This is a genomic window from Curtobacterium sp. MCLR17_059, from assembly GCF_003234665.1.
Classification (GTDB): domain Bacteria; phylum Actinomycetota; class Actinomycetes; order Actinomycetales; family Microbacteriaceae; genus Curtobacterium; species Curtobacterium flaccumfaciens.
Map to the genome: position 1 here is coordinate 1 of NZ_QKSU01000015.1, position 55,394 is coordinate 55,394.

Annotated in this window: 60 protein-coding genes and 1 tRNA gene (1 of these 61 running past the window's edge); 31 read left to right on the plus strand and 30 right to left on the minus strand. The window is 72.2% G+C overall.

The features are described 5' to 3' along the window. Positions 1-230 precede the first annotated feature (230 nt). Positions 231-2,654: an excinuclease ABC subunit UvrA gene (locus tag DEJ12_RS16325; protein WP_111030786.1), complete on the plus strand. Its 2,424-nt coding sequence runs from the start codon at positions 231-233 to the stop codon at positions 2,652-2,654. A 54-nt stretch (positions 2,655-2,708) separates the two neighbouring features. Here DEJ12_RS16325 and DEJ12_RS18140 read toward each other — a convergent pair whose 3' ends face one another. Then, a complete protein-coding gene (locus DEJ12_RS18140; RefSeq protein ID WP_155896774.1) occupies positions 2,709-2,864 on the minus strand; it encodes a hypothetical protein in 156 nt (51 codons plus the stop codon). A gap of 186 nt (positions 2,865-3,050) precedes the next feature. Between DEJ12_RS18140 and DEJ12_RS16330 the strand changes: the two genes are divergently transcribed. Then, positions 3,051-3,929, plus strand: a complete 879-nt coding sequence (locus tag DEJ12_RS16330) for a serine hydrolase (RefSeq protein WP_111030787.1) — start codon at positions 3,051-3,053, stop codon at positions 3,927-3,929. A gap of 41 nt (positions 3,930-3,970) precedes the next feature. Here DEJ12_RS16330 and mtnN read toward each other — a convergent pair whose 3' ends face one another. After that, positions 3,971-4,678: a 5'-methylthioadenosine/S-adenosylhomocysteine nucleosidase gene (gene mtnN / locus DEJ12_RS16335; protein WP_110864380.1), complete on the minus strand. Its 708-nt coding sequence runs from the start codon at positions 4,676-4,678 to the stop codon at positions 3,971-3,973. A 57-nt stretch (positions 4,679-4,735) separates the two neighbouring features. Next, positions 4,736-5,692, minus strand: a complete 957-nt coding sequence (locus tag DEJ12_RS16340; RefSeq protein WP_111030788.1) for a serine hydrolase — start codon at positions 5,690-5,692, stop codon at positions 4,736-4,738. 66 nt (positions 5,693-5,758) lie between these two features. Between DEJ12_RS16340 and DEJ12_RS16345 the strand changes: the two genes are divergently transcribed. The 4 genes from DEJ12_RS16345 (at position 5,759) to DEJ12_RS16360 (ending at position 8,536) form a co-directional block, all read left to right on the plus strand. Beyond that, the gene (locus DEJ12_RS16345) at positions 5,759-6,091 is read left to right on the plus strand and encodes a hypothetical protein (protein WP_111025009.1); all 333 of its coding nucleotides are present in this window, start codon (positions 5,759-5,761) and stop codon (positions 6,089-6,091) included. Between the two features lie 107 nt (positions 6,092-6,198). Further along, positions 6,199-7,326: an NAD(P)/FAD-dependent oxidoreductase gene (locus DEJ12_RS16350; RefSeq protein ID WP_181433197.1), complete on the plus strand. Its 1,128-nt coding sequence runs from the start codon at positions 6,199-6,201 to the stop codon at positions 7,324-7,326. Continuing rightward, entirely contained in the window at positions 7,326-8,348 is a 1,023-nt protein-coding gene (locus DEJ12_RS16355; protein WP_181433196.1) for an arsenic resistance protein, read from the plus strand. Before DEJ12_RS16350 ends, DEJ12_RS16355 begins: the two co-directional genes overlap by 1 nt. Then, complete coding sequence (locus tag DEJ12_RS16360; RefSeq protein ID WP_146243421.1) at positions 8,345-8,536, plus strand: hypothetical protein; 192 nt, start codon at positions 8,345-8,347, stop codon at positions 8,534-8,536. The genes DEJ12_RS16355 and DEJ12_RS16360 overlap by 4 nt, the downstream gene beginning before the upstream one ends. An 8-nt stretch (positions 8,537-8,544) precedes the next feature. Here DEJ12_RS16360 and DEJ12_RS16365 read toward each other — a convergent pair whose 3' ends face one another. Together DEJ12_RS16365 and DEJ12_RS16370 are read right to left on the minus strand one after the other, a co-directional pair. Continuing rightward, positions 8,545-8,838 (minus strand): hypothetical protein, encoded by a 294-nt coding sequence (locus DEJ12_RS16365; protein WP_111030792.1) that lies wholly within the window; start codon positions 8,836-8,838, stop codon positions 8,545-8,547. Between the two features lie 155 nt (positions 8,839-8,993). After that, on the minus strand, positions 8,994-9,596 hold the full coding sequence (locus tag DEJ12_RS16370) for a TetR/AcrR family transcriptional regulator (protein WP_111030793.1): 603 nt from the start codon (positions 9,594-9,596) through the stop codon (positions 8,994-8,996). Positions 9,597-9,750: 154 nt separating this feature from the next. Between DEJ12_RS16370 and DEJ12_RS16375 the strand changes: the two genes are divergently transcribed. From DEJ12_RS16375 to DEJ12_RS16390, 4 genes are all read left to right on the plus strand, one after another. Then, positions 9,751-10,677, plus strand: coding sequence for a chlorophyllase (locus tag DEJ12_RS16375; RefSeq protein WP_181433195.1), 927 nt, complete (start codon positions 9,751-9,753; stop codon positions 10,675-10,677). Continuing rightward, positions 10,674-11,651: an SDR family NAD(P)-dependent oxidoreductase gene (locus DEJ12_RS16380; protein ID WP_111030795.1), complete on the plus strand. Its 978-nt coding sequence runs from the start codon at positions 10,674-10,676 to the stop codon at positions 11,649-11,651. Before DEJ12_RS16375 ends, DEJ12_RS16380 begins: the two co-directional genes overlap by 4 nt. Before the next feature lie 61 nt (positions 11,652-11,712). Further along, a complete protein-coding gene (locus tag DEJ12_RS16385; RefSeq protein ID WP_258370662.1) occupies positions 11,713-12,168 on the plus strand; it encodes a GNAT family N-acetyltransferase in 456 nt (151 codons plus the stop codon). Positions 12,169-12,198: 30 nt separating this feature from the next. After that, positions 12,199-13,665 carry an SDR family oxidoreductase gene (locus DEJ12_RS16390; RefSeq protein WP_111030798.1) on the plus strand — a complete coding sequence of 489 codons (1,467 nt, stop codon included), beginning with the start codon at positions 12,199-12,201 and terminating at the stop codon, positions 13,663-13,665. Positions 13,666-13,677: 12 nt separating this feature from the next. On the opposite strand, the gene DEJ12_RS16395 is transcribed toward DEJ12_RS16390, so the two are convergent. After that, positions 13,678-13,992, minus strand: coding sequence for a hypothetical protein (locus DEJ12_RS16395; protein WP_111030800.1), 315 nt, complete (start codon positions 13,990-13,992; stop codon positions 13,678-13,680). Positions 13,993-14,037: 45 nt separating this feature from the next. Beyond that, positions 14,038-14,109, minus strand: a tRNA-Gln gene (locus DEJ12_RS16400). 79 nt (positions 14,110-14,188) lie between these two features. On the opposite strand from DEJ12_RS16400, the gene DEJ12_RS16405 reads away from it, so the two are divergent. Both DEJ12_RS16405 and DEJ12_RS16410 read left to right on the plus strand, forming a co-directional pair. Next, complete coding sequence (locus DEJ12_RS16405; RefSeq protein WP_027465090.1) at positions 14,189-14,683, plus strand: MarR family winged helix-turn-helix transcriptional regulator; 495 nt, start codon at positions 14,189-14,191, stop codon at positions 14,681-14,683. A 47-nt stretch (positions 14,684-14,730) separates the two neighbouring features. Further along, entirely contained in the window at positions 14,731-15,207 is a 477-nt protein-coding gene (locus DEJ12_RS16410) for a VOC family protein (RefSeq protein WP_146245136.1), read from the plus strand. A 6-nt stretch (positions 15,208-15,213) separates the two neighbouring features. Here the strand turns inward: DEJ12_RS16410 and DEJ12_RS16415 are convergent, their stop codons facing one another. From DEJ12_RS16415 to glp, 8 genes are all read right to left on the minus strand, one after another. Beyond that, complete coding sequence (locus DEJ12_RS16415; RefSeq protein ID WP_111030804.1) at positions 15,214-17,061, minus strand: ABC-F family ATP-binding cassette domain-containing protein; 1,848 nt, start codon at positions 17,059-17,061, stop codon at positions 15,214-15,216. A 161-nt stretch (positions 17,062-17,222) separates the two neighbouring features. Then, entirely contained in the window at positions 17,223-17,897 is a 675-nt protein-coding gene (locus DEJ12_RS16420) for a hypothetical protein (RefSeq protein WP_111030806.1), read from the minus strand. Positions 17,898-17,899: 2 nt separating this feature from the next. Then, positions 17,900-18,298 carry a PLDc N-terminal domain-containing protein gene (locus tag DEJ12_RS16425; RefSeq protein WP_111030808.1) on the minus strand — a complete coding sequence of 133 codons (399 nt, stop codon included), beginning with the start codon at positions 18,296-18,298 and terminating at the stop codon, positions 17,900-17,902. Then, positions 18,295-18,972, minus strand: coding sequence for a hypothetical protein (locus DEJ12_RS16430; RefSeq protein WP_146245131.1), 678 nt, complete (start codon positions 18,970-18,972; stop codon positions 18,295-18,297). The genes DEJ12_RS16425 and DEJ12_RS16430 overlap by 4 nt, the downstream gene beginning before the upstream one ends. Continuing rightward, on the minus strand, positions 18,969-19,409 hold the full coding sequence (locus DEJ12_RS16435; RefSeq protein ID WP_111030812.1) for a molybdenum cofactor biosynthesis protein MoaE: 441 nt from the start codon (positions 19,407-19,409) through the stop codon (positions 18,969-18,971). Before DEJ12_RS16435 ends, DEJ12_RS16430 begins: the two co-directional genes overlap by 4 nt. Further along, positions 19,406-19,918 (minus strand): molybdenum cofactor biosynthesis protein B, encoded by a 513-nt coding sequence (locus DEJ12_RS16440; RefSeq protein ID WP_111030814.1) that lies wholly within the window; start codon positions 19,916-19,918, stop codon positions 19,406-19,408. Before DEJ12_RS16440 ends, DEJ12_RS16435 begins: the two co-directional genes overlap by 4 nt. After that, a complete protein-coding gene (moaC, locus tag DEJ12_RS16445; RefSeq protein WP_111056875.1) occupies positions 19,915-20,403 on the minus strand; it encodes a cyclic pyranopterin monophosphate synthase MoaC in 489 nt (162 codons plus the stop codon). Before moaC ends, DEJ12_RS16440 begins: the two co-directional genes overlap by 4 nt. Beyond that, positions 20,400-21,644, minus strand: a complete 1,245-nt coding sequence (gene glp, locus DEJ12_RS16450) for a gephyrin-like molybdotransferase Glp (RefSeq protein ID WP_111030816.1) — start codon at positions 21,642-21,644, stop codon at positions 20,400-20,402. The genes moaC and glp overlap by 4 nt, the downstream gene beginning before the upstream one ends. A gap of 107 nt (positions 21,645-21,751) precedes the next feature. On the opposite strand from glp, the gene DEJ12_RS16455 reads away from it, so the two are divergent. From DEJ12_RS16455 to DEJ12_RS16490, 8 genes are all read left to right on the plus strand, one after another. Then, positions 21,752-22,690, plus strand: coding sequence for an MTAP family purine nucleoside phosphorylase (locus DEJ12_RS16455; protein ID WP_111030818.1), 939 nt, complete (start codon positions 21,752-21,754; stop codon positions 22,688-22,690). Next, a complete protein-coding gene (locus DEJ12_RS16460; protein WP_111030820.1) occupies positions 22,687-23,757 on the plus strand; it encodes an NAD(P)-dependent oxidoreductase in 1,071 nt (356 codons plus the stop codon). The genes DEJ12_RS16455 and DEJ12_RS16460 overlap by 4 nt, the downstream gene beginning before the upstream one ends. Positions 23,758-24,141: 384 nt before the next feature. Further along, positions 24,142-24,891: a glycosyltransferase family 2 protein gene (locus DEJ12_RS16465; RefSeq protein ID WP_027465082.1), complete on the plus strand. Its 750-nt coding sequence runs from the start codon at positions 24,142-24,144 to the stop codon at positions 24,889-24,891. After that, a complete protein-coding gene (locus DEJ12_RS16470; protein WP_111030822.1) occupies positions 24,888-25,559 on the plus strand; it encodes a DUF2064 domain-containing protein in 672 nt (223 codons plus the stop codon). The genes DEJ12_RS16465 and DEJ12_RS16470 overlap by 4 nt, the downstream gene beginning before the upstream one ends. Beyond that, positions 25,556-26,218, plus strand: coding sequence for a bifunctional 2-polyprenyl-6-hydroxyphenol methylase/3-demethylubiquinol 3-O-methyltransferase UbiG (locus DEJ12_RS16475; RefSeq protein ID WP_071406012.1), 663 nt, complete (start codon positions 25,556-25,558; stop codon positions 26,216-26,218). Before DEJ12_RS16470 ends, DEJ12_RS16475 begins: the two co-directional genes overlap by 4 nt. A 126-nt stretch (positions 26,219-26,344) precedes the next feature. Next, positions 26,345-26,590 (plus strand): hypothetical protein, encoded by a 246-nt coding sequence (locus DEJ12_RS16480; protein WP_111030824.1) that lies wholly within the window; start codon positions 26,345-26,347, stop codon positions 26,588-26,590. A 143-nt stretch (positions 26,591-26,733) separates the two neighbouring features. After that, positions 26,734-28,353 (plus strand): phosphoglucomutase (alpha-D-glucose-1,6-bisphosphate-dependent), encoded by a 1,620-nt coding sequence (pgm, locus tag DEJ12_RS16485; protein WP_111030826.1) that lies wholly within the window; start codon positions 26,734-26,736, stop codon positions 28,351-28,353. 223 nt (positions 28,354-28,576) lie between these two features. Beyond that, positions 28,577-31,042 (plus strand): MDR family MFS transporter, encoded by a 2,466-nt coding sequence (locus DEJ12_RS16490; RefSeq protein ID WP_111030828.1) that lies wholly within the window; start codon positions 28,577-28,579, stop codon positions 31,040-31,042. A gap of 209 nt (positions 31,043-31,251) precedes the next feature. Here the strand turns inward: DEJ12_RS16490 and DEJ12_RS16495 are convergent, their stop codons facing one another. Then, the gene (locus tag DEJ12_RS16495; RefSeq protein ID WP_111030830.1) at positions 31,252-32,124 is read right to left on the minus strand and encodes a site-specific DNA-methyltransferase; all 873 of its coding nucleotides are present in this window, start codon (positions 32,122-32,124) and stop codon (positions 31,252-31,254) included. Positions 32,125-32,238: 114 nt separating this feature from the next. Here DEJ12_RS16495 and DEJ12_RS16500 point away from each other — a divergent pair, with 114 nt between their 5' ends. Beyond that, positions 32,239-32,529, plus strand: coding sequence for a GNAT family N-acetyltransferase (locus DEJ12_RS16500; RefSeq protein WP_027465074.1), 291 nt, complete (start codon positions 32,239-32,241; stop codon positions 32,527-32,529). Between the two features lie 37 nt (positions 32,530-32,566). Here DEJ12_RS16500 and DEJ12_RS16505 read toward each other — a convergent pair whose 3' ends face one another. From DEJ12_RS16505 to DEJ12_RS16515, 3 genes are all read right to left on the minus strand, one after another. Beyond that, positions 32,567-32,896 (minus strand): hypothetical protein, encoded by a 330-nt coding sequence (locus tag DEJ12_RS16505; protein ID WP_110864355.1) that lies wholly within the window; start codon positions 32,894-32,896, stop codon positions 32,567-32,569. A 166-nt stretch (positions 32,897-33,062) separates the two neighbouring features. Beyond that, on the minus strand, positions 33,063-34,112 hold the full coding sequence (locus DEJ12_RS16510; protein ID WP_027465073.1) for a biotin/lipoate A/B protein ligase family protein: 1,050 nt from the start codon (positions 34,110-34,112) through the stop codon (positions 33,063-33,065). Positions 34,113-34,243: 131 nt separating this feature from the next. Next, entirely contained in the window at positions 34,244-35,113 is an 870-nt protein-coding gene (locus DEJ12_RS16515) for an alpha/beta hydrolase (RefSeq protein ID WP_111030832.1), read from the minus strand. Between the two features lie 105 nt (positions 35,114-35,218). Here DEJ12_RS16515 and DEJ12_RS16520 point away from each other — a divergent pair, with 105 nt between their 5' ends. The 3 genes from DEJ12_RS16520 (at position 35,219) to DEJ12_RS16530 (ending at position 37,777) form a co-directional block, all read left to right on the plus strand. After that, positions 35,219-36,376, plus strand: a complete 1,158-nt coding sequence (locus tag DEJ12_RS16520; protein WP_071406018.1) for an inorganic phosphate transporter — start codon at positions 35,219-35,221, stop codon at positions 36,374-36,376. Positions 36,377-36,387: 11 nt separating this feature from the next. Then, positions 36,388-36,657, plus strand: coding sequence for a hypothetical protein (locus DEJ12_RS16525; protein ID WP_071248265.1), 270 nt, complete (start codon positions 36,388-36,390; stop codon positions 36,655-36,657). A 175-nt stretch (positions 36,658-36,832) separates the two neighbouring features. Beyond that, a complete protein-coding gene (locus DEJ12_RS16530) occupies positions 36,833-37,777 on the plus strand; it encodes an acetamidase/formamidase family protein (protein ID WP_111030834.1) in 945 nt (314 codons plus the stop codon). 180 nt (positions 37,778-37,957) lie between these two features. Here the strand turns inward: DEJ12_RS16530 and DEJ12_RS16535 are convergent, their stop codons facing one another. Next, a complete protein-coding gene (locus DEJ12_RS16535; RefSeq protein ID WP_071406021.1) occupies positions 37,958-38,710 on the minus strand; it encodes an SDR family NAD(P)-dependent oxidoreductase in 753 nt (250 codons plus the stop codon). A gap of 95 nt (positions 38,711-38,805) precedes the next feature. On the opposite strand from DEJ12_RS16535, the gene DEJ12_RS16540 reads away from it, so the two are divergent. Together DEJ12_RS16540 and DEJ12_RS16545 are read left to right on the plus strand one after the other, a co-directional pair. After that, entirely contained in the window at positions 38,806-39,216 is a 411-nt protein-coding gene (locus DEJ12_RS16540; RefSeq protein WP_110864348.1) for a MarR family winged helix-turn-helix transcriptional regulator, read from the plus strand. Then, on the plus strand, positions 39,213-40,550 hold the full coding sequence (locus tag DEJ12_RS16545) for an MFS transporter (RefSeq protein ID WP_372439462.1): 1,338 nt from the start codon (positions 39,213-39,215) through the stop codon (positions 40,548-40,550). The genes DEJ12_RS16540 and DEJ12_RS16545 overlap by 4 nt, the downstream gene beginning before the upstream one ends. A 196-nt stretch (positions 40,551-40,746) precedes the next feature. On the opposite strand, the gene DEJ12_RS16550 is transcribed toward DEJ12_RS16545, so the two are convergent. After that, on the minus strand, positions 40,747-41,640 hold the full coding sequence (locus DEJ12_RS16550) for an alpha-E domain-containing protein (RefSeq protein ID WP_111030836.1): 894 nt from the start codon (positions 41,638-41,640) through the stop codon (positions 40,747-40,749). A gap of 131 nt (positions 41,641-41,771) precedes the next feature. Here DEJ12_RS16550 and DEJ12_RS16555 point away from each other — a divergent pair, with 131 nt between their 5' ends. Then, the gene (locus DEJ12_RS16555; RefSeq protein ID WP_111030838.1) at positions 41,772-42,290 is read left to right on the plus strand and encodes a MarR family winged helix-turn-helix transcriptional regulator; all 519 of its coding nucleotides are present in this window, start codon (positions 41,772-41,774) and stop codon (positions 42,288-42,290) included. A 10-nt stretch (positions 42,291-42,300) separates the two neighbouring features. Then, a complete protein-coding gene (locus DEJ12_RS16560; protein ID WP_027465064.1) occupies positions 42,301-42,504 on the plus strand; it encodes a hypothetical protein in 204 nt (67 codons plus the stop codon). 44 nt (positions 42,505-42,548) lie between these two features. On the opposite strand, the gene DEJ12_RS16565 is transcribed toward DEJ12_RS16560, so the two are convergent. From DEJ12_RS16565 to DEJ12_RS16590, 6 genes are all read right to left on the minus strand, one after another. Continuing rightward, positions 42,549-43,397 (minus strand): NAD(P)-dependent oxidoreductase, encoded by an 849-nt coding sequence (locus DEJ12_RS16565; RefSeq protein ID WP_258375601.1) that lies wholly within the window; start codon positions 43,395-43,397, stop codon positions 42,549-42,551. Between the two features lie 61 nt (positions 43,398-43,458). After that, positions 43,459-44,073, minus strand: coding sequence for a M23 family metallopeptidase (locus DEJ12_RS16570; RefSeq protein ID WP_111111139.1), 615 nt, complete (start codon positions 44,071-44,073; stop codon positions 43,459-43,461). A gap of 343 nt (positions 44,074-44,416) precedes the next feature. Further along, a complete protein-coding gene (locus DEJ12_RS16575) occupies positions 44,417-44,773 on the minus strand; it encodes a hypothetical protein (RefSeq protein ID WP_111030844.1) in 357 nt (118 codons plus the stop codon). A gap of 135 nt (positions 44,774-44,908) precedes the next feature. Next, positions 44,909-45,655: a 1-acyl-sn-glycerol-3-phosphate acyltransferase gene (locus tag DEJ12_RS16580; protein WP_111030846.1), complete on the minus strand. Its 747-nt coding sequence runs from the start codon at positions 45,653-45,655 to the stop codon at positions 44,909-44,911. An 87-nt stretch (positions 45,656-45,742) separates the two neighbouring features. Then, complete coding sequence (gene recQ / locus DEJ12_RS16585; RefSeq protein WP_111024949.1) at positions 45,743-47,611, minus strand: DNA helicase RecQ; 1,869 nt, start codon at positions 47,609-47,611, stop codon at positions 45,743-45,745. 9 nt (positions 47,612-47,620) lie between these two features. Further along, a complete protein-coding gene (locus DEJ12_RS16590) occupies positions 47,621-48,769 on the minus strand; it encodes a CPBP family intramembrane glutamic endopeptidase (RefSeq protein WP_111030848.1) in 1,149 nt (382 codons plus the stop codon). Between the two features lie 36 nt (positions 48,770-48,805). Between DEJ12_RS16590 and DEJ12_RS16595 the strand changes: the two genes are divergently transcribed. After that, positions 48,806-49,729 carry an EamA family transporter gene (locus DEJ12_RS16595; protein WP_111030850.1) on the plus strand — a complete coding sequence of 308 codons (924 nt, stop codon included), beginning with the start codon at positions 48,806-48,808 and terminating at the stop codon, positions 49,727-49,729. 165 nt (positions 49,730-49,894) lie between these two features. On the opposite strand, the gene DEJ12_RS16600 is transcribed toward DEJ12_RS16595, so the two are convergent. Further along, positions 49,895-50,362, minus strand: a complete 468-nt coding sequence (locus DEJ12_RS16600; protein WP_111030852.1) for a GNAT family acetyltransferase — start codon at positions 50,360-50,362, stop codon at positions 49,895-49,897. Positions 50,363-50,456: 94 nt separating this feature from the next. On the opposite strand from DEJ12_RS16600, the gene DEJ12_RS16605 reads away from it, so the two are divergent. Both DEJ12_RS16605 and DEJ12_RS18145 read left to right on the plus strand, forming a co-directional pair. Continuing rightward, complete coding sequence (locus DEJ12_RS16605) at positions 50,457-51,266, plus strand: class E sortase (protein WP_258370630.1); 810 nt, start codon at positions 50,457-50,459, stop codon at positions 51,264-51,266. Continuing rightward, a complete protein-coding gene (locus DEJ12_RS18145) occupies positions 51,263-51,439 on the plus strand; it encodes a hypothetical protein (RefSeq protein WP_156463787.1) in 177 nt (58 codons plus the stop codon). The genes DEJ12_RS16605 and DEJ12_RS18145 overlap by 4 nt, the downstream gene beginning before the upstream one ends. A gap of 22 nt (positions 51,440-51,461) precedes the next feature. On the opposite strand, the gene DEJ12_RS16610 is transcribed toward DEJ12_RS18145, so the two are convergent. Next, the gene (locus DEJ12_RS16610) at positions 51,462-54,452 is read right to left on the minus strand and encodes an AAA family ATPase (RefSeq protein ID WP_111030854.1); all 2,991 of its coding nucleotides are present in this window, start codon (positions 54,450-54,452) and stop codon (positions 51,462-51,464) included. Next, a protein-coding gene (locus DEJ12_RS16615; protein ID WP_111030856.1) for an exonuclease SbcCD subunit D crosses the window boundary here: on the minus strand, positions 54,452-55,394 show its 3' portion. Its footprint extends 221 nt past the window's final position; the window shows 943 of its 1,164 coding nt (coding positions 222-1,164); the start codon falls outside the window, past its right edge; the stop codon is at positions 54,452-54,454. The genes DEJ12_RS16610 and DEJ12_RS16615 overlap by 1 nt, the downstream gene beginning before the upstream one ends.

Genomic DNA, 55,394 nt, shown 5'->3' on the forward strand with positions numbered 1-55,394 from the left:
ACATCTCCGAAGACGCCGCCGGCCTGCTGAACAAGACCTTCGGCACCGACGCCGTCAAGCGCGGCCTCCTCGTCGGCACCGCCACCATCACCGCACAGATCAAGTAACACCTGCCGCAACACCGCACGACGCGAAGAGTCGCTCCGCCGATCAGGGCGGAGCGGCTCTTCGTCGTTCGCGGTTCCGCACCGGTACTGCTTCTCCCAGTGGCCGAGCCTACGATCGAGCGAATGCCCGCTCCTCGCTCGACCCAGACCGACGACCGACCCGGGCCGGACGACTTCATCCGCGTCCGTGGTGCCCGCGAGAACAACCTGCGCGACGTCGACGTGGACATCCCCCGCGACCGGATCGTCGCGTTCACCGGCGTCTCCGGCTCCGGCAAGTCCTCACTCGCCTTCGGCACCGTCTTCGCCGAGGCCCAGCGCCGGTTCCTCGAGTCCGTCGCCCCGTACGCGCGGCGGTTGATCGCGCAGGGGTCCACCCCGCACGTCGACTCGATCACCGGACTGCCGCCCGCCGTCGCCCTGCAGCAGCGTCGCGGCGCCCCGAGCTCCCGTTCCACCGTCGGCACCATGACCACGCTGTCGAACTCGATGCGCATGCTCTACTCGCGCGCCGGCACGTACCCGTCCGGCGCCGACCGGCTCGAGTCGGACTCTTTCTCGCCGAACACCGTCGCCGGCGCCTGCCCGCGGTGCCACGGCATCGGGACCGCGCACGAGGTCACCGAGGCATCGGCCGTGCACGATCCGTCGCTGAGCATCCGCGACGGCGCGATCACCGCCTGGCCCGGTGCGTGGCAGGGCAAGAACCTGCGGGACGTCACCGCGGTGCTCGGCTACGACATCGAGCGCCCGTGGCGTGAGCTGTCGCGCGAGGACCGTGACTGGCTGCTCTTCACCGAGGAACAGCCCGTCGTGCAGGTGCAGCCGAAGCGCGACCGCGTGGCCAAGCCATACAAGGGCCGGTTCTGGAGCGCTCGCCAGTTCGTGCTGCACACCCTCGCCGACTCGCAGAGCGAGACCCAGCGCAAGAAGGTGCTGCAGTTCGTCGAGTCCGGCCCTTGCGGGCTCTGCGGCGGCACCGGCCTGACCCGAGCCGCCCTCGCCGTGACGATCGGCGGCCACTCGATCGCCGAGCTGAACGCGCTGCCGCTGACTGGCCTCGCCGACGTCCTGCGCCCGATCGCGGCGATCACGGACGCGGCAGCGGCGACGTCGCGGGCATCGTCCGGCGAGCACACCGAGGTCGCCGTGGCGATCTCGCGCGACCTGCTCACCCGTGTCGAGGTGCTGGTCGGCCTGGGTCTCGGGTACCTGGCGCTCGACCGCGCCACCCCGACGCTCTCCCCCGGTGAGAGCCAGCGGCTGCGGATCGCGACGCAGCTGCGCTCCGGCCTGTTCGGCGTCGTCTACGTGCTCGACGAACCGAGCGCCGGGCTGCACCCCGCCGATGCCGAGTCCCTCGTCGACGTCCTCGACGACCTGCGTGCCGGCGGCAACAGCGTCTTCGTCGTCGAGCACGACATGAGCATCGTGCGCCGAGCCGACTGGATCGTCGACGTCGGCCCCCGTGCGGGCACCGGTGGCGGCACCGTCCTGTACAGCGGCCCGGTCGCCGGCCTGGCCGAGGTCGAGGCGTCGGTCACCCGGCGCTTCCTGGAGCCCCGGCAGCCGACCGCCGACCGCGCCGTCCGGACCCCGATCGGCACGCTCGAACTCCGCGACCTCACCCTGCACAACCTGCGTGGGCTCGACGTCGACCTACCGCTCGGTGTGCTCACCGCGGTCACCGGGGTCAGCGGCTCCGGCAAGTCGTCACTCGTCGGTGGCGTGCTGCCCGGTGTCGCGACGTCGCACCCGCTCATCGACCGCGTCGTGCAGGTCGACCAGAAGCCGATCGGCCGGACGCCCCGCTCGAACCTCGCCACCTACACCGGCCTGTTCGACGCGGTCCGGGCCGCCTTCGCTCAGACCGACGAGGCCAAGGCCCGCGGTTGGGGCGCCGGGCGGTTCTCGTTCAACGTCGCCGGCGGCCGGTGCGAGGTCTGCCAGGGCGAGGGGTCGGTGTCCGTCGAACTCCTCTTCCTGCCGGGCAGCTGGGCCCCGTGCCCCGAGTGCCACGGCTCCCGCTACACCGCCGACACGCTCGAGGTCCGGTGGAACGGGGCGTCCATCGCCGACGTCCTCGGCATGACCGTCGACGAAGCGGCGCCGTTCCTGGCGTCCCTGCCCGCAGCCGGGCGCGGACTCGAGACCCTCCGCGAGGTCGGCCTCGGCTACCTGCGGCTCGGCCAGCCCGCCCCGGAACTGTCCGGCGGCGAGGCGCAGCGCATCAAGCTCGCCACGGAACTGCAGCGTGCGCGGACCGGCCACACGCTGTACCTGCTCGACGAGCCCACCACCGGCCTGCACCCGGCCGACGTCGAGCTGCTCACCGCCCAGCTCGCCCGCCTGACCGACGCGGGCAACACGGTCGTCGTGGTGGAGCACGCCATGGACGTCGTCGCGAGCGCCGACCACGTCATCGACATGGGCCCGTCCGGCGGTGTCGAGGGTGGCCAGGTGGTCGCCTCCGGCACGCCCGTCGAGGTCGCCGCCTCGACGACCAGCCGGACCGCCCCGTACCTGCGGGACCAGCTCGGTCGCTGACGCAGAAGTGCCCGCCAGGATCGCTCCTGGCGGGCACTTCGTGGCTGCCGCTGGTTACCGCTGGACCGCTTCCGGAGCGTCGTCGCGGAAGAAGTCGCTGCCACTGTGCGTGTAGCCGACCTCACCCGTCCGACGCCACTGCTTGCGGACGCGCTTGAAGGTGGTGATGCGTGCAGGTTCGACGTTCTCGTCGCTCGTGTAGGCGCTCATGGCTGATCTCCCTGTGTGATTGGCCGTGGTTCCTTGACCCCCCGGGATGGAGGCTAGCGAGGGCCTCGGAGGCGAGTTCGCGATCCGTCCCGGAACGTCCGTGGAACGCAATTCCGGCCGTGCCGAGGGCCGGAACGCGCCCCTCCGGCACCTGGTGCTCGTCCACGCGGAACGAGGATCCCCCGCATGACCGGCTGCGATCATGGTGGCTTCGACCAGATCAGGAGGACGAGCGTGGCCGCTGCGAACCGAGCCGTGATCATCGACACAGGGGACGAAGTCACCGCAGAGCTCGGCGATCGCTACGAAGCGGACGCGCTGGTGGAGTGGGCGAGCGTCACGAAGACCGTGACCGCCGCCGCCGTGCTCGTCCTCCTCGCTGAACGGGACATCCCACGGGACACCCCCGCCCGGGACCTGTTGCCGGACGTCCCCGACGACGCCACCTACACGGTCGACGACTTGATCCGACACCGCTCGGGCCTGCCCCGTGTGCACCAGGGCATGTCGGCCGGGATCGTCGGCGACCCGTACGCGGACGTGTCCGAGGCGGACATCACGCGTGCGCTGCGCCAGACCCCGACGACACCGGGTGAGCGGGACTACTCCAACCTCGGCTACGCGGTGCTCGGTCGGCTGCTCGAGCACGTCGCGCAGGAGGCATGGTCCACGGTCGCCGAGCGGACGGTCCTGGCTCCGCTCGGCATCACCAGCGCCACCCTCGACCCGGCACCCGAACGACGAACCCTGCTCCGGTCGTGGCGGGGCCGTCCCCGTGAACCCTGGACCGTCGGATCAGGTCCCTACGCACCGGCCGCCGGGATCTGGTCGACCATGTCCGACCTCCTGCGCTTCGGCGTGGGGATCGGACGCATCGAGCCGGACTTCCTGGCGTGGGAGCACCGCGACGGGCTGATCTGGCACAGCGGGCAGACACGGGACGCCGGCGTCTGCCTGCTCCGTCACGGCGACGTCACGATCGCGTCGCACGCCCTCGGCGCAGCGCCCGGAGCTGCCGACCGGCTCGCCGTCCGACGCCTCCGTGCCGTGGGAGTCGTCGCGTGAGCGCCGGCACTCGGGCTGGCTGAGGGAGCGCGCTGGCGGACTCAGGAACGCAGGCCGAGCACCAGGTCGTGGACCACGCGCGCTGCGCGTGCCGCGGCGTCGTCCAGGTGCTCACGGAACTCGGCGCCGTCCGGCGCGCAGAGGTCGCTGATGCACCGGACCGACACGAACGGCATGTCGTGCACGTGGGCGAACTGCGCGATCGCGGCCGACTCCATGTCGACCGCGGCCACCTCGGGGAACGCGACCCGGAGCGCGCGGGCACGGCCTTCGGTCACGAAGACCTCGCTCGAGCCGATCGTCGCCGACCGCAGGGGCCACGCGATGTCGGCACCCATCGCGAGTTCGACGAGCCGGGCGTCCGGCGCGTAGCCGGTCGGCATGCCGGGGACCTGGCCCAGGGCGTAGCCGAACGCGGTGGCGTCCGCGTTGAGGTTGACGTACCGGTCGCCGACCACGACGTCACCGATGGCGACACCGTGCATGAGCCCGCCGGCGGTCCCGACGCTGATCACCGGGATGCCCGGGCCGAAGTCGTGGAAGCCGTGGGCGACCGCGGCCGTGGCGTTCGTGAAGCCGATGCCGCTGCGGCGCACGACGACCGTGGCGCCGCCGATGTCGAGCAGCTGGTGCGGGTCGTGGCCACCGACGGGGCCGTCGAGGACCGGGACACCGCCGAACAGGTCGGCGAAGGCCGAGACCTCTTCGCTCATGGCCGCGATGATGATCGCGACGGGTTGCTGCTGCACTGATCGATCCTCCCACGCCGGGCGCGCGCGGACGTGCAGGTCGGATCGTCGACGGTGCTAGCGGCGGGGGTCCTGGCGGGCCAGCTCGTCGGCGACGAAGGCGGCGAGCGCGTCGGCGCCGAAGTGGTCGTCGGCGGTGATGGTGACGACGGTGCCGGAGTCGTTGCTCGCCTCGGTCTCATCGAACAGCAGCATCTGACCGTACGCACCGTGCAGCCGCCAGAGTCGGCCGGGACCACCCCACCCAGCCATCGCGTACCGCTCGTAGCCGGGCCCGGTCCCCTCGCGCTCGACCCAGTCGGTGTGCATCGCGTCGCACCACCGCGCGCTGACGATCCGCTGTCCGTCGACGACCCCGCGGTCGCGGATCAGGCGTCCGATGCGGGCGAGCTCCTCGGTTCGGAGCGACAGTCCCTCGCCGCCGGCGACGAACCCGTTCGGGCAGCGTTGCCACTCGACGTCCTGGATTCCCAGCGGCGCGAACAGTCGCTCGGTGACGAACGCGCCGACGTCGCCGACCCGGGTCTCGAGCACGCGCATCGCCGTGTAGGTGCTGGCGTTCGCGTACTGGAACACCCGGCCGCGGGACGGTCGCCGCAGGAACTCGGCCGCCAGGTCCGGCCAGTCCGTCAGCTCGGTCGCCGACCAGGGCATGTCGATCCCGCTGGTCATGGTGAGCAGGTGGCGGAGGGTGACCCGGTCGACGCCGTCGCCGAGCGCGAGCCCGGTCTCCGTACCGAGGCCGGTGCCGACCAGGGACGTCGCGATCGGTTCGTCGACGTCGACCAGGCCGTCGTCGGCCGCGATGCCGGTGGCCAGGACGCAGACGCCCTTCGCGGCGGAGTGGATCTCGCGTCGGACGTCGGGGGTCCAGTGGTGCTCGGCGACGTCGTCCGCGGTGCTCTCGGCGCCCGGAGCCGCAGTCCGCGTGCGCACGTGGATGCCGTGTGCGGCGAACCCGGTGGTGTCGATGTGCCGGACGACGGCGTCGAGGATGGTCGCGGCGGTGTGCACAACCCCATCCTCTCGTGGCCGCGCGGCTGCGGGCACGGGCAGGGGCCGCCGCGTACCGTCCGGCTCGTGTCCGACGAACAGCCCCGCCGCCCCGATCCCACCCGCGTCGGCGACCAGCCCGCACTCCGGACGGCCTCGGGCTCGAACTGGCTCGTGTGGGGAGCCGTCACGGCCGTGATCGTCGCCGCGGTGATGGTCCTCATGGCGATCCGGGCGCCGGCGATCGGCTGGCCGGCGCTCGTGCTCGTCGTCGTGTTGTTCGTGACGATGGTCGTGGTGCGCGCCGCCGTCCGGCCGCAGCGCACCCGACTCGTCACCCTGGCCCTGCTCGACCTCGGCATCGTGGTCGTCGGACTGGTGGCGACCCTGGCAGTCCTGTACTCGACACCGGTCGGCTGATGCCGTGATGGCATGTTGATAACGGTTCTCACTAAGATGGTGTGCAGCGACCACACCACGGTGGCCGTTCCATCGACGCAGCCGCAGCTGCTGGGAAGACCGACCCCATGCCAGCACCACACCCCACCGAGACCCTCGACGCCCTCGTGGTCGGAGCCGGACCGGCCGGCGTCGGCACCGGCCTGGCACTCCACGCCGTCGACGGCCTGCTGTTCGGCGTCGTCGAACGCGGCGTCGTCGGGGACACGTTCCGTCGGTGGCCGGAGCACCAGCGGTTCCTGACGCCGTCCTTCACCGGCAACGGGTTCGGGGCCACCGACCTCAACGCGGTCCACCCGCGCACCTCACCCGCCTACAGCCTGGGGACCGACTACCCCTCCGGGCCCGAGTACGCCCGGTACCTGCGTGGCGTCGTCGCGGCCTTCCACCTGCCGACCCTGCTCGACACCGAGGTCGAGCGCATCGAGCCGGACGACGACGGCTTCCGCGTGACCACGAGCCGCGGCCCCGTCATCACCCGGAACGTGGTCTGGGCCGGCGGCGAGTTCTCCGACCCGATCCTGCCCCGCTGCGCGGGCACCTCGCTCGGGGTGCACGCGTCCGCCGAGGCAGCCTGGGTGGCGCGGTCCGGACACGTGGTGGTCGTGGGTGGCTTCGAGTCGGGCATCGACCTGGCGTGCCACCACGTCGAACAGGGGGCGACGGTGACGGTCGTCGACCCGTCCCACCCCTGGGACGCCGGCAGCGGGTCGGACCCGTCGTTCCGCCTCGCCCCGCGGACCCGTCAACGACTCGCGGCCGCGCGGGCCAGCGGACGCCTCACCCTGGTCGACGACGGCCAGGTCACCGGCATCAAACGATCCGGAGACGGGTTCACCGTCGGGGTCGCCGGACGGACCGCCCTGGTCGCGGACGCGCCACCGATCCTCGCCACCGGGTACGGCCCGGGGCTCGGGCCGGCAACGAGCCTGTTCGACACCCGCGCGGACGGCTGGCCGCTGCTCACCGAGGACGACGAGTCGACCACCACGCCCGGACTCTTCCTGGCCGGCACCGCGCTCCGGCACGGCGCACTGCAGTTCTGCTTCGTCTACAAGTTCCGGCAGCGGTTCGCCCACGTCGCCCGCGTCATCGGCGAACGAGCAGGGCGCGACTGCGGTGCCCTGCAGGAGTGGGACGACGCCGGGATGCTCACCGACGACCTGAGCTGCTGTGGTGTCGAATGCGCGTGCTGATGCCGGCACAGCGGGCCGCCCGCCCCGCCGGTGCACGACTCTGGGCCACCCCCGCGATCGTCGGCGGCGCCATCCTGGTCGGGTCGGTGATCGGCGGCGTCTCACCCTCGGCCGGCGACGCGATGGGCTCGGTGGTGGACGCGTTGGTGATCACCCTGGTCATCGCCCTGTTCGTCGACGTCCCCCTGCACCGCCTCCCACGGACGCCCGGCGCCTGGAAGGTCATCGGCATCGCCTGGAGCATGAACTTCCTGCTCGCCCCGCTCGTCGCGTTCCTGCTCACCCGCGTGGCCCTGCCCGGGCACCCGGCCGTCCAGCTCGGCGTGATGCTGTACTTCCTGGCGCCCTGCACCGACTGGTTCCTGGCGTTCACCCGCCTGAGCGACGGGGACACCGCCGTGGGGGCGACCCTGCTGCCGATCAACATGGTCACCCAGCTGCTGCTGTTCCCGGTGTGGATCACGGTCCTGGGCGGCAACGCCGGCATCGATGCCGTGGGCACCATCGGCACCCTGCTGCAGTGGTTCGTCCTGCCCGCCGCGATCGCCGTGGTGATCTGCCTCGGGATCTCGCTCCTGCCGGACGGCGCTCGAGCCCGCGCCGCCGCCCTGCCCGGCCGCGCGGTCCCCTGGATCGTGGGCGCGATGGTCGCCGGGCTCTTCGCCTCGCACATCGGGCTGCTGCTGGCGAACCTGCCGGTGTTCGTCGCCGTACTGGGGTGCGCGGTGGTCTTCTTCGCCGTGATGTTCATCGCAGCCGAGTGGGCGTCACGCCTCGCCGCCCTGTCGTACCCGCGGTCGGCGCTGCTCGCGATGACGACGGCGGCCCGCAACGCACCCCTGATGATCGGGCTGACGAGCGCCGCACTCCCCCACCAGCCGCTGGTCACCACGGCGATCGTCGTCGGCATGCTCGTCGAGTTCCCGCACCTGCTCGCGGTCCGCCACCTGCTGCTGCGTCGGCGACTTGGTCAGCACGCCGGGCGACGCCTGCGCGGCACCGCCGCGTGGGGGCACCCGTGACGCACCGGGTCCGACTCGTCGTCGTCCCGACCGAGCGACGGGTGATCGAGACCGAGCACGACGACCGGCGGACGGCGCTCCTGCTCGCGCTGGGCCAGGTGCCGCTCGGGTACACGGTCACCGACGTCGACGTGCTGCCGGAGCACGGGGACACCGAGTCCGACCCCGCGGAGCCGGGCCGACGCTGAGCCGGCCGTCAGCGGCGGACGAGCACCCCGGCGACGAGTCGGAGCAGCAGGGCGACCACGCCGACCACGGCGATGCTGACCGACACGACCGTCGCCATCAGCAGTCGAAGGCCGTCCGGCACGGCCGTCTCGTCGGACGTGGGGAGGAACGCCGTCGCGACGAACACGCAGCCCGCGGCGATCAGGAACAACACCCCGATGATCGTCAGGGCCCGCAGCGCGGCCGGCGCCGGTTCGTGGTCACCCGGTCGAGCCGGACGAGCCCTGGCCCCCTCGGTCTCCCAGTCCGCCAGTTCCGTCATGGTGGTCCCCCTCCGTCGGGACGATCGTAGGGCCCGGACCGGCCCCGACGGCGCTGGTGCGGCCCGAGACGGTCACGATGCCGGACGGGAGGCGCGTGACGGGCCCGCCCCGCGCCTCCAGTCCGGTGCCGGTCGCGACCAGTGCACGTGGCCGGCTACGCGCTGTCGGCCACCGTCGGCTGCGCCTGCCGCAGCCCGGTGACCAGGAGGGTCACGATCGTCCGGACGTCGTAGTCGGGGTCCTGGGGGCTCCACGCCACCAGGTCGCCGACGGCCCGGAGCAGCTGGTACGGCGGGGTCGGCGCGGCCACCTCGCCGGACGCCCGCGCGGCGTCGAGCAGCCGGCCGAGCACGGGCACGAGCTCGTCGACGAACAGGGTGTGCAGCGCCGTGAAGCCGTCGGCGTCGCCCTCCCAGACGCGCGCCAGACCGTGCTTGGTGCCGAGGAAGTCGACGAACTGGTGCACCCAGCGCAGCAGGGCGGCGAACGGTGTCGGCTCCGAGTCGAGCAGCGCCGGCCCCGCGTCGACCAGGGCCTCGATCTGGTGCCGGTAGACGGCGACGACCAGGTCCGAACGGGTCGGGAAGTGCCGGTAGAGCGTGCCGACCCCGACCCCCGCGGCGGTCGCGACCTCGCGCACCGGTGCGCCGACGCCCGAGGCGGCGAAGACCGCGGCAGCGGCGTCGAGGATCGTGCGCTCGTTGCGCTCGACGTCGCGACGGCGACGCGGCGCGGGGTCGGGCGACGGGGTGCTCATGCGTCGATCATCGCACGACACCGACGCGATGCGGAACAGTGCTCCGCTTCCTCTTGCAATCCGGATCGCTGTTCCGTATCGTTCCGGAACGTCGCTCCGTTTCGGACGACGATCGCTCCGACCACGGGCGACACCGCATCCCGGAAAGGCCCACATGGCACCCACAGCACCTCGACCGCAGGTCATCAGCGTGCGCCCCGTCACACTCCCCGCACCCTCGCGCGGTCAGGACCTCGAGGTCCGGATCACCGCACCGACGACCGGAACGGACCTGCCCGTCATCGTCTTCGCCCACGGCTTCGGCCAGTCCATGACCGGCGGCGACCCCCTGGTCGACCACTGGACCGCGAACGGCTTCGTCGTCGTCCAACCGACGTTCCTCGACGCGAAGGCCTACGGGCTGACGTTCGAGGACCCGCGCTACCCGACCATCTGGCAGACGCGCGTCGACGACCTCGAGCGGGTGCTCGACGACCTCGACCAGATCATCGATGCGGTCCCCGGCCTGAGCGGACGCGTCGACACCGCCCGCATCGCCGCGGTCGGACACTCGCGGGGCGGACAGTCCGTGGGCATGCTGCTCGGGGCCCGCGTCCTGGACGCCGACGGGCGGCCGGGCGAGGACCGCACCGACCACCGCGTGCGCGCCGGGGTCCTGCTGTCCACCACCGGGATCGCGCGCGGCGACCTCGCGCCGTTCGCGCAGGAGCACTTCGCGTTCATGAGCCCCGACTTCAGCCAGCTGCACACCCCGTCACTCGTCGTCGCCGGCGACCACGACCAGTCCCAGCTCTCGACCCGAGGCCCGGACTGGTTCACCGACGTCTACCACCTGAGCCCCGGCGCGCGGCACCTGGTGACCGTCCACGGCGGCGAGCACCTGCTCGGCGGGATCCAGGACTACGAGTCGACCGCCACCACCGACGAGAGCCCCGAGCGTGTGGACCTCGTCCGCCACACCACGACGGCGTTCCTCCGGACGGCGCTCGGCCTCGACGCCGACGCATGGTCGGCGGTCGCCGACGCCGTCGGCCCCGCCACCGCCGTCGGCCACATCGAAACGAAGGAGTACCACTCGTGATCACCCACCAGCACCCCCTGCCCACTCCGTTCACCGCCGCGTCCACCGCCGCCGACGTCCTGCACGGCGTCGACCTGAGCGGCCGGAACGTCGTCGTGACCGGCGGACACAGCCGCCTCGGCCGTGAGACCAGCCGCGCCCTCGCGGCGGCCGGCGCCGACGTCACCGTCGCCTCCCGCGACGTCGAGCGGGCATCCGCCGCCGTCGCCGACATCCCGGGCATCCGCGTCGAGGCCCTCGACCTCACCGACCCCTCGTCGGTCGACGCCTTCGCCGCGCGCTGGTCGGCCTCCGGCCGCCCGCTGCACATGCTCGTGAACAGTGCCGCGATGCTCTTCACCCCGGACCGCCGGCTCGACGACCGCGGCAACGAACTGGCGTTCTCGACGACGCACCTGGGGCACTTCCAGCTCACGCGGGCGCTCCTCCCCGCCCTCCTGGAGGCCCGTGGTGCGCGGGTCCTGACCGTCACGTCCGGTGCGGCGCGGTTCGGGCAGATCCGGTGGGACGACCTGACGTTCGCGCACGGGTACGACCCGGTCACCGCGTACGGGCAGTCGAAGCGGGCGAACGTCCTGTTCACGGTGGAACTCGACCGCCGGTACGCCGACCAGGGCATCCGCGCCTTCGCCGCGCACCCGGGCGTCATCATCGGACCCGGCCCGCACGACCCGGCGGTACTCGCGTCGTACCGCGAGCAGGGACTGGTCGACGACCACGGGGCGACCGTCATCGATCCCGAGGTCGGCAAGAAGACCGTCGAGCAGGGCGCCGCGACGCTCGTGTTCGGTGCCGCGAGCCCGCTGCTCGACGGCGTCGGCGGGGTCTACCTGAAGGACAGCGACGTCGCCGCGACCGACGACCGGGTCCTGCCCCTCACCGCGGACCGCATCCCGTCGGACGCGAACTCCGCGATGCTCGACGCCGACGACGCCCGGCGGCTGTGGGAGGTCAGCGAGGGACTCCTGGCCTGATCGCCGTCGGCCGGGGGTCTCATCCGCTCACTGTCCGCGTCGTCCTCGCTACTGTGTGACGGTGCTGACCGTGCGGATCGAGAGCCCCCGACAGGACGACGTCCTGCACCTGCTGCAGCAGGGCGACGACTACGGACTGAGTCTCTACGCGGCCGAGAACTACCACGCCCTCGACGTCGACGACCTGGACCAGCCCGACGTCACGTTCCTGGTGGCGCGCCAGGACGGCACCGCCCTCGGCACGGTGGCGCTCGTCGACGCCGGCGACGGCACCGGCGAGGTCAAGCGCATGTTCGTGAGCGACGCCGCGCGTGGGCTCGGCGTGGGGACGCGGTTGCTCGACGCCCTGCACGACCGGGCCCGCGCGGTCGGCATCGGGACCGTCCGGCTCGAGACCGGTCTGCCGCAGGCCGCGGCCATCGCGCTGTACCGGAAGGCCGGGTACGCGGACATCCCCCGGTTCGGCCCCTACGTCGACGACCCGACGAGCGTGTGCATGGAGCAGCAGCTCGTCTGACCGGCGCTCGGTCCCGACGTAGGATCGCGTGTGAGCTCCGAGCACCCCGAACCCAGCGGCATCGACCCCGACGACCTGACCGTCGCGCTCCGGGTGCTCGAGCAGCTGCCGTCGATCGACGAGACGCACCCGGACTTCATCCGGGTCCGCCAGGCCACGGCGAAGATGTTCAAGGCCGTCAAGCGCGCGCACCGTCTCGAGAAGCGCGGCGTCATCGCCGAGGCCGACCGCCGGGTGATCGCCGCCACCGCCACCGGGGCCGCCGACCGGATCGACGACGAGACCCGAGGCGTCCTGATCAGCGCTTCGACCGCCTCGACCACCGCGGGCACGCTGCTGAAGTCACGGCCCTGCTACATGTGCAAGCAGCACTACACGGTCGTCGATGCGTTCTACCACCAGCTCTGCCCGGCGTGCGCTCGCATGAGCCACGCGAAGCGCGACGCCCGGACGGACCTGACCGGCAAGCGGGCGCTGCTCACCGGCGGCCGCGCGAAGATCGGCATGTACATCGCCCTCCGGCTGCTGCGCGACGGGGCCCACACCACCATCACCACGCGGTTCCCCCGCGACGCGGTGCGCCGGTTCGCGAGCCTGCCCGACTCCGCCGACTGGATGGACCGACTGAAGGTCGTCGGCATCGACCTGCGTGACCCCGCCCAGGTGATCGGACTCGCCGAGGACGTCGCCGCATCCGGTCCCCTCGACATCCTGATCAACAACGCCACGCAGACCGTGCGCCGGTCGACCGGCGCCTACCAGCCGCTGGTCGACGCGGAACTCGCGCCGCTGCCCGACGGACCACTGCCCGAACTCGTGACCTTCGGGCACACGAACGACCAGCACCCGCTCGCGCTCGCCCGCTCGGTGGCCGCGCACCCGATCCTCGCGGCCGCCGCAGCCCGGGCCGACGAACTGACCGAACAGGCGATGGCGCCGGGATCGAGCTCGCTCGAACGACTCGCCCTGGGCACCGCCATCGACGCCGGTGGCCTGGTCCCTGACCTGCACGACGAGAACTCGTGGACCCAGCAGGTCGACGAGGTCGACCCGCTCGAGATGCTCGAGGTCCAGCTGGCCAACACCACGGCGCCGTTCATCCTCATCTCGAAGCTCCGCCCCGCCATGGCCGCGAGCACCGGACGCCGCACCTACGTGGTGAACGTCAGCGCCATGGAAGGGGTCTTCGGCCGTGCCTACAAGGGGCCGGGACACCCGCACACGAACATGGCGAAGGCTGCCGTGAACATGCTCACCCGCACGAGCGCGCAGGAGATGTTCGAGACCGACAACATCCTGATGACGAGCGTCGACACCGGGTGGATCACCGACGAACGGCCGCACCCCACGAAGGTCCGGCTCGCCGAAGAGGGCTTCCACGCGCCGCTCGATCTGGTCGACGGGGCAGCCCGCGTCTACGACCCCATCGTCCGCGGCGAAGCGGGCGAGGACGTGTTCGGTGTCTTCCTGAAGGACTACGCGCCGAGTTCGTGGTGACCGGCCGTCTCCTCAGCCCTGGAGCCGCCGCCCCGCGGCCCTCGATGCGCCACTGACGAACCGCTCGAAGAGTGCACGGGCCGACAGGTCTGCGCCGATGTCGAGGTGCGTCGGGACGATTCCCCGTTCGTCGGACACCATGAGCTCGGCGTCGCCCGAATCCCAGACGAGCAAGTCGTAGGCGATCAGATCGGACTCCACCAACAGGTGGGTGCTCCGGTTGTCCCGGTCCTCGGGCGAGCGCCGCAACTCGGTGTTCACGGCGTCGGCCTCGAGCTGCGCCATCAGCAGCGAGCCCCAGCGGTGGAAGTCATCCGAGATGGTCACTGCGCACACCCGCTTTCGCTCCCGCCGCGACGGACGACCCGCCCGCTCCGCCTCCAGGATTCGAACCCGGACCTAACGGCACCAAAGGCCGTCGTGCTGCCATTACACCAAGGCGGAACGCACCAAGGGGTGCTCCTCCATCCTCCCACGACCGACGAGGCTGGCTGTCCGCTCCGGGTTCGGCCAAGATGGAGGGATGCCGCATGAGGACGAGGTCGATCGCATCGTCGCGGCGTGGGGTCGTGAGCGTGCCGACCTGGACTTCGGCCCGCTCGAGGTGCTGTCCCGCGTGGACCGGCTCGCCCGGCACCTGGACCGCGCCCGGCGGACGGCCTTCGACGCGAGCGACATGGAACCGTGGGAGTTCGACGTCCTGTCGGCCCTGCGGCGGGCGGGTGAGCCCTACGAGCTGAGCCCGAAGACCCTGCTGCAGCAGACCCTGGTGTCGAGCGGCACGATGACGAACCGGGTGGACCGCCTGGCGGCCCGCGGCTTCGTGGGACGACGGACCGACCCGAAGGACGGCCGCGGCATCCTCGTCTCGCTGACGGGCAAGGGCCGGGTGGCGGTGGACGCGGCGATCGCGGACCTGCTGGCCGCCGAGCGCGACATCCTGTCCGGGGTCTCCGCCGACGAGCAGGGCCAGTTGGCCGGGCTGCTCCGCCGACTCATCCTGGGTCTCGGGGACTGACCGAAAGCGTGACACGGGCCGAGCGGCCCCGGCGTAGCGTGCGCCGCATGCACGCCATCACCCTCGCCGTCGCCGACGTCGCTCGATCGGCCGAGTTCTACCGCGCCCTGCTCGGCGTCGAGGGCAGCGGCGTCATCGGCACCGAGTACCCCGCCACCGAGACGCAGGCCGGCGGCACCACGGCGATGTTCACCCTCGACGACGGCCTGATCGTCAGCGTCTACGGCCGGGACGACATGGCGAAGGACTCCGGCGTGCAGCTGGCCACGGCACCGAGCAGCACGATCGGGCACTTCACGGGCAGCCAGGCAGAGGCCGAGGCGTTCCTCGAGCGAGCACAGGCAGCGGGCGCCACGATGCCCGAACCGCCGTACACGCGCCCGTGGGGCATGTGGTCCGGCTTCTTCCAGGACCCGGACGGCCACCTGTGGGAGGTCGTGGCGAACCCCGGCGGTGGGGCGCCCGAGGACGCCACACCGACGGACAGCGGCCAGGACGCGGTCGACCCGGCGTCCGTCGAGTAGACCGCCTCAGACCCCGAGCAGCTCCGCGACCTCGAGCCAGCGCTCCTCGAGCTGCTCGACCTCGGCCTCGAGCGCAGCGAGCTTCGACTGCAGTTCGCCGAGCCCGGCGTAGTCGGACTGGTCGTGCGTCGCGAACTGGTCGAGCAGCTTCTTGCGGTCCGCGCCGACCTTCGCGATCTTCCGGTCGAGCGCCGACATCTCCTTCTCGGCCGTCCGCCGGTCCGCTCCCGACAGGGCGGACGCACCAGCGGCCGTGGACCCGGCCACGGCACCGGCCGAACCGGTCCCGCCGACGGTGTCGGGCCTCCCGGCAGACGCGGCGGCAGCCGCAGAGGCGGTCCCGCCACCGGTGCCGGCCTCGCGCAGACGCATGTACTCGTCGACGCCGCCGGGCAGGTGGCGCAGGTGCCCGCCGAGCACGGCGTACTGCTGGTCGGTGACGCGCTCGAGCAGGTACCGGTCGTGGCTGACGACCAGCAGGGTGCCGGGCCAGGTGTCGAGCAGGTCCTCCATGGCGGCGAGCATGTCGGTGTCGAGGTCGTTGGTGGGCTCGTCGAGGATGAGCACGTTCGGCTCGTCGAGCAGGATGAGCATGAGCTGCAGGCGCCGCTTCTGCCCACCGGACAGGTCCTTGACGGGCGTGGAGAGCTGCTCCGAGGTGAAGCCGAGCCGCTCGAGCAGCTGCGACGGCGTCATCTCCTTGCCGTCGGCGACGTAGCTCGTCTTCTTGCGGGCCACGACCTCGCGAACGCGGTCGTCGGCGAACTGCTGCAGGTCGGCGAGCTGCTGGTCGAGGACCGCGACCTGCACCGTCTTGCCGGTCTTCACCCGCCCGCTGGTCGGCTGCAGCCGACCCGAGACCAGGTTGAGCAGCGTGGACTTGCCGGCGCCGTTCGGGCCGAGGATGCCGGTCCGCTCCCCCGGTGCGATGCGCCACTCGATGCGGTCGAGGATCTGCGTGCCGTCGAACGAGACGCTCACGTCGAGCAGGTCGACGACGTCCTTGCCGAGGCGCGCGGTCGCCGTCCGGGACAGCGCGACGGTGTCGCGGATCGGCGGGACATCGTCGATCAGGGCATTCGCCGCGTCGATGCGGAACTTCGGCTTGCTCGTGCGGGCCGGGGCGCCGCGGCGGAGCCACGCGAGCTCCTTGCGGGCCAGGTTCTGCCGGCGCTGCTCGATCGTGGCAGCCTGCCGGTCACGCTCGACGCGCTGCAGGATGTACGCGGCGTAGCCACCTTCGAAGGGGTCGACGACGCCGTCGTAGACCTCCCACGTGTCGGTCGACACGGCGTCGAGGAACCACCGGTCGTGCGTCACGACGACCATGCCGCCCTGGTTCGACGACCAGCGGCGGTTGATGTGCCCGGCGAGCCACTCGATGCCCTCGACGTCCAGGTGGTTGGTCGGCTCGTCCAGGAACAGGACGTCCCAGTCGCCGACCAGCAGCCGCGCGAGGGCCACACGACGACGCTGCCCACCGGACAGCTCGTCGACGCTGACGTCCCACGGGATGTCGGAGACCAAGCCGCCGATGATGTCGCGGATCTTCGGGTCACCGGCCCACTCGTGCTCCTCGAGGTCGCCGACGACGGTGCTGCCGACGGTCGCGCCCTCGGGCAGGATGTCGCGCTGGTCCAGGTAGCCGATGGTCAGCCCACGGCGGTGCGTGACGCGGCCGCCGTCCGGCTCGAGGCGCTGGGACAGCAGTGCGAGGAGGGTCGACTTGCCGTCGCCGTTCCGGCCGACGACGCCGATCCGGTCACCCTCGTCGATGCCGAGGGTGACGTTGTCGAAGACGACCTTGGTGGGGAACTCGAGATGCAGGTTCTCGGCGCCGAGGAGATGTGCCACGCGTCAAGGGTGGGTGGCGCGTGGCGGGCTCGTCGCACGGTGCGCGCTTGTTCGAATGGTGCGAGGTTGCCCGCTCGGTGCGAGCCTGTAGCGGCACACGGAGCGCGCAACCTCGCACCACCCGACAGACCGCGCACGGTGCGATGGCCTGGAGGCCCGGGTCAGCTCGCGGGGGCTGGCTCGGCTCCGGCGCGGGGCTCGGTCTCCTGCAGGAACGCTCGCCACTGCTTCCGCTTGCTGACGGTCCAGAGCAGCATCGCGAGGAAGAACACGGTGAGGAGCGCGTACAGCAGCCCGAACAACGTCGCCCAGTTGAGCAGGAACTGCGCGAACGCGAACGGCGTCCATCCGAGGGCGAGCCAGAACGTCGATGTCGATTGACCGAGCCGACGGCCGGCGAGTGCGACGAGCGCGGTCCGGTGCTGCGGATCGGCGGGCTGCTGCCCACGAGCCATGCGCTCGATCCGTCGGCGGACGGCACGAGGAAGCCCGAGCATCGGGTCGGACAGCGCGCTCTGGAACTGTCCACCGCCCCGGACGATTGCGGTGACCCAGCAGACCGGGCCAACGATCATGAGCGGGACGATGACGAAGAACGCCCAGCCCGGCAGGCCACTTCCGGTCGAGGGCAGGTCGAAGCGCGGCAGGTGTTCGGCGCTCAGCCACCCGGCTGCAACCGCGGCGACGACGGCCAGCACGATCCAGATGACCCGCCGGACCATCGAACGGCGGACACGCGGTCCGACTGGCGCCCCCGCGAGACGGTCCTCCACCTGCTGCCAGGTCTCCTCGGAGACCGTGGCTCCGGCGAGCTCATGCGGGGCCGGCGTGGACACGATCAGCTCGCGGGAGCGGTGTCGCCCTCGCCCGCGGCATCCTTCGCGCGCTTCAGGCGTGCCTGCGCCTCCCAGTACTCGATCTCGCGCTCGAGCTCGGCGAGCTCCTGCTCGGTGCCGGTGACGCGCTTGGCTCCGTGGGCACTGCGGGCGTCGCCGAGGGTGGCGTACCGGTCCTCGTGGCGGGTGGGCTCGATGTACCGACCGTGGTTCCGTTCGCCCGGAGCCCAGTCGTGGCCGATGGCGAACCAGACGATGCTGCCGACGACGGGGACCAGGATCACGAGGATCACCCACGCGATCTTCGGCAGGCCGCGGATCTGGTCATCCGTCTTCGTCAGGATGTCGATCAGGGCGAAGACCAGCAGGATGACGGTGATCCCGGGCAGCAAGACGCTCATGTTCGCGATTCTATGGATCCGCTTGGAGTCTCACCATGCCCCGAACGAGCGTCCCGGTTGCGAAGGTGCACAGGGTCGGCGTCGAGGTACCGGCGGGCGAGCACCGCGGACCGTGCCGTCAAGGCGAACTGCCCCGCGGCGGCGATGCCGCCCGCAACGGCGAAGGGCCAGAACGCGCCACCGGCGAACGTGATCGCAGACCACACGATCACGAACCCAGCCAGACTGGCCAGTTCGCCGCCGCCGCCCAGTTCGACCGCCCTCGCCTGCACGACGATCCGGCGGTCCTCCGGCGCAGCTCGTCGCCCGGTCGCCGCCTCCGTCACCGCGCGCTGTTCGCGTTGCTGTAGCGGCGCGAGCACCGGCGCACGACGAGCTTCCGCGCCGTTCCGTCTCCGGCGGATCAGGACCCGAACGGCGTCGCCGAGACCGATGACGAAGCCCAGTGCGGTGACGACGCCGGCAACTGCGAAGCGAGCGTCCGATCCGGCGGGCACGGCGATCGCCGCGATGCACAGCGCCACCAGCACCAGCCCGATGGCCACGACGAACCCGAGGACCGGCGTGCCGGGTGTCCGGGTCTGCGCGAGGAGCAGGCGTGCACGCTCGTCAACTTCGGCCCAGCGTCGCCCTGCCGCCGCGCGCTCAGTGTCGGTCTGGGCGGCGGCGGTCACAGCGCCGCGACCCACTCATCCGTCCCGTCGGTGAACCGCTGGTGCTTCCAGATCGGCACGCGCTCCTTCACGAGGTCGACCAGGGCACCGCACGCGGCGAACGCCTGCGCCCGATGCGACGACGACACCGCTGCGGCGAGCGCGACGTCCCCGATGCCGAGCGCCCCGACCCGGTGCAGCACGGCGATCCGGACGTCAGGGTGGTCCTCGGCGATGGTCCGGGCGACCTCGGTGATGACCTCGCCGGCGCTGGGGTGCCGCTCGTAGTCGAGCGCGGTGACGCCCTTGCCACCGTCGTGGTCTCGGACGATGCCGGCGAAGGTCACCACGGCGCCGTCCTGCACGGTGGCCACCGCGGCTGCGACCTCGTCGACGCTGACGTCGCGGTCGACGACGTCGGCCAGCGCAACCCGTGCGGCGGACTCTGTGGTGCTCACGAGGCGCTCCGCGGGGCGTGGCCCTCGCCGTGCACCTGGGCGACCACGTGGTCGAGTACTCCGTCGAGCACGGCGAGTCCGTCGGACACCCCACCGCGCGACCCGGGCAGGGTGACGAGCAGACAGCCGGCGTTCGTGACCCCGGCGACGCCGCGGGTGAGCAGGGCGGTCGGGCCGGCACCCGCGAGTCCGCGCCGACGGATCTCCTCGGTGATGCCGGGCAGTTCGAGGTCGATCAGCCCCGCCACCGCCTCGGGGGTCCGGTCGGTGGGGGTGACCCCGGTGCCGCCGGTGGTGATGACGACCCGGGCGTCGGCCAGGAGTTCCGCGGTGATGGTCTCGGTGATCGCGCCGCCGTCGGGGACGATGATCGGGTCGCTCGTGGTGAACCCGTGGTCGCGCAGCCAGTCGGCGATGAGGGGTCCGGTGCGGTCGAGCGCGGGGTCGGCGGCGGCCTGCGTGGACACGACGACGACGGCGGCCCGGCCCCTGGTCGGCTCGGCGGTCATCGGTTGCTCCAGTCCCCGGAGCGTCCGCCGTGCTTCTCGAGCACGCGGACGTCCGTGATCACGGCCGCTCGGTCGACGGCCTTCACCATGTCGTACACCGTCAGGGCGGCGACGCTCGCCCCGGTCAGGGCTTCCATCTCGACGCCGGTGCGCGAGGTCGTGCGGACCGACACCTCGATCAGCACGCGGTCGTCGGTGCCGGTGATGTCGACCTGCACGCCGGCGATCGGCAGCGGGTGGCACAGCGGGATCAGGTCGGAGGTCTTCTTCACCGCCATGATCGCGGCGATCCGGGCGGTGCCGACGACCTCGCCCTTGGGCAACGAGCCGTCGAGGATGCGTGCGACGACGTCGGGGCGGGTGACGACGGTGGCGGTGGCGGTGGCCGACCGGTCGGTGACGTCCTTCGCGGAGACGTCGACCATGTGCGCGCTGCCGTCGGCGCGGACGTGCGACAGCTGGTCGGAGGCGGACGGGTCGGTCATCGGAGGCTCCAGACGGTTAGGGGGTCGCCGGGTTCGACGGTGTCGACCCCCACGGGGACGTGCACCAGGTGGGTGGCGGCGGCGTAGTGCACGAGCAGGTGCGAACTCGGCCCACCGACGAAGTGCACGGCCCCGTCCTGCACCCGGCCGCGACGGACCTGGTGCTTGCCGACGGGTGAGCCGGCAGCGGACGCCGCCGGCAGGACCTGCGTGGGGCGGTCCGGCGTGAGTCCGACGGCGGTGGCGAGCAGGGGGCGCAGGAACACCTCGAACGAGACGAGCGCCGAAACCGGATTGCCGGGGAAGGACACGACCGGCACGGCGCGACCGGCACCGAACACGACGCTGCCGAACGCCTGCGGCCCACCCGGTTGCATCGCGACCGGCGTCACCGCGAGCCCACGGGGTTCGAGCGCCTGTCGCACGACCTCGTACGCCCCGGCGCTGATGCCCCCGGTCGTCAGCACGAGGTCGGCCCAGTCCCCCACGGCCGCGTCGAGGGCCCGGTCGAAGGCAGGGACGTCGTCGGGCACTCGGACGGCCCGTGAGTCCGCACCGACCTGGGCCAACGCGGCCCGCAGCGCGATGCCGTTCGCGTCACCGATGGTCGCCGCGTCCGCGTCGGCACCCTGCAGCTCGGACCCGGTCGACACGACGAGGACCCGCAGTGGTCGGCGCACCGACACGGTCGTCACCCCCGCAGCAGCCAGCGCCCCGAGCAGCGCCGGCGTGACCGCGGAACCGGCCGGAGCGAGCTCGGCGCCGGTCGGCAGGTCGCTGCCGGTCACCCGCACGAAGGTGCCGGCGGTCAGGTCAGCGGGCACCGTCACCCGGAGCAGCTCGAGCGCCGCCGGGAACGCGCCGGGCTCGGTCGCCTCGACCGGGAACACCGCGTCGGCGGCGGTCGGGATCCGTGCACCGGTCATGATCGGCGCGGCCGTGCCGGGCTCGAGCGGTTCGGGCACCACGCCGGCCGGGATCGGATCGACGACCCGGACGGCCTGCCCCGCGTCCGCGGCCTGCACGGCGAACCCGTCCATCTGACTGTTGTCGAACGGCGGCAGCGGAACGGGCGACAGGACGGCCGCCGCGAGCACGCGGTGAGCAAACCCGGCACCGGCACCGGCACCGGCACCGGCACCGGCGAGTTCGCCGATCGACAGTTCTTCTGCTCCGAGGCCCGCCACCACCGGCGCGAGCAACGCCGCCAGGTCGTCGCGGTGCTGACCGATCGTTCGCACAGGTGCCTCCGAACAGGGGGTTGGTGGCGCCGCTCCCGGTTCGCCCGGTGGCGCCGTCAGTAGCGTATCCAGCGCGCAGCCCGCGCCGACGACCAACCGGAGGACCTGTGGAGAACGACGAAGCCGTGACGATCGGTGTCATCGGAGGCTCCGGCCTCTACCAGCTGTTCGAGGAGGGCACCGCCGACGAGCTCGACGTCCCGACCCCGTTCGGCCCGACGTCGAGCCCGATCAGCATCGGCACGATGGCCGGACGACGGGTCGCGTTCCTGACCCGCCACGGCCGTGAGCACTCCGTGGCCCCGCACCGCATCAACCACCGTGCGAACGTCTGGGCGCTCCGTTCGCTCGGCGTCCGCGCGATCGTGTCCTCGAGTGCCGTCGGCGGCCTGCACCCCGACTACGCCCCGGGCACCTTCGTCGTGACCGACCAGCTCATCGACCGCACCTGGGGCCGCGCCGACACGTTCTTCGAGGACGACGTGCAGCACCTGTCCTTCGCCGACCCGTTCGACCCGACGCTCCGCCGTGCGGCGATCGACGCCGTCGCCGGACTCGACGTGCCGTTCCGTCCGACCGGCACATGCGTCGTCATCCAGGGTCCCCGGTTCTCCACCCGCGCCGAGTCCGTCTGGCTCCGCCAGGCTGGCGGCCACACGATCAACATGACGATGACGCCCGAGGTCCCCCTGGCCGCCGAACTCGGCATCGCCACCGTGAACCTGTCGTTCGTCACCGACGCCGACGCCGGCCTGGCCCCGACCGAGGACGAAGCCGCCGCCGCAGCCGCAGCCAGCGGCCCCGACGTCGACGACGCCGGAGCCGTCGTCACCCACGCCCTCGTCATGGAACGCCTCGCCCGCGCCAACGAGGTCATCGTCCGCGCCATCGGCCAGATCGTCGCCGCGATCCCCGCCGACTTCACCCCGCGCGAGCTCGTCCCGACCAGCGCGAGCGCCAGCATCATGCAGGCCCAGCCGACCACGGGTGTCACCGCCACGAAGGCCCAGCCCGCCGCCACCGCCACCACAGGCGCCACCGCATGAGCCGCCTCCTCGTCACCGGCGGCGCCGGCTTCATCGGCTCCGCGATCGTCCGCCGCGCCCTGGCCGACGGCCACGAGGTCCGCGTCCTCGACTCCCTGCGCGACGACGTGCACGGCGACCCCGCCGAGGTCATCCGCGCCCACCAGCAGCAGGGCATCGCGTTCGTGCACGGCGACGTCCGCGACCGGGTCGCCCTCGACGCCGCCCTCGACGGCATCGACGTCGTGTGCCACCAGGCGGCCAAGGTCGGCCTCGGCGTGGACTTCCAGGACGCCCCCGACTACGTCTCGTCGAACGACGCCGGCACCGCCCACGTCCTCGCCGGCATGGACCGGCACGACATCGGCCGGCTCGTCGTCGCCAGCTCGATGGTCGTCTACGGCGAGGGCGCGTACACCACCGCCTCCGGCGAACCCACCCGTCCGCCGGCCCGCCGCCGCGAGGACCTCGACGCCGGCCGCTTCGACCCCATAGGCCCCGACGGTCAGCCCCTGCTGCCCGGCCTGATCGACGAGTCCGCCGCCCTCGACCCCCGCAACGTGTACGCGCAGACGAAGGTCGCGCAGGAGCACCTCGCCTCCAGTTGGGCCCGAGCCACGGGGGGCCGCGCGATCGCGCTCCGCTACCACAACGTCTACGGACCGGGCATGCCTGCGAACACCCCCTACGCCGGTGTCGCGTCCCTGTTCCGCTCGGCACTGGCCCGCGGCGAGGCACCCCGCGTCTTCGAGGACGGCGCCCAGCGACGCGACTTCGTGCACGTCGACGACGTCGCCGGCGCGAACGCTGCCTCCATCGCGGCGACCGCCGACCTGCCGTCGGACACGTTCCGCGCGTACAACGTCGGCTCCGGCACCGTGCACACCATCGGGGACATGGCCGCCGCGATCGCCGGACCCGACGGCCCGCAGCCGGTCGTCACCGGCGAGTACCGCCTGGGCGACGTCCGCCACGTCACCGCGAGTTCGGCACGCATCGCCGCCGAGCTCGGCTGGCACGCCGAGGTCGACTTCGAGGCCGGCATGCGGGACTTCGCGACGGCTCCACTCCGCAGCGCCGTCCGCTAGCCGGAACGCGTGCGCGAGCAGCGCACCGCTGGCCGTGCCTGAGAGCGCGACCAGCCACCGGACGGGAGGCCCGTGACGGCGCCGCCCCGCGCCTCCCGTCCGCAGTGCCCGCCCCCAGGGCCACGCGAGACGCCGTCGTGTCGGCACCACGCCCCCGGGTGCGCGAGACGCCGCCCCATTCGGCGGCGTCTCGACGACACGACGGCGTCTTGCGCAACCACTCGCGGACCCACACACGCACCCTGTCCCCCGTTCTGGGGACCGAGCGCAGACCGGACGCGCTGAACGACCAGGACCCGGCAGTTTCCTGTACCCCGCAGCGCGTCGTCGTGTTGTGTCGAGTGCATGCCAGGACAGACCCGTCGATCCGACCGACCGCACCGAATGACGGACATGACTGTCGACGTGATCCTGCCGTGCCTCGACGAGGCGGACGCCCTGCCGAAGGTCATCGCGCGGCTCCCCACGGGCTACCGGGCCATCGTCGTCGACAACGGATCGACCGACGGATCGGCCGACGTCGCCCGCGCCCACGGTGCCCTCGTGGTGACGGAACCCGTCAAGGGGTTCGGTTCGGCCTGCGCCGCCGGGGTCGCCGCGGCGACCGCCGACTTCGTCGCCTTCTGCGACGCCGACGCCTCGATGGACCCCGCCGAGCTCCCGCCCCTGGTCGACCGCGTGGCCAGTGGCCGCGTCGACCTGGCTCTCGGCCGCCGCGTCCCGACGGGCCGCGGTGCGTGGGCTCCGCACGCGCGGTTCGCGAACCGCGTCCTCGCCGTCCTCATGCACCGCGCGACCGGCTACCGTCTGCGCGACCTCGGCCCGATGCGCGTGATGCGCCGCGAGGACCTCGTCTCCCTCGACCTGCGCGACCGCCGCAGCGGCTACCCGCTCGAGATGGTGCTGGCCGCGCACGCCGCCGGCTGGCGCGTCGACGAGTCCGACATCGGGTACGCGCAGCGCATCGGCGACAGCAAGGTCACCGGCACGCTCCGCGGCACGATCAACGCGGTGCGGGACATGTCCCGTCTGCTCCGTGCGTACCGCCGGGAGGCCCGTGTCCGGGTCGTCGCACCGGGACCGCTCCGCCAGGCGGCCGAGTCCACCCCCGTGGTCGAGGAGGCCCGCTCGTGACCGCCGACCCCACCCACGTCCACGCCGGCGACGCTGCGCGCACCGACGTCACCGTCGCCGTCGTGGCGAAGGAGTGCCTGCCCGGCAAGGTGAAGACCCGGCTGACGCCGGCGCTCTCCCCCGAGGGCGCAGCACGCGTCGCGTCCGCGAGCCTCGCCGACACCCTGGCGACCGTCCGCGCACTCCCCGCGGCCCGCCGGGTCCTGTTCTTCGACGGCGACGTCGTGCCCGCAGCGGCCGAGGGGTTCGAGGTGCTGCACCAGCCCGGTGGCGGCCTCGACGAGCGCCTCGGGTTCCTGTTCGACGCCGTCGACGGTCCGCTGCTGCTCGTCGGCATGGACACCCCGCAGGTGTCCACCGCGGACCTCGCACCGGTGTTCGACGACGCCGCCCGCGACGCCTGGTTCGGCCCGGCCGAGGACGGCGGCTTCTGGTCGCTGTACCTGCGAGAGCCCACCGGCGACCTGCTGCGCGGCGTGCCGATGTCGCGCGACGACACCGGAGCCGTGCAGCTCGCACGCCTGTCCGACGCCGGACTCGACGTGGGCGTGCTCGGCGAGCTGCTCGACGTCGACACCATGCCGGACGCCGAGCGGGTCGCCGACCTCGCACCCGACTCCGACTTCACCCGGGCACTCCGTGCCGAGACCGTGGGGAGCACCCGATGACCATGCACGCACCCGTCTCGTTCGGTGCCGGCGGCGGCGAGCCGTACGCCCGTGCGCTCCGCACCGACGGCCACCTGCGCCTGACCGACGCCGACCGTCCCGACGCCGTCACCACGATGGACGTCGGCCGCTGGAGCGCCGCCGCCGACCGTGTCGACCGCTCGCTGCTCGACGACGTCGACGGCGGCGTCATCGACATCGGCTGCGGCCCGGGCCGGATGCTCGTCGCCGCACGCTCCCGGGGCATCCCGGCGCTCGGCGTGGACGTCTCCGCCGAGGCCGTCGCCATCGCGCAGCGCTCCGGCGGCACCGCCCTGCAGGGTTCCGTGTTCGACGCCGTGCCCGACGAGGGCCACTGGGACACCGCACTCGTGATCGACGGCAACATCGGCATCGGCGGCGACCCGACAGCCCTGCTCGCCCGCTGCCGCGAGATCGTACGAGCCGGTGGCCGGGTCATCGTGGAGACGAACCCCGAGGTCACGGCCGACCGCGTGTACACCGCCCGGGTGGTCGACGCCGACGGCAACGAGAGCGCCGGGTTCCCGTGGGCCGAGGTCGGCCTCGACGCCCTGCACCGGCACGCGGCGGAAGCCGGACTGGTCGCGCGGCAGAGCTGGACGGCCGAGGGCCGGAACTTCTGCGAGCTGCTCGCCTGAGGCTCCGACACGCGCTTGTTTTGCATCATGCAAGACAAGCGCGTACATTGGTGGTCATCCAGCCGACGGCGTCGCGGTCGCCGGCTCGGTGACCTGCGGACCTCGGCACGACGACGAGGAGCACCCATGCAGAACCGTCAGAACCCCCTGGGCGGCGCCTACGTGACCGGCCTCGAGACCCGCGCCGAGCTCGGCGCCTTCGCCGGCGACGCGACCCGCAGCCCGATCGGCAGCTACACCGGCACCGGCACCGGCCGCGCACTCGGCCGCTTCGTCGACACGCAGTTCCGCCGTCCCGGCACCGCGACGTCCTCGACGCGCACCGTGACCGGTTCGTTCCGCACGGCGACGGGTTCGTTCCGCACCGCCTGAGGCACCTGCCTCCACAGACCGCGAGCGGTCGTCCACCCCGGGGGTCCCCCCTCAACCCGGGTGGGGCGGCCGCTCGCTCGCGTTCCCGGCCTCTGGTGCACTTCCCCCGAACGCGCCAGGGCGGCCGATGCCAGGATGGACGCATGAACGACCGCGCCGGCACCCCAGCGACCGCAGACGACCTCGTCGACCTCGACGAGCTCGTCGCCGCCTACCACGACCGAGTGCCCGACGTCTCGGTCCCCGAGCAGAAGGTCGTGTTCGGCACGTCCGGACACCGCGGGTCGTCGCTCGACACCGCCTTCAACGACACCCACATCGCCGCCATCACGCAGGCGATCGTGGAGTACCGCCGCGACCAGGGCACCGACGGGCCGCTCTTCATCGGCCGCGACACCCACGCCCTCTCGGCCCCCGCCGAGCAGACCGCGCTGCAGGTCCTCGCCGCCAACGGCGTCCGCGTGCTCGCCGACAGCGAGGACGGCTTCGTGCCGACGCCCGCGCTGAGCCACGCGATCATCCGCTACAACCGCGCCGGCAACCCGGACACGGCCGACGGCATCGTCATCACGCCGAGCCACAACCCGCCCCGCGACGGCGGCTTCAAGTACAACCCGCCGCACGGTGGACCCGCCGACAGCGACGCCACGAGCTGGATCGCGAACCGGGCGAACGCGATCATCGAGGGCGGCAACACCGAGGTGCAGCGCACCGAGGACGCCGAGCCCGAGCGCTACGACTTCCTGAACACGTACGTCGCCGACCTCGAGAACATCATCGACATCGCCGCGATCAAGCGTGCCGGCGTGAAGATCGGTGCCGACCCGCTCGGTGGTGCCTCGCTGCCGTACTGGAACGCCATCCGCGACCACTACGGCCTCGACCTGACCGTCGTGAACCCCGAGGTCGACCCCACGTGGGCCTTCATGACGCTCGACTGGGACGGCAAGATCCGGATGGACCCGTCGAGCCCCTCGGCGATGGCCTCGGTACTCGCCCGCAAGGACGACTTCGACGTGCTCACCGGCAACGACGCCGACTCCGACCGGCACGGCATCGTCACGCCCGACGGCGGGCTGATGAACCCGAACCACTACCTCGCGGTCGCGATCGAGTACCTCTACGCGCACCGGCCCGAGTGGCGCGACGACGCCGCGATCGGCAAGACCCTGGTGTCGTCGAGCATCATCGACCGCGTCGCCGAGTCCCTGGGGCGTCGCCTGTGGGAGGTCCCGGTCGGCTTCAAGTGGTTCGTCCCCGGTCTGATCGATGGTTCCGTGGCCTTCGGCGGTGAAGAGTCCGCGGGTGCGTCGTTCCTGCGCAACGACGGCACCGCGTGGACCACCGACAAGGACGGCATCATCCTGGCGCTCCTGGCGTCCGAGATCGTCGCCGTCACCGGCAAGACCCCCTCGCAGCTCTACGCCGAGCTGACCGAGCGCTTCGGCGCGCCGGTCTACCAGCGCGTCGACGCCGCGGCCTCGAAGGAACAGAAGGCCCGCCTCGGCAAGCTCGACGGCGACGCGATCACCGCGGACACCCTGGCCGGCGACCCGATCACCGCGAAGCTGTCGAAGGCCCCGGGCAACGACGCGGCCGTCGGCGGGGTGAAGGTCGTCACCGACAAGGCGTGGTTCGCCGCGCGGCCGTCAGGCACCGAGGACGTCTACAAGATCTACGCGGAGAGCTTCGTCGGGCAGGAGCACCTCGAGCAGGTGCAGCGCGAGGCCAAGGAGATCGTCGACGCAGCACTGGGCGCGTAGCGCCCTCGTCGGACGGGTTGCGGGTCTCGGACACCGCAGCCCGTCCGCCGGAACCGAGCCGGGCCTCCAGGCCGTGTGCCGCCGGGGTCCACTGGGCGTACCGTGACTGCCGATCCACTCAGGAAGCCGTCTCGGTGCGACCGAGCACTTGCGGCAGTTGTAACTTTGCAGGCAGCGCAAAAATCGTTCTGCCAGCGCATCGGTACCCCGGGAGACCCTGCTCATGACCCAGACGGCGACCGCCCCCGCGGCCCCCACCACGGCGTCCAACGTCGTGATGAACCACCGACAGATCCTGTTGGTGATCTACGGCCTGATGGCCGGCATGTTCCTCGGCGCCCTCGACCAGACGATCGTCGGCACCGCGATCCGCACCATCGGTGACGACCTGCACGGGCTCGACCAGCAGGCCTGGGTCACCACCGGGTACCTCATCGCGTCGACGGTCACGACCCCGATCTACGGCAAGCTCTCCGACATCTTCGGTCGCCGGCCGCTCTTCATCACCGCGATCGGCATCTTCATCGTCGGCTCGTTCGCGGCGTCGTTCTCCACCTCGATGCTCATGCTCGCCGGGTTCCGCGCGCTGCAGGGCCTGGGTGCCGGTGGCCTGATGTCCCTGCCGCTGGCGATCATGGGCGACATGCTCGCCCCACGCGAGCGGGCGAAGTACCAGGGCTACTTCCTGGCGGTCTTCGGCATCTCGTCCGTCATCGGCCCGCTCGTCGGTGGCGTCTTCGCCGGCGCGGACCAGCTGCTGTTCATCGCCGGCTGGCGCTGGGTGTTCCTGATCAACGTGCCGATCGGCATCATCGCCCTGTTCATGGTGCTGACGTTCCTGCACCTGCCGAAGTTCGGCGACCGCGGCAAGCCCCGCATCGACTGGTGGGGCGCGACGCTCGTCATCGTCACGCTCGTGCCGCTGCTGCTCATCGCCGAGCAGGGCCGCGAGTGGGGCTGGGACTCCCCCGCCGCCTTCGCCTGCTACGCCATCGGTGCCCTCGGCCTGATCGCGTTCATCATCGTCGAGCGGGCCATGGGCGACGACGCGATCCTGCCGATGAAGCTCTTCGGATCGCGGGTGTTCTCGATGTCCGCGATCCTGTCGGTGCTCGTCGGCTTCGGCATGTTCGGCGCGATGCTGACGATCCCGCTCTACCTGCAGATCGTCAAGGGCGTGACCCCGACCGAGTCCGGCTTCGCCATGCTGCCGATGGTGCTCGGCCTGATGATCTCGTCGATCGCCTCGGGTCAGATCATCTCCCGCACCGGCAACTACCAGATCTTCCCGATCACCGGAACGGCGTTCACGGCGATCGGATTCACGGTCCTGACGTTCCTGACCGCCGACCGACCCCTGTGGTTCCTGATGCTCGGCATGTTCGGCATCGGGCTCGGACTCGGACAGCTCATGCAGACGCTGACCCTGGCCGCGCAGAACTCGGTCTCGCCGCGGGACATCGGCGTCGCCACGAGCGCCGCGACGTTCTTCCGCCAGATCGGCGGCACCATGGGTACCGCCGTCCTGCTCTCCGTGCTCTTCACCCTGATGCCGACGAACATCAGCGCCGCGATGCAGAACGAGTCCGACCTGAAGAGCGCGCTCAACGCCGCGATGACGCCCTCGGTCGCGAACGCGTCGAAGAACCAGGGCGTGATGGACGAGATCTGGACGAAGATCGTCGACCCGGTGCAGAAGAACGTGCAGGACGGTCTCGACCAGGGCACCGCCCAGGCGAAGCAGGCTGCCGACGCTGCCGTGACCAAGCAGGTGACCGCAGCCGTGCAGCGGCAGGTCGCCGCGGGCACGGTCCCCGCCGCCGCAGCGGACACGATCATCGCCCAGCAGGTCGACGACGCGAAGCCCGCAGCCGAGCAGCAGGCGCTCGAGACGGCGGCCACGAAGGCGAACGCCTCGGTCGTCGACGGCACGCTGCAGATCGACTACTCGGACAAGGCTCAGCGGGAGAACGTCGTCGACCAGGTCGCCCCGACGCTCATCAAGCAGCTGAAGAGCGGTGACTCGGCCGCGAGCTCGTCCACCGACTCGGCGACGAGCGATACGTCGTTCCTGAACGGGGCGGACCCCCGGCTGAGCCGTCCGTTCCTGGTCGGGTTCAGCGACTCGGCCGTCCGCGTCTACTACGTCGGCCTCGCGGTGATCCTGCTCGCGTTCGTGCTGACGTGGTTCTTCCGGGTGCCGCCGCTCCGCAAGACCTCGGCGCTGCAGGAGCAGGCCGATGCCGCACGCACCGCTGCCGGAGCGGGGTCGGACGGGAGCGCCGCTGCAGCCGCTGCCGCCGCCGCACCTGGGGCTGGTCCGGTGCCGACGGGGTCGGCGTCTGCCTCTGCCGGCGTGCCGACCTCGCCCGACGTGCCGACCTCGCCGGACGTGCAGCCTCGGTCTGCCCGCGCCGCCGGGGCGTCGGACGTCTCGGTGCTGCCGCACGGGGTCGACGAAACCCGTGCGCCGCTGCCGAACGCCACGACGCATGGTGCGCACTCGGCGGCTGCGCCGGTCGACGAGCCCCCGACGACGACCGGTGCCATCCGGACCCGGGCTGCCCACGCTGCCCCGGTCGTGGAGCCGGATACCCACGGGGCCGGAGCGGACGCGGCGGAGGCGAGCCGGGCCTCCCGGCCGGATGCTGACGACGCGCACACACACGGGCGGCACTCGGCGGAGTAGTCGGCGCGGGCGCTCGCTCGCTGATGCCGAACGACGAGGTCGCTGTCGGACGACAGCGACCTCGTCGCATCTGCGCGTCTGCAACTGTTGCGGCCGCGCGGGAGCGACACCGTCGACGTCGTACGACGTCGACATCGTCGCTCGGGCGTGTGCATGTTCCGACGATCCACGCGTCGAACGACTCGTGGATCGTCGCAGACCCCGCCGCCTCAGACGGCCGACCCCGCCCCGGCCGCAGCAACCTCGAACGACGCCCCCGGCAACCGCTTCCGCATCACGTCGATCGCCGCCGGGTTGTCGTCCACCAGCACGTACCGCCGCCCCAGCGCCTGCGCCACGGCGCCCGTGGTCCCGCTGCCCGCGAAGAAGTCGAGCACCCAGTCCCCCTCGCGTGAGGACGCCTGCACGATCCGCCGCAGCACCCCCTCGGGCTTCTGCGTGGGGTAGCCGGTCTTCTCGCGGCCGGTCGGCGACACGATCGTGTGCCACCAGACGTCGGTGGGCAGCTTGCCGCGCTCGCGCTTCTCGGGCGTGACGAGCCCCGGCGCCATGTACGGCTCGCGGTCGACGGCCTCGGAGTCGAACCAGTACCGCGACGGGTCCTTCACGTAGACCAGGATCGTGTCGTGCTTGGTCGGCCAGCGCGTCTTGGACTTGGCGCCGAAGTCGTAGGCCCACACGATCTCGTTCAGGAACGACTCGCGGCCGAACAGCGCGTCGAGCAGCACCTTGGCGTAGTGCGACTCGCGGTAGTCGAGGTGCAGGTACAGCGTGCCGTCGGTGGCGAGCAGCCGCCAGGCCTCGATGAGTCGGGGTTCGAGGAACGACCAGTAGTCCTCGAACCGGTCGTCGAAGCGCATCAGGTCGCCGCGCACCCGCTCGTAGGTCCGGCCGTGGAACCCCATCACGGGACCGTCGGCCTTCGGCACGGCAGAGGTCGCGTGCCGACGCTGGTACCGGCCGGTGTTGAACGGCGGGTCCAGGTACACCAGCGTGAAGGAGCCGTCCGGGTAGGCGGGGACCACGTCGAGGGCGTCGCCGAGGACGACGCGGTCCGGGCCTCGGTCGTCTCCCCTGCGCACGGACCCATTGTCGCGCACCGAGCGAGCACGCTCGACGCGCACCGCACCGCGCAGTGCACGGAGCCAGCGTGCAGCACAGAGCGCGCGCTCAGGCCCCGGCGTACGGTCGAGTGCATGGCAGCAGCACCCGAGGTCCGCAACGACACCGACAAGCAGCAGTACTCCCTGATCGAGGACGGCGAGGTCATCGGCCTCGCGGCGTACGAGATCGACGGCGACGAGATCCGCTTCGTGCACACCGAGGTCGATCCCGAGCACCGCGGTGGTGGGCACGCGTCGATCCTGGTGCAGCACGCCCTCGACGACGTGCGTGCGAGTTCGTCACGCCGGGTCGTCGCGCAGTGCAGCTACGTGCACGCGTGGATCGAGCGGCACCCGGACTACCAGGAGCTCACGACGCGCTGACGCGGGCGACCCCCAGACGAGCGCGGCGCCCGTCAGCTCAGTACGACCGGTCGTGCGTCCCCGCGCGGGCCTCGTGCCGCCCGGCGCTCCGCACCGCCGGCACCCGGATGAGCACGCTGCCGCTGAGCAGATCGTGGTCGTGGTCCGCCGGTGACGGGGCCTGTTTCGGCAGGCGCGCCTGCCGTTCGTACTCGGCTTGCGTCTCGTGCCGGGTCGGTGCGAACACCTCGTCCAGCATCCCGCCCATGCCTCCGGATCCGCCGCTGCGCTGGGACTTGTTCGACAGGTCGATCCACCCCATGCGATCGGCGATCCACACCACGACGGCCACGGCGGCCACCGCCCCCAGGAAGATCAACCAGTTCACGGCAGCGACGCTACGTGGGCTGCGCGGCGAGCGGATCAGCCGCGCGGGGGATTCTCATCATCCACACGTCTGGTTCATGAGGTCGAGGCGCACACTCGAAGCAGCGGCGGCCGGGACGTCCCCCCTCAGCTCCGGCCGTCGCGTCCACCGTCGATCGGAACGGGGCTCACGGCACCCGCTCGAGCCACTCCTTCGTCGCGAACTTCGTCCGCACCAGCTCCTGCGCGCGCTCCCGCTCGGCCTCGGTCACGTGCCCCTCGGTCGCCCCGTACAGGCGGGTGAAGGTACCGATCAGCCGCTCGATGATCTCGGCGCGGGACAGCCCGGTCTGCGAGCGGAGCGGGTCGACGCGCTTCGCAGCGCTGGTGGTGCCCTTGTCGCTCATCTTCTCGCGCCCGATGCGCAGCACCTGCACCATCTTCTCGCCGTCCATGTCGTAGCTCATGGTGGCGTGGTGCAGCAGCGACCCGGTGCCGAGGCGCTTCTGTGCGGCCCCGCCGATCTTGCCCTTGGTCGAGGTGATGTCGTTGAGCGGCTGGTAGTACGCCTCGATGCCGAGCGACTTGAGCGCCTCGATCACCCACTCGTCGAGGAACGCGTACGAGTCGGCGAAGGTCATGCCCTGCACCAGGTCGGACGGCACGTAGAGCGAATACGAGATCACGGCACCCGCGTCCATGAACATCGCGCCGCCGCCGGAGATGCGTCGGACCACCTGCACGCCGTACTTCTCGGCGCCGGCCGGGTCGACCTCGTTCTTGAGCGACTGGAACGAGCCGATCACGACGGCCGGCTGGTCCCACTCCCAGATGCGCAGCGTGGGCCCACGACGGCCGGCACCGACCTCTTCGGTCAGCACCTGGTCGAGCGCGAGGTGCTCGTTCGGGCTGATCGGCCCCTCGTGCACGATCTGCCAGTCGTGGTCGCGCCAGGTCGAGGCCCGCGACAGCGCGCGGCGCACCGCGACGCCGACGGACTCGGGCGTGAAGCCGAGCAGCACCGCGTCGGTCGGCAGGGCCGCCCGCACGGCTGCGGCGATGCCCGCGGCGTCGGTGGTGGCGGGGAGCCCGTTCACGGCCGCGTCGATGAGCGGCAGCGCGTCGTCGGGTTCCAGGAAGAAGTCACCCGCCAGGCGGAACTGCTGGATCGTGCCGTCGACGACCTCGAGGTCGACGACGACCAGCTTGCCTCCGGGGACCTTGTACTCACCGTGCATGCCGCAACCCTATTCCGGACGGCCGACGGCCCGGCAGTGAGCCGGCCTGGTGACGGCCTGGAGGCGCGTGGCGGCGCCGCCACGGTCCTCCAGTCCGTCGCCGGTCGCGTCGCAGGACGCGGCGAGCGCCGTCAGCGCGTCGTCACCCGGTCGAGCCACGCGACCAGGTCGCCGATGACCTCGGCGCGGTTGGTCTCGTTGTAGACCTCGTGCCGCGCGCCCTCGTACACCTGCACGGTCACGTCGGACAGCCGTCCGCGTCGGCGGTACGCCTGCGCGAGACGCTCGATCGAGCGCGGACCCCCGAGGGTGTCGTCGGAGCCGACCTGCAGCAGCATCGGCAGGTCGTGCGGGATCCCCCGCCGCGGCACACCGAGCAGCCGGAGGGTGTCGGCGAGTCCGAACAGCCCGATGACGTCGGCCTCGACCGCCAGGGGGTCGAGCGCCATCGCGTCGATGATCTTCCGGTCGCGGGTGAGCCACTCGTACTTGGTGGGCCCGGACCCCGCGTGCCGGGCGTTGAGGTCGCCGCTGTTCATCCAGCCGGGCAGCCGGTAGGCGCTCGCGGACAGGACGACGCCGTCGTAGCGGTCCGACGAGGTGTTCACGATCCGCTGCGCCATGAGTGACCCCCACGAGTGCCCGAGCAGCACGAGCGGCAGCCCGGGTTCGTCGGCACGCGCGACCGCGCTCATCTGCTCCACCGCGGCGATCGCCGCGCGCAGGCCGCCGGGGCCGAGCCGACCGAGCTTGGCGTGGTCGCCGTCCCACTGGGTCAGGCCGGTGCGACCGTGCCCGCGGTGGTCGTTGGCGTGCACGGTGTAGCCGGCGCGCACCAGGTCCTGCGCGAGCGGTTCGTACCGGAGCCCGTGCTCCCCGACCCCGTGCGCGATCTGCACGACACCCTTCGGCCGCGCCGCACGCCAGGTCGAGTAGACGATCTCGACGCCGTGGGCGTCGGTGAACGAGGCGTCGCCGCGAGCGGCGGAGAAAGTCGGCACACCCGCATCCTTCCAGACACTGCCATCCTCGCAGACGCGCTCCATCACGGACCTGTTCACCCGGCGTTCACGCAGGGGGTTCCAGGCGGGCCTAGCGTCCTGCGCATGGACGTCATCGTCATCGTCACGCTGGTGATCGTCGTGGCCCTCGTGTTCGACTTCACGAACGGCTTCCACGACACCGCGAACGCCATGGCCACGTCGGTCGCCACGGGAGCGCTCAAGCCCCGGACCGCCGTGCTCATCTCCGCCGTGCTCAACGTGGTCGGCGCGTTCCTGTCCACCGAGGTCGCCAAGACCGTCTCGCAGGGCATCATCCGCGAGGGGCAGGACGGCATCCACATCTCCCCCACGATGATCTTCGCGGGGCTCGTCGGCGCGGTGCTCTGGAACCTGGCCACCTGGTACCTCGGGCTGCCGTCCTCGTCCACCCATGCGCTGTTCGGCGGGCTCATCGGCGCCTCGATCATCGGGGCGGGGCTGAACTCGATCAGCTGGGCGACGGTGGTGTCGAAGGTCGTGCTGCCGGCGCTGCTCTCCCCGGTCATCGCCGGGGTGATCGCCCTGGTCGCGACGTACCTGGCGTACGTGCTCACGAAGAACGCGACGACGCACGGTGCGGCGACGGGGTTCCGGCACGGGCAGACGATCTCGGCGTCGCTGGTGTCGCTCGCGCACGGCACGAACGACGCGCAGAAGACGATGGGCGTCATCACGCTGACCCTCATCGCCGCGAACTACCAGGCCGCCGGCACCGGTCCGGCGCTCTGGGTGATCCTGGCCTGTGGGCTCGCGATCGGCCTCGGCACGTACATGGGCGGCTGGCGGATCATGCAGACGGTCGGCAAGAAGATCTCCGACGTGCAGTCGCCGCAGGGCTTCGCCGCCGAGACGAGCTCCGCGGCGACGATCCTCATCTCGTCGCACCTGGGCTTCGCGCTCTCGACGACCCACGTGACGAGCGGCGCGGTCGTCGGCTCGGGCCTCGGCAAGAAGCTCGCCGACGTGCACTGGTCGGTCGTCGGCCGCATCGTCATCGCGTGGGTCATCACGTTGCCGGCCGCTGCGGTGGTCGGGGCGCTCGCGACCTGGCTCGCGTCGACCTCGGCCTTCGGGCTGGTGCTCGTCGCGGTCCTCGCCCTCGCCGGCGGGCTCACGTTCTACGTCCTCGCCAAGCGCAAGCCGATCTCGCACGAGGACATCACCACCGAGTCCGGGCCGGCCGAGCAGGCCGAGCCGCAGCCGACCGGCGCGACGAACTGAGGGGAACGACGATGGACATCGACTTCACCGCGATCGGCACGGTCGCCGGCGTCGGCTTCGTGGCCGCCGTGGGCCTGGTGCTCGTGTACACGCTCGGCCTGCGGCTGCTCGGCACGGGGCAGCCGGACGACGCGGGCGGCGAGCGCACGCAGTACTCCGACGAGACCCCGCGCTCCGGGCACACCCCGCCGGCGGCACTGGCGGGAGCCGTGCTGTGCTTCGCGCTGTGCATCGCCGCGGTGCTGGCGGGCATCTGGTTGACGATCCCCCAGTTCCACTGAGGACGTTCCTTCCCAGAACACCCGCGATGGCTTGTGGAATCGGGCGTACCTGGTCAGAACTTCTGACCAGGTACGCCCGTTCCGACCAGGCATGCCCGATCCGACCAGGTACGCCCGATCCGACCAGGTACGCCCGGAACCGCCCCGCACCCCACCCGCCTGGGATGATCGACGGGTGACCACCCACCACCACCTCGACGCCACGGTCCACTCCGCCGTCGACGTCTTCACCGCAGAACGCCAGCCGGTCCTGACCGTGGACCCGGGCGACACGGTGACCGTCCGCACCCTGAGCGCCGCGGGCTACACGGAACGCCAGCCGGGCCCGGGCCTGGACGCCCCGACCCTGATCGACCCGCGCCGGGGCCACTGCCTGGTCGGGCCGATCGCCGTCGCGGGAGCACGTCCGGGGATGGTCCTGGCGGTGCACTTCGACGACCTCGTGCCCGACGACTGGGGCTACACGGCCTCGGGCGGGGTCGACTCCCCGGTGAACCGCGCACTCGGCCTGACCGATCCGGCATCGCGCGGCCCGCTCCTCTGGGACGTCGACGTGTCCGCCGGAGTCGCCGTGAACCAGCTCGGCCTCGGGGTGCGGACGGCACCGTTCCTCGGCGTCGTCGGCGTCCCACCCGAGCCCACCGGCGAACACTCCACGATCCCGCCCCGCACGGTCGGCGGCGGCAACGTCGACTGCCGCGAGTTGATCGCCGGCTCCACCCTGTACCTGCCCGTGACGGTGCCGGACGCCCTGCTCCACGTCGGCGACGGGCACGCGGCGCAGGGCGACGGCGAGGTCTCCGGCACGGCGGTCGAGTGCGGCATGACGACGACGATGACCCTGACGCTCCTCGATGCGGCCCCGGTCGAGGGCGTGCACGCCGACACCCCCGCCGGACGCATCACCTTCGGCTTCGACGCCGACCTCAACGTCGCGACGGCCACGGCGCTCGACCGGATGGTCGACTGGATCGCCGGGCTGCACGGGATCGGCCGCGCCGAGGCCCTCGCGATGGCGAGCGTGGCGGTGAGCATGCGCATCACGCAGGTCGCGAACCGCACGTGGGGCGTGCACGCCCTGCTCCCGAACGACGCGATCCTGACGGACGCGCGGCGCTGAAGGCCGGGAGGCCCGCCCAGCGCGAGCCGACCGGCGAACGCTGGGCGGGCCTCCCGTCCGACGTTCCTTCCCATCGCACCCGCGCTGGAAAGCGGAAACGGGCGTACCTGGTCGGAAGAACCGACCAGGTACGCCCGTTTCGACCAGGTACGCCCGGAACGACCAGGTGCACCGGACCCGTCAGTGCGCGGAGTAGCCGCCGTCCACCAGGTGGTAGCTGCCAGTGATGAACGAGGCCTTGTCGCTCAGCAGGAACAGCACGAGCGCGGCGACCTCGGCGTCGGTGCCGAGCCGCTTCGAGGCGTGCTCGTCCTCGAGCGCCGCGATGGCCTCGGGCGAGAGCGACTTCCGGAGCAGCGGGGTGTCGATGAACCCGGGGCCCACGGCGTTCGTGCGGACGCCCTGCGACGAGTACTCGAGCGCGGCGACCTTGGTCAGTCCGGCGAGCGCGTGCTTCGAGGCGACGTAGGCCGCGTTCTGCGCCATGCCGACCGTGCCGAGCACCGACGCCATGTTCACGATCGCACCACCACCGGCGGCCACCATCGCGGGGATCTCGTAGCGCAGCCCGTAGAAGACGCCGTCCAGGTCGACTGCACGGACGCGGTCCCAGGCGGCGATGTCGTACTCGCCGATCGGCTGCGGTGCTGCGCCGATGCCGGCGTTGTTCACGGCCAGGTGCAGCGCGCCGAACGTGTCGACCGCGAACTGCACCATGCGCTCGTTGTCCGCGGCGACCGCGGAGTTGGCCTCGAACGCGCGGGCGGTGCCACCGGCCTCCACGATCGACGCGGCGACGCGCTCGGCGCCCGCCAGGTTGATGTCGGCGACGACCACCGTGGCGCCCGCCGCGGCGAGCTCCTTCGCGACCGACTCACCGATGCCGCTGCCACCACCGGTGACGACGGCGACCTTGCCCTCGAACTCGGACATGTTCTCCTTCTCTCTCGGCAACACGTGTTGTCTACAACCACGGTACACCCGAATTGAAGTTCGTTCGCTGAACTAATGAGATAGGCTAACGACCGATGACCGACGCCACCGACCTCCGCATCGCGGTGAACCGGCTGTCCCGCACCCTCCGTGCCCAGAAGGCCGACTCGAGCGTCACGGACGCGCAGTTCTCCGCCCTCGCCCGACTGCACCGCGACGGCGCCATGACCCTGGCCGACCTGAGCCGACAGGACGGCGTCACCCCGCCCTCGATGACGAAGACCATCGCGGTGCTGGTCGAGCGGGGCCTGGTGTCCAAGTGCGGGCACGGCGACGACCGCCGCAAGGTGCTGCTCGGCGCGACGCCCGCCGGAGCCGCCTTCGTCGAGGAGACCCGACGCCGCCGCGACGGCTGGCTCTCCCCGCGGCTCGCAGCACTCACCGCCGACGAGCGGGGCACCCTCGCCGACGCCACCGAGATCATGAGGAGGCTGGCCCAGCAGTGACCGCCATGTTCCGCTCCCTCGCCGGACGCAACTACCGCATCTGGTTCGCCGGGGCCCTGGTGTCGAACGTCGGCACCTGGATGCAGCGCACCGCCCAAGACTGGATCGTGCTGACCCAGCTCTCCGACAACAACGCCGTCGCGGTCGGCATCACGATGGCCCTGCAGTTCGGCCCCCAGCTGCTGCTCCTGCCACTCACCGGGCTCGCCGCCGACCGGTTCGACCGCCGGAAGATGCTCATGCTCACCCAGGGCCTGATGGGGCTGCTCGGGCTGGGACTCGGCGTCATGGTCCTCACGCACACCGCCACCCTGCTCGCGCTGTACGGCTTCGCCCTGGCACTCGGCATCGTCGCCGCGTTCGACGCCCCGATCCGGCAGGCCTTCGTCTCCGACGTCGTGCAGGGCGAGGACGTCTCGAACGCCGTCGCCCTGAACTCCGCGTCGTTCAACGCCGCACGCCTGATCGGCCCCGCGGTCGCCGGTGTGCTCATCGCGGCGATCGGCTCCGGATGGGTGTTCGTCATCAACGCCGGGTCGTTCCTGGCCGTCCTGCTCGCACTCCGGTTCGTCGACCCCGCCCAGCTCGCCGAACGGGTCCGGGCGGGCCGCGGCAAGGGGCAGATCGTCGCCGGCTTCCGGTACGTCCGCACCCGGCCGGACATCGTCGTCGTGCTCTGCATGATCTTCGTCGTCGGCACGTTCGGCGTGAACTTCCCGATCTTCACCTCGACGATGGCGCGGGTCGAGTTCCACCAGGGCGCCGGCGAGTTCGGGCTGCTCAACTCGGTGATGGCGGTCGGCTCGGTGCTCGGTGCGCTGCTGTCCGCCCGACGGGACAAGCCGCGGATGCGCACCCTCGTGCTCGCCGCCGGCGGGTTCGGGCTCGCGTGCACCGCCGCCGCCCTCGCCCCGACGTACTGGACCTTCGCGATCGTGCTGGTGTTCGTCGGACTCGCGTCCCTGACCTTCATGACCACCGCGAACGCCCTGGTGCAGACCACGACGAAGCCCGCGATGCGCGGCCGCGTGATGGCGCTCTACATGGCGATCTTCGCGGGCGGCACCCCCATCGGCGCCCCGCTCGTCGGTGCCGTCGCCGACGCCTTCGGCCCACGCTGGGCGATCGTCGTCGGCGCGGCCTCGGGCTTCGTGGCGCTCGGGATCGCGCTCGTCTGGCTCGTCCGGTACCAGCGGGTCCGGCTGCGCTACGACGCCGACTCGCGGCTGCACCTGGCGATCACGCACGCCGTGCCGGTGGTCGGCTCGCGCGCGGCGCTCCGCCGCGAGCTGGAACGCGACGAGACGCTCGCCGACCGCTCCAGCGCCGTCTGACGGACCGGCGGGTCGCCCTGCCCGTCGGCCGACGGCCCGTGACGCACCGACCGTCGGACGGGAGGCCCGCACCGGCGCCGCCACGGGCCTCCCGTCCGGCGCCACCCGGGCCCACGGCGGCAGTCACGACGCGCGCACCGGCCCGGTCCCGCCACACCCGCGCCGACCCGGCACCGGACACGCGCGCCGGGCGGGCTCAGAGCACGGGCGCGGACGACGCGAAGACGCGCTCGTCGAGGGCCGCGGCGACGCGGTCGGCAGCCACCGCCAGCCGTTGCCCGACGTCACCCGCCACCGCGAGCGCCGACTCCTCCGGGATGCCGTCGAGCAGGACGCGGACCTCGTCGAACCCGGCGACCTCGTCCGCGACGCAGGACGGGGCGACGTCGGCCAGGCACTCGGCCGCTCGGTGCACGGTGAAGCGCAACGACCGCGGGCTGTGCGCGTCGAGGAGCAGGAAGGCGGCGGCGTCGGACGGCACCGGGGCGTGGTCACGGCCGCGCAGGAAGGCCTCGCCCGCGCCGCACGCCCGGAGCGCCGCCGTCCACGAGGTGACCGCGTCCGGCTCGAGCAGCCGCGACGCCAGCAGCCGTGCGGTGGAGGCGCAGCGGGTGAGCGAGCGCCCGAGGGTGAAGAACTCCCACACCTCGTCACGGCTGGCATCCCCCTCGACCACCCCGATGGCGAGGGCACTGCGCTCCCGCACCCAGCCGAGGAACTCGTGCGCCCGGTCGGGGGCGATCTTCCGGGGCATCCGCGACCGCGTGACGTCGAGGCAGTCCCAGAGCTCGCTCGAGACGACCTCGCGGGCGCGGCGTGCGTGGTCGCGGGCGACGGCGACCGCGGCGGCGATGGACGCGGGTTCGTGCCGGTCGAGTGCGAGGGCGTCGACGGTGGCGGCACGGTCCGGGTCGTTCGCGGGGCCGGTGGTCCCGATGACGCTGCGGAGCTCGGTGGACACGAGCCGGTCGTCGTCGAGGGTGCCCGGTTCGCGACGCGCGACGTAGACGTCGAGCAAGCGTGCGACGACGTCGGTGCGCTCCACCGCGCTCCCCACGTGAAAGACGTTCCCCGCGAGGCGGCTCAGCACGGCTGCTCCTGCATGTCCAGAACCTAACGAGCCGGCGTTGCCGGGGTGTTACAGAACCGCGTCACGGGTGTTGCAGGTGTCCCGTCTCCGCGCTCGCTAGACAATCTAACTAGAGCGTCTAGCATTGGGGCATGACGTCCGAGGTGATGACCAGCACCGCGGGGTACTGGTACGAGGACTCCGCGGTCTCCGCCGTGGACGTCCTCAACGCCCTGCGGCGGTACCGGACGGCCGAGAGCGCTGCGCAGCGCCGAGCGCGCGAGGCACTGGGGATCGGCGAGAACGCCCTGCTGGCGATCCGGTTCCTGATCGACGCCGAGCACGACGGCCGCACCGTCAACGCGAAGGACCTCGCCGAGCGGCTCGAGATCACCGCGGCGTCGACGTCGGCGCTCGTCGACCGGCTCGTCCGCAGCGGACACGTCGAACGGCACGCCGACCCGAACGACCGCCGTGGCGTGATCCTCACCGCCACCGGCACCTCGATGCGGCACGCGCTCCGGGTCATCGAGGAGCTCGACGCCCGCGCGCTCGAGGTCACCGAGCACCTGCCGAGCAACGAGATGGCCGTCGTCGTGGACTTCCTGGACGAGATGGTCCGCGTCGTGGACGAGCTCGACGCCGGGTCGGACCACCTCCGTCGCGCGTAGCCTGGACCGCATGGACCCTCGCGGCGAACACCACCCCGAGGACGACATGCCGTTCGCCGAGCTCGACTCGCGGGCTCGCGCCGACGCCGCGCTCCGACGGATCCAGGCCGGGTCAGATCCGGCTCGTGAGGCGTTCGACCTCGCCAACACCATGAACGACGAGGCCGTGGGGCGGCTCACGAAGCGCCTGCGGCGGCTGTTCCGTCGGGGCTGATCGGTCGGCGGATCCGCGCGTGTGCGCGTGCGTGTGCCCGTGCGTCAGAACGCGGTGCCGACCGCGGCGATGTCGTCGCCCCCGTGGCCGGCTGCGCTGGCATCGGCGTAGATACGCCCGAGCGCCTCGAGCAGCGTGGTGGACACCCCGGCGGTCCGGGCGGCCTCGGTGATGAGTCCGATGTCCTTCCGCAGCCCGTCGAGTGCGAACTGGGCGGGGAACTCGTGGGCGATCATCGCGGCACCCTTCGTGTGGGCGTAGGCGGAGTCACTCGCGCTGCCCTCGATGGCCTGCAGGAACAGCGCGGGGTCGAGCCCGAGCGCCGCCGCGAGGGCCAGGGACTGCCCGGTCGCCGCGGTGATCGAGGCGATCCAGGCGTTCGCGGCGAGCTTGAGCGCGGTGCCGTCGCCGACGTGGTCGCCGGCGCGGACGGTCTTCGCGCCGATCGCGTCGAGCACGGGGTCGACACGGTCGAGCAGGTCCGCCGGTCCGGCCGCGAGCATCGTGAGCTTGCCCTGTTCGGCGGGGGCCTTCGTGCCGAGCATCATCGCCTCGACGAGGGTGATGCCGTACTTCTCGGCCAGCTGCACGATCGTCGCGGTGCCGTCGACACCGATCGTCGAGGCCTGCACCCACACGGCGTCGGTCGGGGCGTCGCCGGCAGCCTGCTCGAGGACGTCGACGACCACATCGGTGTCGAACAGGGTGAGCAGGACGACCTCGGCGTGCTCGACGGCAGTGCCCGGGTCGCTCGCCACCGTCGCGCCGCGGTCACTCAGGGGCGAGGCCTTGTCAGCACTGCGGTTCCAGACCGTCACCCCGTGGCCGTCGCGGAGCAGTGATCCCGCCACGCCAGCACCCATCGCACCCGTCCCCAACACCGTCACTCGCACGTGCGTCTCCGTCCTGGCGCGACACCGTGCCGCGACCGCTCCGACGCTACGCCCGACGCCGTCAGAGGAGCCCGCGAGCCTGCAGCCAGGCGGCCGGGTCGATCGGGGTGCCGGCCACGATGACCTCGAAGTGCAGGTGGGCGCCGGTCGAGACGCCCGTGTTGCCGACGGCCCCGAGGCGCTCCCCCGCGCCGAGGACCTGGCCGGGGCGGACGTCGATCGCCGACAGGTGCCCGTACCGGGTCGCGGTGCCGTCGGCGTGCTGCAGCAGGACCTGGTTGCCGTAGCCACCGAGCACACCCGCCGAGACGACCCGACCGGGCAGCGCGGCGACGACCGGGGTCCCGATGGCTGCGGCGAAGTCGACCCCCTGGTGGTTCGAGGAGCAGGCCGCGCAGCCGACGACCCAGCGGGAGCCGAAGCCACCGGCGTCCGGGATCGCACCGGCCGTGGGGCGGGCGGCGCCACCGGTCGGGCCCGAGCCACCGGGCACCCGGAGCGCTGCGGCAGCACGGCCGACCGAGAAGTCGTCGCGGCCGGCCGTCGGCCCGGTCGAACTGTCGGCGACGAAGTGCTGCATGCCGGCCGGTGCCGACGTGGGTTCCGGAGTGGTCGGAGCGGCGACGGCGGTCTGCGGGGAGCCGACCGCGACGAACAGGCACGTGACGGCGGTCACCGCCGCGGCGGGAAGGGTCCGCCGGGCGGGGATCCGGAAGGACGCGGGGCGGCGGCGCGTGGGAGTGGCCGGCTGCGTGGAGGCAGCCGGCTGCGTGGGAGCGGCCGACCGCGTGGACCGGCTGGGCTGTGGAGGCCGGGTGCGTCGTGTGGGCTGGGTGGAAGCCGGGGTGGCGGGAGGGGGCACCGCCACCCCGGCGGCTCGGAGCGGCCCCGGCTGTGCAGCGTGCCGGGCACGGCGCAGCGGGGGCTCGGTCGGTCGGTCGGCGGCGCGGCGCTCGGCACCGCGTGGGCGCCGGGGCAGGTCGTCGTCGAGGGTCGTCATCGTGGGGTGCCCGGCCCGGTCAGACGCGGACGACGCCGTCACGGGCGATCCGGTCCAGCTCGCACACGACGGCGTCGACGACCGCGCGGGTGATCGCGTCGGCGACGGTCTCGACCAGGACGAGGTGCTCGGGGCGGATCGTGACCTCGGTCACCAGGGCCGATGCCACCCGCACCGGGATCTCGTCGATCGCGGCGACGAGCGCGGCCGGCACCAGCGTGGAGTCACCCGGACGGACGGGTGCGGACATCGGCGAGGTCGGCACCGGGGTCACGACCGCGAGCGCCGGTGACGGGGTGGAGCGCACGGTGGAGTGCGGAGCGTCGGCCTGATCGCGACGCTGGGCGATGGAGTCGAAGAGCGGGGTGGAGGACATGCTGCGGACGGTCCGATCTGGATGTCGTGGCTGGTCGTTCTCGGGCGACCGGCGATGGCGGCGTGCCGAGCGGCACGTCCGCCATTCAACCATCGATATTTCAGATGTGCAATAGTGACCGGACAGTTGCGGCGATCAGTCGGGGTCGACGGCGGCAGCGGTCGGGTCGTCCGGCTGCAGCGCACGACGGACCCGCTCCACGATCGTCGCGGGCGGGTTGTTGTAGGTGTTCGCCGGCTCCTGGCCGCTGAGTTCCTGGATCGCCGCCATCACCGCATCGGTCGCGTGGCGCCGAGCACGACCGGACGACGCCTCGCCGAAGGACGACAGGTCGATCGGCTGCCCGAACTCGATCGTCACGCGGGCGAGCTTCGGCAGCCGGGACCCGACCGGCTGGACGTCCTCGGTGCCGGTGAGCGCGACGGGCACCACGGGGGCGCCACTCGTCAGCGCCAGCCACGCCACACCCGTGCGGCCCTTGTAGATCCGGCCGTCGAGCGAGCGTGTGCCCTCCGGGTAGATCGCGAACGCCTCGCCCTCCTGCAGGCGTGCCAGCCCGAGGTCGAGGGCCTGCTGCGCCGCCGCACCCGCGCCGCGCTCGACCCCGATGGCACCGATGCCCCCGAAGAACGCGCGCGATACGGCTCCCTTGAGGCCCGAACCCGTGAAGTACTCCTGCTTCGCCAGGAACGACACCTTGCGCGGTGCCATGAGCGTGATCGCGGGCGAGTCGATGAACGAGCGGTGGTTGCTCGCGAGGATCACCGCACCACGCTTCGGGACGTTCCGACGACCGATGATCTTCGGGCGCCACAGCAACCGGGCGAGCGGGGTCACCACCGCGCGACTGAGCACGGTGGCGAACTTCGTCGAACCGGACACCGGACCTCCTCGTGGTGACGAGCTACCGAGTGTAATGAGGCGCGCGGAGGGCACATGCCCGGAACGGCATGCAGTGCTGGTCGGGGATCAGTCGGCCGCGGCGACGACGTCGAGGACCGCGCGCCCGTACCGCTCGAGCTTCGCCGCGCCGACGCCGGAGATCTCGCCGAGCTGGTCGACGTCGGCCGGTCGGACGGCGGAGATCCCCCGGAGCGTCGCGTCGTTGAACACCACGTACGCGGGGACGCCCTGCTCGCGGGCTTCGGCAGCACGCCAGGCACGCAGGGCCTCGAACAGGCCGACGGCTTCCTGCGGCATGTCGGTGACGACCGTCCGTCGACTGCTGCGTCCGGCTCGCGGAGCCTTGACCGGGTCGCGACGCATCCGCACCTGCACCTTGCCGGTCAGGACCTCGGCGCTCGTGGGACTGAGGACGACCGTGCCGAAGCCGTCGCCGGACACCGCCGCGTAGCCCTGGGCCAGCACCTGTCGTGCGACCGCGCGCCACTCGCCCTCGGACAGGTCGGCGCCGATGCCGAAGGTCGCCAGGGTGTCGTGTTGGAGCTCCTGCACGCGGGGAGACCGCTTGCCGATCAGGATGTCGACGAGGTGCGAGACGCCGTACCGCTGGCGGCGCTCACGCTCGAGCCGCACGACGGTGGACAGCAGCTTCTGCGCGGGGACCGTGCCGTCCCACGACTCCGGCGGCGCGATGCACGTGTCGCAGTTGCCGCACGCCGTGCTCTCCTGCCCGAAGTACGCGAGCAGCCGCACCCGGCGGCACTCGATCGTCTCGCACAGGCTGAGCATGGCGTCGAGGTGGGCGCTGAGCTGCCGACGGTGTGCGGCGTCGCCCTCGGACTGGTCGATCATCCGCCGCTGCTGCACGACGTCGTTCAGGCCGTACGCGAGCCACGCGGTGGCCGGCAGCCCGTCACGACCCGCACGGCCGGTCTCCTGGTAGTAGCCCTCGACCGACTTCGGCAGGTCGAGGTGCGCCACGAACCGGACGTCGGGCTTGTCGATGCCCATGCCGAACGCGATCGTCGCCACCATGACGACGCCGTCCTCGCGCAGGAACGTCGACTGGTTGCGGGCACGCACCCGGGCGTCGAGGCCCGCGTGGTACGGCAGAGCGTTGATCCCCTGCTCGGCCAGGGCGGACGCGGTGCGCTCCACGGAGTTGCGGGACAGGCAGTACACGATGCCGGCGTCGCCGCTGTGCTCCGTGCGGATGAAGGTGAGCAGCTGCTGCAGCGCGCCGGTCTTCGGCTCGATGCGGTACTGGATGTTCGGCCGGTCGAAGTCGGCGACGAAGTGCGCGGCGTCGTCGAGGCCGAGCCGTGCGGAGATCTCGCGGTGGGTCTGCGGGGTCGCGGTGGCGGTGAGGGCGATACGCGGCACCGTCGGCCACCGCTCGTGCAGGACGCTCAGCTCGAGGTAGTCGGGTCGGAAGTCGTGGCCCCACTGGGCGACGCAGTGTGCCTCGTCGATGGCGAACAGCGAGACGCGCGCCCGGTCGAGGAGCGCACGGGTGGACTCGAGCCGGAGCCGCTCGGGCGCGAGGTAGAGCATGTCGACCTCGCCCTGCACGACCGCCCGCTCGACCCGGGACCGTTCGTCGGGGCCCTGCGTGGAGTTGAGGAACGCGGCCCGCACGCCGTTCGCAGCCAGGGCGTCGACCTGGTCCTGCATGAGGGCGATGAGCGGCGACACCACGACCCCGACGCCGTCGCGGACGAGCGAGGGCACCTGGTAGCAGAGGGACTTGCCGCCACCGGTCGGCATGAGCACCAGGGCGTCACCACCGGCCACCACCTGGTCGATGATGGCCGCCTGCTCGCCGCGGAAGTCGTCGTAGCCCCACACGCGGTGCAGCACGTCGAGCGCAGCGGCACGGGGTGCGGACACGGCGGCGGGAGCAGGCACGGCAGCGGACGCGGGCGTGGTGCTCATGCCACGAGCCTACGGGCGACCGGCGACACCCACCGCACTGTCCACAGCACCGTCCGTGTCGGAGCCGGCACGGTGGTCGGAACCGGCCACGTCGCCCGCGCGGGCCGGCGTGGTCGCCCAGCCCGTGCCTCCCGGCCGGGTCCAGCGGACGCCGCCCGCCCAGGCCGGGGTCACACCGCGGAACCGGGGTGCCTCGTGCCCGGCGAACCGGCGGTCCAGCCCCCGCCACCACGCCAGGAACTCGACCATGCCCCAGAACGCGAGCGACGTGACGAGGGTGACGAGCGTCCCCTGCCAGGTGCCGTTCGCGTCCGACGAGGTCAGGTCGATCCCGGACCAGCCGGGCGCCTGCAGCACGAAGATCATGATGTTGTTGAACGCGTGCTGCAGGACCGTGGCCTCGAGCCCGCCGGTCCGGAGGACGATGATCGCCGCGATCAGGCCGAACGAGCCGACGTCGAGGATGCCCCAGACGTTGTAGCCGTTCGGGATGTGCAGCACCGCGAAGACGACCGTCGAGACCGCCACGGCGATGATCGTGCCGACGCGACGCGGGATCCACGACGCGACGGTCTGCATGAGGAAGCCGCGGAAGATGTACTCCTCGGCAGCGCCCTGGAACGGGACGAGCAGGACGACGAGGACGATCGTCAGGGTGAGGGTGCCGAGGGAGACCGTCGACTGGCCGATCGCGTCGTGGTTCCAGGCGAAGCCGCCGTCGGTCGTGATCATCCCGCCGTCCCAGAACAGACCGGTCTGCCAGACGAACATGAACGCCGCGATGACGAGCGTCGGCAGCAGGCACCAGGCAGTCCAGGCCCACCGGACCCGGAACCGCGTCGACGACAGGATGCCGGCCGGTCCGATCCTGGCGATCTTGACGGCGAGCAGGATGCCCGGCAGCAGGACCACGAGCGACACCAGCGACAGCGACAGGATCAGCGGGTCGGTGGGGTCGAGCGCGCCACCGGCCAGGTCGTTCTGCAGGTCGATCAGGGCTTGCGGCCCCTGCGTTGCGCCGATCGGCACGAAGTACGCGACCGCGATGACGATCTGCGACACGAGGTACCACCCCGCCAGGAACGCGAGGGCGACGAGCGGCCGCCACCACCTCCACCGTCCGTCGATCCGGGGCAGGCGCTGGTAGGGAACACTCACGCACCGCAGGGTACCGGGCCGGGCAGGATGGGAGCCGTGCTCACCGTCCTGTTCGGCCTGTCCGGCGCGATCGTCTACGGGTTCGCCGACTTCCTGGGCGGACTCGCCTCGCGCCGGGTCCGCCCGATCGTCGTCACGGCGGTGGCCGCCGCGATCGGGATCCTGCCGCTGCTCGTCGGACTGGTGGTCCTGGGTGGCGTGTTCTCGTGGCCGGCCGCGGTCTGGGGTGCAGTGGCCGGGCTCTCCGGCGGTGTCGGGGTGCTGCTGCTCTACGCCGCACTCGCGATCGGACCGATGAGCGTGCTCTCCCCCGTCACCGCCGTCTTCGCGGCCGTCGTGCCGGTGCTCGTCGCGGTGTTCCGCGGCACGGTGCTGTCGCCCGTGGCGACCGGCGCGCTCGTGGTCGCGGTCGTCGCGGTGGTCCTGGTCGCGGTGGTCCGGGACCCCTCGGGCGCGCGGCTCACCGCCCGGGGCGTGGTCGCCGCCGCCGTCGCCGGGTGCGGCTTCGGCGGGATCGTGCTGGCCTACGACATGACGCCGTCCGACTCCGGCATCGCGCCCCTCGTGGTCGCGCGGGTGCTGCAGGCGGTGCTGCTGGGTGCGGCGGCGATCGTCGTCGTGCTCCGGACGGGAGGCCCGGTGTCCGCCGCGACGTCGGCCCGCCCCGACGGGGCTGCCGCCGTCCGCGAGCCTCGGCCGGGTGGCGCATGGGGTCCGCGGCTGCTGGTCATCGTCGCCGTGTGCGGCGTCTTCGACGCGATGGCGAACGTGTTCATCCAGGCGGGGCTGCACAGCAGCGACGACCCGGCGACCCTGCCCGTCGTGAGTGTGCTCAACGCGCTCTACCCGATCGGGACGGTGGTGCTGGCCGGGGTCGTGCTGCGGGAACGCTTGACCGCGCAGCAGTGGATCGGCATCGTGCTGGCGTTCGTCGCGTCGGTGGCGCTGGCGTTGGCGTAGCGCGCGGGTCGCGGCGGGGTCGGGCGGGGCCGGGCGGGGCCGGGCACGGTGCCGAGTCGTTCGAACCGTGCGAGGTTGACCGCCCGGTGCGGACTTGCAGCACCGCACCGAGCCGCCAACGCCGCACCGGATGAGCGAACCCGCACGGTGCGACGGCGGGCGCGGTCAGGCGTCGGGGATGAGGCGCTTGCCGAGCGAGACCGTGCGGTCGTCGGTGTAGCCGAGGGACGCGTAGAACCCGAGCACCTGCTCGTTGCCGGCACGCACCTGCAGGTTGAGCTTCGGGCAGCCGAGGTCGGCCAGGAGCCGCTCGAACTCGGCCATCAGGGTGCGACCGACGCCGGAGCCCTGCAGGTCGGGGCGCACGGCGAGGTAGTTCACCCAGCCGCGGTGCCCGTCGAAGCCGGCCATGCCCGCGGCGACGACGCCGGCGTCGGTGTCGGTGTCGGTGTCGTCGGTACCGGTGTCGTCGGCCTGGGGCTCGGCGACCAGGAAGAGCTCGGGCTGGACGGTCAGCTTGCGGGCGATGTCACGTCGGGGGTCGTTCCAGGGTCGGACGAGGCCGCACGTTTCCCACAGGGCGACGACCGCGTCGGTGTCCTCGGTGCGGAAGGGGCGGATCCGGTACTCCATGCCCCCACGTTAACGGGGGTGGGGAGAACGTCGTCACCGGCCTGTCGCCGTGATCTGATAGACCTGTCCGACCACCCAGCCGATCAGGAGCCCCGTGACCGCACACGACACCCTCCCGTCGCGCCGCAGCGCACGGGACGACGAAGCCGGTTCGCGGTCCCGGCGTTCCCCGCGCAGACGGCAGACGGTCGGCGGCGCGATCGTGTCGCTCGTCGCCGAGTTGCTCATCATCGCGGGCGCCGGCACCGGCCTGTACGTCGTGTGGACGGCGTGGTGGACCGACGTGGTCGCCGTGAACGAGCAGACGAAGCTCGTGCAGGGCCTCGACCAGGTCAAGACCCCGAAGGTCGAGGGCACCGAGCACCGCGGCACCGCACCCGTGCTGGACGAACCGCCGGGGTTGTCGGACGTCTTCGGCACGATGCAGATCCCCCGGTTCGGCAAGGACTACAACCGGCCGATCGGCGAGGGCACGGATCGTGAGAAGGTCCTCAACACCATCGGGCTCGGCCACTACCAGGACACCGCGATGCCCGGCGCACCCGGCAACTTCGCCGTCGCCGGACACCGGGTCACCTACGGCAAGCCCCTCAACCAGATCGCGGAGCTCAAGAAGGGCGACTCGGTCGTGGTCCGGGTCACCGACGCGAAGACGAAGTTCGACGTCTGGTACGTCTACAAGGTCACCGACAGCCAGATCGTCACGCCCGACAAGATCGAGACGATCGCGCCGGTGCCGAACAAGCCGGGTGTGGAACCGACCCCCCAGGACCGCTGGCTCACGCTGACCGCCTGCCACCCGATGTGGTCCGCGGCGGAGCGGTTCGTGACGCACGCGAAGCTCGACTACTGGATGCCCGCGTCCGAGGGCACCCCGAAGGAACTCTCGGAGACCGTCAAGTGATCTTCCCCCTGGTCTGGCGGCTGCTGCCCGGCCCCACCGCCCTGAAGGTGCTCGAGCTGCTCGTGCTCCTCGTCGCCATCGTGTTCGTGCTGTTCCAGTGGGTGTTCCCGTGGATCGCGGCGGACATCCTGCCGCCGCCGGACGGCACGGTGGAGTCGACGCCGACCCCGTAGCGTCTGGTCGGGTCGGGTCTGGTCAGACCGTGGTCGTCACCTGCGACCCGCCGGCCGGGGTGCGTCGCACCGCGATCCGCTCCGGGATCCGCTGCTTGAGTTCCTCGACGTGGCTGACGATCCCGACCTGTCGCCCGCCCGCGGTCAGTCGCGACAGCTGCCCGATGACGTCGTCGAGGGTCTCGGGGTCGAGCGTGCCGAACCCCTCGTCGACGAACAGGGTGCCGAGCGAGACCCCGCCGGCCTCGGCCTGCACGACGTCGGCCAGCCCGAGCGCCAGGCACAGCGACACGGTGAACGTCTCGCCGCCGGACAGGCTGCGGGGATCGCGGACGGTGTCGGTCGTGTGGTCGTGCACGGCGAGGGCGAGCCCCGTCCTTCGCGCCCGTGACCCGGATTCCCGTTCGTCGGAGGTCTCGAGGGTGAAGCGCCCGGCGAGCATGCCGCGCAACCGGTCGTTCGCTGCCACCACGACGTCTTCGAAGCGCCGCATGAGCACGTAGGTGCCGAGTGTGATGCCGGTCGGGTTGACCGATGCCACCCCGTTCGCGACGTCGGCGAGCCGGACGACCGCGCGGCTGCGGGCCGAGGTCTCCTGTCGCGCACGGACGGTGCGGTCGACCTCGGTCGCACACTGCTCGACGGCTTCGGCACGGTGGGCAGCGGTCACCGCGAGCCGGGTGGCCTCGTCGAGCTCGGCCGTCGCGCGGACCCGTTCGGCCTGGGCCGCCGGCACGTCGAGCTGCTCCGGATCGTCGTCGGCGGCCTGCACCACCGCGGGGTCGTCGAGCCCTGCCCGCACGACGGCGCGTTCGGCCTCGGCGGCGCTGATGCTGCTGCGGAAGCGTGCGACGGTGTCGGGGTCGAGCAGGCCGGCTCGTGCGGCGTCGACGTCGGGGAACCCCTGCTCGTCGAGGACCCGGGCGACCTCGGCGCTGCGCTCGTCGCGGGCGCGGGCAGCGGCAGCCGCGCGGTCGTCGGCCTCGGCGACGGCGCGGAGCACCGTCAGCCGTCCGTCGAGTTCGTCGACCACGGCCCGGAGCGACGCAGGCGAGCTGCCGTTGTCGCTGTCGAGCAGTGCTGCGAGCCGGTCGATCGCCTCGTGCACGGATCGCAGGTCGGCCTCGAGCCGCTCGGCATCGGAGGCCGCGGTCGACGCGAGCACCGTGCGCCGGGCGTCGAGGTCGTTCCGTTCGCGCTCGAGCGCCCGCGTCGCGGTGTCGTGCGCCGTCCGCTCGCGCTCGTGCTCCAGCACCAGCGCCGCCGCGTCGTGCGCCGCTCGGACCCGCTCGTCGGCGGCCACCGCCATGGCGTCGAGGGCGACCGTGTCGACGGTGCCGACGACGTCGGTCAGCCGGAGGTGCTCGGCGCGCTCGACGGCCAGGTCGGCCGCGGCGTCGGCGAGCTGCTGATCGGCCGTACGCGTGGCGTCGCCCGCGGACTCCACCGCCTGGATCGTCGGGTGGTCGTCCTGCGGCGCGGCCACCGACGGGTGCGCCGTCGATCCGCAGACCGGGCAGGGGTCGCCGGGGGTCAGCGCGGCACCGAGCTCTCCGGCGAGCCCGGCGATACGGCGCTCGCGCAAAGAGCGTTCGGCATCGAGCGCCTCGGTGGCCCGACGGCGGGCATCGACCACGATGCGTTCGGCACCGGCGACGCGCTGCTCGGCACGGTCGCGGGCGGCCAGGTCGGCGCGGAGCGACTGCACCCGGGCGACCTCGTGCGCGGCGGCGTCGGCGTCGGCAGCGGTCGTCGAGGCGGTGCGGGCGGCCTCGACGATCCGGGCTCGTTCCGTCGGCCGGGCCTCGAGCGCGGTGTCGAGGGCGGCGAGGTCGTCGGTGAGGCGCGATGCGGTCGCAGTGGCCTCGGCGATGGCGGTGCGCCTGGCGTCTGCGTCGGCCTCGACCGCGACGAGGTGCCGGACGTCGGACAGGGCGTCGGTCAGCGAGTCGCGGCGCCGGGCGACCTGCTGTGCGTCGACGGCGCCGAGTGCGTGCTGCTCGCGCAACCGGGCGGCTGCCGCGGCGGTGTCGTCCGCCCGGACGGTTGCGGCGTCGAGGCCGTCGGCCACCGCGGCGACCCGGGCGGCGCGCTCGGCCGTCGCGACCGCGGCCCGTGCCTGCTCGATCGCCGGGGCGTCGTCGTCGAGGAGCGCCTGGCGCCGCAGCAGCCCCGCTCGTCGCTCGAGGGCGGCCGCACGGGCCGTCACCGATCGCTCGTGCTCGGTCGCCGCCGTCGCAGCGGCAGCCGCAGCCGTCCGGGCCGCCCCGGCGGCGTCGGCCGTCGCGCGGAGGGACGCCACCGTGCCGGGGACGACGGACTCGTCGGCGTCAGCGAGGTCGGCCGCCTGCGCGAACCGGGCCAGGGCCTCGCGGACGCGGTCGTCGGCCCCCTCGACCTCGGCCTGCACGGCCCGGCGGCGAGCGGCGAGCTCGTCGGCGGTGCGGTCGTAGACCTGGGTGCCGAACAGCGACTGCAGGAGCTTCCGGCGGTCTTCCCCCGGGGAGCGGAGGAACCGTGCGAACTCGCCCTGCGGCAGCACCACGGTCTGCAGGAACTGCGCGCGGTCGAGCCCGACGATCCGGGCGATCTCGACCCCGACCTCGGGGATGCGGGACGACATGGGCTCGCCGGCGACGTCGGACGGCGCGGCGAGCCGGAACAGCTGCACGGACGCCTGCTGCTTCACCGTGCCGGTCCCCCGCTGCTTCGGGCGGTCGTACTGCGGGGTGCGCCGGACCCGGTACGTACCCGCACCGGTCTCGAACACGAGCTCGACGAACGGTTCGACCGCGGGGTCGGCGTGCTGGCTGTGCAGCCGGTCGGAGCTGGCGTCGGATCCGGCGAGTCCGCCGTACAGGGCGAACACGACGGCGTCGATGATCGTCGACTTGCCGGAACCGGTCGGCCCTTCGAGCAGGAAGACCCCGGAGGCGGCCAGCGCCGCGAAGTCGATCGTCACGAGGTCGGGGTAGGGCCCGATGGCGCGCAGTTCGAGTCGGTGCAGGTACATCAGCGGTCCCCCTCACGCTGCAGGGCGAGCACCGCGGCCTCGTACGCCTCGGTCAGCACCGCGCGTTCGTCGTCGTCGGGCAGCCCGCCGGTGGCGAAGGCCACGAAGTCGCCGGCGACCTCGACCGGGTCGGACGTCGCGGTGACGGCCCGCGCTGCGGTGGCGGCCGGCCGGTCCGCCGGTTCGTGCGTGATCGCCAGGGCGTGCGGGAAGTGGTCCTTCACGCGGGCGTACATGCGTTCCGGGTGCACGGTGTCGGTCACCGCGACGCGGACCCAGGCGTCGGCATCGGCCCGGAACTCCCCGGACTCGATGGCGTCGATGCTGCCCCGCACGTCGACGAGCCGCCGCGGCACCGGGGTCGGTACGAGCTCGACGGTGACGGCACCCGCCGCGTCGAGGTCGGCGATCGTCACGGACTTCCGCTGGTGCCGCTCGCCGAACGAGAACGCCAGCGGCGACCCGGCGTACCGGATCCGGCCGTCGTCGCCGACGCGCTGCGGGCCGTGCAGGTGCCCGAGGGCGACGTAGTCGAACCCGTCGAACACCGACTCGGCCACGCGGTCGACCCCGCCGACGCGGATGTCCTGCTCGCTGTCGCTCGGGTCGGCGCCCCCGACGAAGGCGTGCGCGACGACGACGCTGCGGGTGTCGGCCCGCGTCGCCAGGTCGGCGCGGATCCGTTCGGTTGCGGCGTGCACGACGGCGTGGTGCGAGCGGGCGAGGGGTTCGTCGGGGACCGCAGCCAGGGCGTACCGCGTGAGGTCGGGGTGCAGGTACGGGATGCCGTACACGGCCACCGGGCCGTCGTCGTCGGGCACGAGCACCGGATCGGCCACGTGGGCGGGCTCGGCGAGGATGCGCACGCGCTGCCCCATCACGCCGGCACCGAAGCCGAGCCGCGCGGCGGAATCGTGGTTGCCCGGCGTGAGGACCACCGTC

Bases quoted from the DNA above. Each gene is read 5' to 3' on its own strand.
- DEJ12_RS16325 (WP_111030786.1), top strand. From the start codon at position 231: ATGCCCGCTCCTCGCTCGACCCAGACCGACGACCGACCCGGGCCGGAC.
- DEJ12_RS18140 (WP_155896774.1), bottom strand. From the start codon at position 2,864: ATGAGCGCCTACACGAGCGACGAGAACGTCGAACCTGCACGCATCACC.
- DEJ12_RS16330 (WP_111030787.1), top strand. From the start codon at position 3,051: ATGACCGGCTGCGATCATGGTGGCTTCGACCAGATCAGGAGGACGAGC.
- DEJ12_RS16350 (WP_181433197.1), top strand. From the start codon at position 6,199: ATGCCAGCACCACACCCCACCGAGACCCTCGACGCCCTCGTGGTCGGA.
- DEJ12_RS16355 (WP_181433196.1), top strand. From the start codon at position 7,326: ATGCCGGCACAGCGGGCCGCCCGCCCCGCCGGTGCACGACTCTGGGCC.
- DEJ12_RS16365 (WP_111030792.1), bottom strand. From the start codon at position 8,838: ATGACGGAACTGGCGGACTGGGAGACCGAGGGGGCCAGGGCTCGTCCG.
- DEJ12_RS16370 (WP_111030793.1), bottom strand. From the start codon at position 9,596: ATGAGCACCCCGTCGCCCGACCCCGCGCCGCGTCGCCGTCGCGACGTC.
- DEJ12_RS16375 (WP_181433195.1), top strand. From the start codon at position 9,751: ATGGCACCCACAGCACCTCGACCGCAGGTCATCAGCGTGCGCCCCGTC.
- DEJ12_RS16405 (WP_027465090.1), top strand. From the start codon at position 14,189: ATGCCGCATGAGGACGAGGTCGATCGCATCGTCGCGGCGTGGGGTCGT.
- DEJ12_RS16410 (WP_146245136.1), top strand. From the start codon at position 14,731: ATGCACGCCATCACCCTCGCCGTCGCCGACGTCGCTCGATCGGCCGAG.
- DEJ12_RS16425 (WP_111030808.1), bottom strand. From the start codon at position 18,298: ATGAGCGTCTTGCTGCCCGGGATCACCGTCATCCTGCTGGTCTTCGCC.
- DEJ12_RS16440 (WP_111030814.1), bottom strand. From the start codon at position 19,918: ATGACCGCCGAGCCGACCAGGGGCCGGGCCGCCGTCGTCGTCGTGTCC.
- moaC (WP_111056875.1), bottom strand. From the start codon at position 20,403: ATGACCGACCCGTCCGCCTCCGACCAGCTGTCGCACGTCCGCGCCGAC.
- DEJ12_RS16460 (WP_111030820.1), top strand. From the start codon at position 22,687: ATGAGCCGCCTCCTCGTCACCGGCGGCGCCGGCTTCATCGGCTCCGCG.
- DEJ12_RS16465 (WP_027465082.1), top strand. From the start codon at position 24,142: ATGACGGACATGACTGTCGACGTGATCCTGCCGTGCCTCGACGAGGCG.
- DEJ12_RS16475 (WP_071406012.1), top strand. From the start codon at position 25,556: ATGACCATGCACGCACCCGTCTCGTTCGGTGCCGGCGGCGGCGAGCCG.
- DEJ12_RS16480 (WP_111030824.1), top strand. From the start codon at position 26,345: ATGCAGAACCGTCAGAACCCCCTGGGCGGCGCCTACGTGACCGGCCTC.
- pgm (WP_111030826.1), top strand. From the start codon at position 26,734: ATGAACGACCGCGCCGGCACCCCAGCGACCGCAGACGACCTCGTCGAC.
- DEJ12_RS16490 (WP_111030828.1), top strand. From the start codon at position 28,577: ATGACCCAGACGGCGACCGCCCCCGCGGCCCCCACCACGGCGTCCAAC.
- DEJ12_RS16500 (WP_027465074.1), top strand. From the start codon at position 32,239: ATGGCAGCAGCACCCGAGGTCCGCAACGACACCGACAAGCAGCAGTAC.
- DEJ12_RS16510 (WP_027465073.1), bottom strand. From the start codon at position 34,112: ATGCACGGTGAGTACAAGGTCCCCGGAGGCAAGCTGGTCGTCGTCGAC.
- DEJ12_RS16520 (WP_071406018.1), top strand. From the start codon at position 35,219: ATGGACGTCATCGTCATCGTCACGCTGGTGATCGTCGTGGCCCTCGTG.
- DEJ12_RS16525 (WP_071248265.1), top strand. From the start codon at position 36,388: ATGGACATCGACTTCACCGCGATCGGCACGGTCGCCGGCGTCGGCTTC.
- DEJ12_RS16535 (WP_071406021.1), bottom strand. From the start codon at position 38,710: ATGTCCGAGTTCGAGGGCAAGGTCGCCGTCGTCACCGGTGGTGGCAGC.
- DEJ12_RS16540 (WP_110864348.1), top strand. From the start codon at position 38,806: ATGACCGACGCCACCGACCTCCGCATCGCGGTGAACCGGCTGTCCCGC.
- DEJ12_RS16555 (WP_111030838.1), top strand. From the start codon at position 41,772: ATGACGTCCGAGGTGATGACCAGCACCGCGGGGTACTGGTACGAGGAC.
- DEJ12_RS16560 (WP_027465064.1), top strand. From the start codon at position 42,301: ATGGACCCTCGCGGCGAACACCACCCCGAGGACGACATGCCGTTCGCC.
- DEJ12_RS16575 (WP_111030844.1), bottom strand. From the start codon at position 44,773: ATGTCCTCCACCCCGCTCTTCGACTCCATCGCCCAGCGTCGCGATCAG.
- recQ (WP_111024949.1), bottom strand. From the start codon at position 47,611: ATGAGCACCACGCCCGCGTCCGCTGCCGTGCCTGCTCCCGCCGCCGTG.
- DEJ12_RS16600 (WP_111030852.1), bottom strand. From the start codon at position 50,362: ATGGAGTACCGGATCCGCCCCTTCCGCACCGAGGACACCGACGCGGTC.
- DEJ12_RS16610 (WP_111030854.1), bottom strand. From the start codon at position 54,452: ATGTACCTGCACCGACTCGAACTGCGCGCCATCGGGCCCTACCCCGAC.